This window comes from Algoriphagus sp. 4150 (assembly GCF_031457395.1).
GTDB lineage: Bacteria > Bacteroidota > Bacteroidia > Cytophagales > Cyclobacteriaceae > Algoriphagus.
On record NZ_JAVDWS010000005.1, the window covers coordinates 230,686 to 288,356 of the forward strand.

The following is a 57,671-nucleotide window of genomic DNA, read 5'->3' on the forward strand; positions in this document are numbered from 1 at the left end:
GAAATGGGCATCCGAAGAAATTGTTTCCGCAGACTTGGATCGTCCCTATCTTAAGATTGCCGGAATCTGTGGAGATACAGCCCAGGCAGTTTCAGAAGCAACACTCGCGGTAAATTATGGGTATGATATGGGCTTACTCAGCATGGGTGGATTAAAGGGATGGACAGAGCAGGAAATATTGTCCAGAGTGAAGGAAGTGGCTGCTGTGATTCCGGTTTTCGGCTTTTACCTGCAGCCCTCTGTAGGGGGCAGGATTTTTAGTTATGACTTCTGGAGACAGTTCGCTGAAATAGAAAATGTAGAAGCCATCAAATGTGCTTCTTTTAACCGCTACCAAACGCTGGACGTGATGCGTGCAGTCTGTACTAGTTCCCGTGCGGAGGTAATCGCCATGTACACGGGAAATGACGACAATATTGTGGCTGATCTACTTACGAACTATCGCTTTAATGTGGAAGGGAAGATCGTTGAGAAAGAGTTTGTCGGTGGACTGTTGGGGCACTGGGCGGTCTGGACGCATAAGGCAGTACAGCTGCTGGAAGAAGTGAAGCACTGCAAGTCCCGGGGGACTGCCGCTGATTGGGCAAGACTCCTGTCCAAGGGCGTGGAAATCACGGATGTAAATGCGGCGATGTTTGACCCTGCGCATCTGTTTCATGGCTGTATTCCGGGAATGCACACGATGTTGAAAAATCAGGATTTGCTTGGCAGCATTCATTGTCTGAATCCAAACGAGGTACTTTCGGAAGGGCAGCTGGAAGAAATACAACGTGTGTATCAGGACTATCCCGATCTGAACGATGATTTATTTGTCAGGGAGTTCTTAAAAAACGATAGAGGCTAAACAGATGAAATCTCTTTTAAAACTTGCAGTAGGTATTAGCTGCTTGATCAATTGCTCCAGTGGCTTTTCTCAGGTAGATACGGCACAATTCAAAAATCATGGCCCGCAATTGTTCGCCTCCATGATTCAGGGAAGTGTTTTTGTTGAGGACAAAAATGGTTCGGAGCTGATCTATACCGTGGTCAGGGGAGAACCGGCTCATCTGCTCGCTTATGATCTTGATACAAAATCCCTACAAGTGGATCTTCCGCTGGGGGAAGCAGACGGGGTTTGGGATATGGCACAGTCTTCAGATGGGACGCTTTATATCCCCGGAGCGGATGGGACGATATTTTCCCATGTGCCCGGCACGCAGGAAGTAAAGGACTTGGGGATAGCGTTGGAGGGTGAAACTTACCTTTGGAATATGACAGCGGGCAAGGATGGTGAGGTCTTCGGAGCCACATATCCAGGTTGTAGGGTATTTAGGTATCATCCTGATGACGGTTTTTCAGACGTAGGGAAAGGCCCTTTGGTAGCAAGTGAAAACTATGTGCGGAGTATTGCTTACTATCCCAAAGCAGACATGCTGTACGCAGGGGTGGGATCACGGGCTCATTTGATTGAAATCAATCCGAGGACAGGAGAAAAGCGGGAGCTTCTACCGGAAAAATACAAGAACTATGAATTCGTCTATGGACTGGAAGTGGTGCCGGGAATAGACGGGAATGACCGTCTGTTTATCCTGCTCACGAATGGCAGTGTTACGCTCGTTTATAATCTGAAGACAGGGGAGTTCGAACAGGAAATAGAGAAAATGGATATGCGTTCTATTGTTGGGCTTCCCGGTGGAGATGGGGTTTTTTACACCTCAGGTTCTTCTCTGAAGCGTTTTGATCCAGCCTACCCCGAATCAAGTTCGGAAGTCTTGGGAGAAGAAGTGGGGACGGCGAATGCCTTTAAGGTAGGAAAGGACGGGAGTGTTTATTTATTGACTTCCGGGGCGAATTTGGTCAAGTATGATCCGGCGAGCGGACAACTCGAAAAAAACAAGCTTAAGGTGCCGGGGCAGCCTATTCCAATCCAGTCTTTACTTTATGGCCCGGATGGTAAAATTTGGTCCGGAGGGTACTTGGCCGGTGGAAATGCCACATTTGATCCCCTGACGGGTGCACATGCCTTTTTGCCGGGATTGGATCAGACGGAAGGAATGTCTTTTCAGGGGGACAGGATTTTCTTTGGAGTTTATCCCAAAGGCAAATTTTATGTGTACGATACCAAGAATCCTTGGGATCCAAAGCAAGGCAACCCGGAGAAACTTGGGCAAATACCTGATCAAAGCAGAGCCTTTGCCCATGTAAGCCTCCCTGCAAAAAATAAGATGGTGTTTGGGATGATTCCGGAATACGGTAAATTGGGTGGAGCCCTGGTCACCTTTGACCTGATCAGCAATCAACTCCACAGTCATAGTAGCCCCGTGGAGTCCCAGGCGATAGCAGGATTGTGCGATGCAGGGGAATACCTGTTAGTGGGTACCACCATTTCCGGAGGATTGGGTGTGAAACCTACCACAGAGGAAGCTGTACTGGCAGGTTGGGATGCGGAGACAGGGGAGACTCTCTTTCAGCTTGTTCCGGTACCGGGTGCTTCTGCATTGACCGGTTTAATAAAAGGCCCTGATGGTAATATCTGGGGAATGGGGGATGGTACGCTTTTCAGGTTTGATCCGATTCAAAAGAAAGTGGTAGATACACATCGCTTATATGATTTCCCGGAGTTTAAGAGCCATATCTGGAGAAGCGCTTTTTTGGTATTGCACCCGGATGGAAATATTTATGGGACGGACAATAAGAAGTTGTTCAGGATTGATCCGCTGACATTGTCATTTACGGAGCTTTCCAATGAAGCGGGCTTGCTGGTGATGGATGAGGCAGGGACACTATTCTTCAGAAGGGGGACGGATCTATGGTCGTTTAAGCCATGAAATTTATAAGGAAATAATGTTATTGATGGTAACTTTATTTCCTTTTTATGTGTATCCGCTTTTCTACCAGTAAAACAATAAAAGCATCATAGGATTCGGAAAACACTAGGTCAAGGCCACTTCGGTCATCCGTCATCGGTCTTCCAGCCAATAAAGCTACTGACATCTTTGAGGATAATCATTTTCCTTTTTTAACCATTTAGATAATAATCCACATGCATTTCTCCAGAAGAAAATTCATAAAAAAAACTGCTGTTTTGGGAGTTGGAGCGAGTGTCAATTTCTCCGCAGCGCTTCCATTTGAAGAGAAGCCCGTCAGGATCGGTATCATTGGTCTGGACACTTCGCATTCAGTGGCTTTCACGAAATTATTTAATGCAACTGCTCCAAAAAAAGAGTTTGAAGGATTTAGAGTGGTATCAGCATATCCCTTTGGCAGCAGGGATATCTCATCCAGTGTGGAAAGGATACCCGGTTATATCGAGGAAGTTCGTGAGTGGGGTGTCACTATCGCCAACTCAATCGAGGAACTTCTCGAAGAAGTAGATGTGGTGCTGCTGGAAACAAACGATGGGACAATGCACTTAGAACAAGCAAGGAAAGTTTTCAAGGCAAAAAAACCTGTTTTTATTGATAAGCCTGTTGCTGCACGTTATGATGATGTGAAGAAAATTTATGAGGAGGCAATCGATGAGGGGATTCCGGTCTTTTCAGCTTCCTCCCTGAGGTATCAGAGCAATGTAAATGCTGTCAGGAATGAGGATAAAATAGGCAAAGTCTTAGGCTGTGATGCGTTCAGCCCGGCTGAAACTGAACCAAGCCATACTGACTTATTTTGGTACGGGATTCATGGGGTAGAAATTCTGTTTTCCGTAATGGGGCCCGGCTGTAAGTCGGTGCAGAGGATAAGCTCACCGGAAGTGGACTTGGTCGTGGGAAAATGGAAAGATGGGAGAATAGGCACGTTCAGGGGAATGCGTAATGGTATTCACGATTATGGAGGAACAGCCTTTGGAACTGAGGGAAATCTTAATCTGGGTCCGTTTGATGGATACGAAGGATTGGCTAAGGAAATCGCGCTTTTTTTCAGGACTAAAATCTCCCCGGTGGATTATAAAGAAACCTTGGAGATTTATGCTTTTATGGAGGCCGCTGATTTGAGTAAAAGAAAAGGAGGAGCGGAGGTTGTGTGTAGGATATAGTGCTTTTTTTCCGGTCAAAAACTAAATACTTGGATTCCCTGTCATAAGATTTAGATTGATCTTATAAGCCTTAAATCCATCTGTTATTTTGCGTAATAGTTATTTTATGTGGGCTTAAATAATCATTTAAGCATATTAAACGGTAAATTCGCAGCCGTAATGTCTGATCTACGTTCCTTATACCGGATCAGTCAGAAACAATTTTATGGAGAGTTAACCAAAAAGAAGGAATGTTTAGACACCAAGGTAAGAGCAGAACTTTTCAGCATAATCTTCATCTTGCTTCGGTACTTTCTTTTGTGGCAGGAATAGTAAATGTCACCGGGTTTCTGGCATTTAAGCAACTGACCACTAATGTGACAGGGCATTTTGCGCTCTTCATTAATGACTTGGCAAACCTTGAGTTTTGGAGAGGCACCATTTATTTTGTTTACATACTGTCTTTTTTTCTGGGGTCATTTTTTGCAAGTCTGCTGATTGAAAAATTCCGGGAAAACAGGAGGTTAAATGTCTATGTTTTACCGGGGATAATTCAATGCATGCTCCTAATAGCAATTGCATTGTTTACGGATGTTGTTGAGGCAGACCATCCTGATTTGATTGCGTGTTTACTTCTTTTTGCCATGGGTATGCAAAATTCCTATGTAACTAAGATTTCAAACGCTATTGTGAGAACAACCCACTTAACGGGACTGTTTACAGATTTGGGAATTGAAATTTCCCAGCTGTTTTTCCCAAAAGCACATCCTAAGAAAGAGAGGCTATTTAAGACGATAAAGCTGAGATTATTTATTATTATCTTCTTTTTTTTGGGAGGACTAGTAGGTGGATTTTTATACTCTGAAGTTCACTTGGGATTAAATACATTGCTGATAGCAGCGCTGGTTTTACTGATTAGTTTGTTCTACGACGATTTCAGGTTTAACTACATTAAAGTTTCAAGAAAGTATAGCCAGAAGAGGAGCAAGTTGAAATCTAACTTACCCCTGACTGAATAAGTAGGACATGCTGAAAAACGCCGGTAATAGATCAAAAGCTATCATTCGGACATCTCTTTACAAATCAATTAACTCCTTCCCCCGAAGATTGCCGAGCCAATCCGCACCATCGTACTCCCTTCTTCCTGAGCGATCAGGTAGTCTCCGCTCATTCCCATGGAGATTTCTTCGAGTTGCACGAAAGAGGGTAGTTGAAGGCTTTTTAATTCCTCGAAAAGAGCCTTGAGATTTCTGAATTCCTTTCTTACCTGATCTTCGTTCTCAGTGAAGGTCGCCATTCCCATCAGCCCTTTAATTACTATATGAGAGAGGTCTGTAAAATCAGGATCGGAAAGCATCTTATCCAATTCTTCCCTGTCAAAACCGAATTTGGTCTCTTCTTCAGCAATGTGAATCTGCAGGAGCACATTGATTTTCCTGTCTATTTTTTTTCCTTGCTTATTGATTTCCCTAAGAAGTTTGAAGGAATCCACCCCATGAATCAGATGTACGAAAGGTGCAATAAACTTAACTTTGTTGCTTTGCAGGTGTCCGATCATATGCCAACGGACATCAGCTGGCATTTCCGGTTGTTTGGCCTGGAGTTCCTGTACTTTATTTTCTCCAAAATCCCGAATCCCAGCTGCATAGGCAGTCTTTAAATCTTCAAGAGGCTTGGTTTTGCTTACGGCTACCAGCAGGCATTCACTAGTTCCGAAAGTTTTTTTTACTGCTTCAAGGTTGGCTTTGATGTCCATTTTCTATTTTTATGCGTTACTTTTTTCAAAAGGCCCAAAACAAAGATATGGCGATCATTAGTACTTTGCTAAAAAAAGGCATTCGCCTCAGAGAGAGCATAGAGCAAGAATACTCTCATCCATTGGAACTCCAACGTCAGGAGTTGAAGAAATTATTGATTCAGGCAGCTGAAACGGAAATTGGCAGAAAGTATGACTTTCCTAAAATCCTGAAAGGTTTTCGCTGGGGAGAGAATGAATTTTATGAGCGATACAAGTCCCAGGTGCCTATATATGATTATAACCGCATTCATGATGAATGGTGGTACAAATTGCTCGAAGGGAAATCAAATGTCACTTGGCCCGGTCCTGTGAGACATTTCGCACTGAGCAGCGGGACATCCGGAGCTACTTCCAAATTCATTCCGATTACCAAGGATATGGTGAAAGCTATCCGCAGAACCGGCGTTCGTCAGATCCTATCCCTATCCAAGTATGATCTGCCCGCTTCTCTTTTGACTAAAGGCATACTGATGCTGGGCGGAAGTACGGATTTGGAGTTTAACGGTACCTATTTCTCAGGAGATCTGAGCGGGATTACCACAGGAAGACTGCCTATTTGGTTCCAGCGCTTCTACAAGCCGGGTAAGAAAATTGCGCGTAGCAAAAATTGGGGAGATAAATTGGATCAGATAGTAGATAAAGCAGCATCTTGGGACATCGGTATTATTGTAGGTGTGCCCGCTTGGCTGCAGATACTGATAGAGAAGATAATTGAACGGTACCAGCTAAATAACATTCATGAGATCTGGCCAAATCTTCAAATTTTCGTTCATGGAGGGGTTTCTTTTGAGCCATATAAGAAGGGCTTTGAAAAACTTCTAGGCCGGCCATTGCTATATCTGGAGACTTACTTGGCTTCAGAAGGATTTTTGGCTTTTCAGGCTCTGCCAAATCGGAAATCCATGCGACTAGTTCTTAATAATGGAATTTTTCATGAGTTCATACCATTCAATGAGGAGAATTTTGATGAAGACGGGAATCTTCGGACAGAGGTAAAAACCCTCAAAATAGATGAAATAGAAGAGGGGAAGGATTATGCGCTGCTGATCAGTACTTGCGCCGGAGCCTGGAGATATCTCATCGGGGATGTTGTCCGCTTTATATCCAAGGAAGAATCTGAAATTATTATTTCAGGTAGGACAAAGCATTTTCTAAGTCTCTGTGGAGAACATCTTTCGGTGGACAATATGAACAAGGCGATTGAACTCACCGCTGAGGAGCATGATATGAATATCCGTGAGTTTACCGTTTTGGGAGTCCCTCACGGAAGTCTTTTTGCCCATCATTGGTTTATCGGTTCGGGTGATACTATCAAAAGCTCTATGCTGAGGAAGACTATAGACAAGCATCTCAAAGTGCTGAATGATGACTATGCGGTGGAGAGAAATCATGCTTTAAAGAAAGTCAAAGTCACAGTATTGCCGTCTTCCCTGTTTTATGACTGGCTGAAAGAGCAAGGAAAAGAGGGGGGACAATACAAATTTCCACGAGTGCTGAAAGGAGAAAAGGCCGCAAGCTGGCAGACATTCCTAGCCAAAAATAACATAGAGCTGTGAATCAAGCTTTGCTGGAAGGGGTCAGCATGGGACTTTTGCTTTCAGCTATGATCGGTCCTGTGTTTTTCACATTGATCCAAAGTAGTTTGGAAAACGGCTTCCGATATGCCACCATGGTCGCTTTGGGTATTCTATGCAGCGATACACTTTACGTAGTACTTACTTTTTTCGGGATAAAATTTTTGGCTACCGCAACTTACTTTGAATCGGTTTTGGGGTATGTGGGTGGAGCTATTTTAATAGGATTTGGCATTAGCTATTTGGTAAAAAGGCAAACTGCCAAACCTGAACTAAGTGTGGAAGAAGTACGGAGAGCCAAGAAAAGGAGTGCTTTCTTCAAAGGATTCAGTATCAATGGAATTAATCCCTTTGTGCTGCTTTTCTGGATTTCCATTGCCAGCCTAGTGCATCTGAAGGAATCATTCGGTTCACTGGATGTGTGGCTTTATTTTACGGGGATCCTTCTCACAGTTTTCTCTATAGATTTGACAAAAGCCTATATAGCCAAGAGACTGTCTCAATTCGTTACCCCGAAGTTTATGTTTTGGCTTAACAAGGCCGTGGGAGTGGCAATGATAGGTTTTGGCATCCGGCTGATATTATTTGCTGTGGGGAAATGATGACATGGCAATCAGAATAAAAATCTGTCTTCACCATTATAATTTTAATGCAACTCCTATGTTAAGATAGGCCACTCCGTAGCCGGCTTCAGCAAACGCCGCAAGATTCCCTGTAAAGTAGTAGCGGCTTCCCAGATAGAGGCTTAGTCCCCCGGTATTACTGTAGCTGTCTCCACCCGTGGAACTTCCATTGCTGTCTGAATAAGAATAGTTGAGTAGATAGTAGCCCAGCATCAACCCTCCATACAAATCGAGCTTGTCCACGTTGTGGCCGTTCCAGTGATAAGCACTACGCACTCCGAGCAGGATATAATCCCATTTCTGTTCATAACTGTACGATGATGAGGAATAGTCATATTTAAAGGCTTTATAGCCGATGTAGCCGCCCAAACTGATTACCCCCGGTCCACCTATATCCCACACTCCCTGTTCATACTGCGCACTTAGGGCTGGCAACTGGCTGGAGGTGCTGTAGTTGCCGATACTGCTTCCCAGACCAATACCGAAGGAAACTACTTTGTCTCCTTTTTCAAATTCCTGTGCAAAGGCCAGGAGAGGTGACAATGCAAAGAGAGTGATAAATAACTTTAGAGATTTCATGCTAGTCGCGTTTTTAGGATTTTGTTATACTACTTTCAGATGCTGATTTACCCTGCTTTTAAAGTGTCAGAAGCCGGCGAGGCGCACATGAAACTCGCCCTCTGTAATACTTAAGTTTTCCCCTATGTCTTTTGTAGAATACAAGGTTCCGGAAAATGTTCCCTTTAGGCTATTCTCGGTTATTTCGTTAAAACGTATTGTGGCATCGTTCACCCCGCCGTTGTATTTGTTCCAACCTAGATTATCTGTGTAAAACATAGTTCCGTTTTCGTCATAAATACCCAGCACTAAAAATTCGGGATCAACCATTGCTGACGTGCCGTGATTAGAGTAGTTATGATTTGTTTGTAGCGGGGAGGAGTGATATAGATCAAATAGAATTGAATTTTTTCCTCCGTCATTGATGCTTTTGGCTGCAAATACTCGTGTATCCAACAGCCCGTTATCCAAAGAAAGATCAGACCAACTCCATCCTTGAAAGGTTATGGATTGGTTGACGGTTTCCGAATAATTATTTTGAACGCCGTTTACTTTGAAGCGGAAGTAATAGTTGCTTTCTGGCTCGATAGAATCCTCAGAACCACAGCTGTACAAGAAGCAAAAAAGCAGGCATCCTAGTGTATGTGTGATTAATTTCTTCATTTTGTGGATATTATCTTGAGGTACAACAGCATTTTCAGCGTGATTTGTACCAATTCACGAACAAAGCCGAGTGCAAGGGGTAGGAAGTAGGTAATGGATATCACTCCCAAAAAACCGGCAAAACCGCCGGTGAAAGAATTCGTTCCTGCCCCTATAGCCATCAGAAGCCCTGCTGGATACACCAAAGCGATAAGCGCGTCAAAGATGCGTACATACCATGTATAGAGGGGGAAATCCGGGGACAGTTCCGATTCTTCAGTTCCGGCACTGCCTGAATCAGATAGCGTATTTAAGGAATTGTAATAGATTTTTAGTGGAAGTGTGAACGGCTTTACGATGATAAGATCTAACACCTTCAGCAGCACCTTGCCAAAGTCAATAGTTTTAAAATTCATAGCGCATTTTTAGTTGAGTGAAATACTTAAAATAAAAGTTACGCTACTCATTTCACTTGTAAAACCCCCATTGATTTCCTGACGGTCTTGGGTTATTTTTTGATGGAGATCAGCATTTTTTTGTTAAAAGAGATTTATCTTCATAGAGGTTCAACTTTAAGCTATGAAAGCAGGATGTGTATTTTTTCTTCTTCTTGCCTGCATTTGGGCACATGCTCAAGGCATTCAAAAAGAAATTGATTCACTTACCGTCCTGCTGGACAAGCATCCTACCCAAGACACCGTAAGGCTCCATTTACTGAATGAAATATCCTATGCTTATTATTCTGCCAATCCAAAAAAAGGACTGGAGACAGCGGAAGAAGCTATTGTGTTGGCGAAAAAACTCAGCCACTTAAATGGACTGGCCTCCGCCTACAGCAGGAAAGGAACCAACCATTGGGCATTGGGTCAGGATTCTCTGGCTATGGAAGCAATCAACGAGTCTCTTGCTTACCGTAAGGAAACCGGTAATATGCTGGAGTACGCCAAAGGGCTGAATAATCGTGCCCTCAATCACTACAATATAGGCAACTACACGGCTGCCATCCGTGATCACGAAGAAGCTGCCGAGTGGTTTGAGAAATTGGATTTTTCCATGGGCCTCAAACACCAGTGGAACAACATGGGGGTAGTGTTTCTTGCATTGGACGATTACCCGAGAGCGCTGGATGTATTTTTAAAAGCCGAACGTATTGCCGGTGCTGATCTGTCCTTGCAAGCAGGTATATTGAGCAACATCGGCTTAGTGTACAAAAACACAGAGGAATATTCCCAATCATTGAAATATCAATTGGAGGCATTGGGGATATACCGAAATTCGGGCAATAAACAGGGAGAGGCTAATGCACTTAGTAATCTGGCTACCTTGTATGACCACACAGGCAAATCTGAAGAGGCCCTTGCCTACTATGAAGAATCCCTGAAAATCAACAAAGAAATTGGCAACGACCGAAAAATTGCCGGTGAATTGACCAATATAGGTGCGGTTTATCTGAGGATGAACCAATTGGTAAAAGCTAAAGGATACCTTAGTGAAGCTGTGGAGTTGTATGCTTCCACCAACGATTACAACGGCCTCTCTGTGGCTCTCTCCGAGTGGGCAGAATGCTATGCTGAAAATCCCGGAAATAGGCTTTTGCTACAGCATAGAGCGTTGGATGCAGCTGTGAAAAGTGGTTCACCTCTGCGGCAAAGCCATACACTGAAAGCTCTTAGCGATAGCTATGAAAAAGCCGGCAATTTTGAGTTGGCTCTGCAAAACCACAAGCTACACATCGCTTTTCGGGACTCGGTTTTCAATGAAGAAAAAAAGGTGGAAATCGTCCGAAGCCAAATGCAGTTTGACTTCGGTAAAAAAGAGGCCCTGATAGAAGCAGAACGTGAAACGGAGCGGGCCTTGGCCATCGCTGAAATAAAGCGGCAGACTACCGTCAAAAAAGCAGCTATTACCGGTGGTGCAGGCTTGCTTATGGCCTTGGTCACGGCCTTTGTATTGTATAAAAGACGGCGGGATGCCTTGGCTCAAAAGAAGGAAGCAGAGTTCAGGGCTTTGGTTTCCGATACCGAATTAAAGGCACTTCGATCGCAGATGAATCCGCACTTTATTTTCAATTCGCTGAATTCCATCGGAGACTATGTGTTGAAAAATGACAACCAATCTGCCCAGGATTATCTTGCAAAGTTTGCCAAGCTGATGCGTACAGTCCTTGAAAACTCGGAGCATAAGGAAATTCCGCTGAGTGAAGATTTGAAATTCATTGAATTGTACCTGCAGGTCGAAACCAAAAGATTACCAGGTAGATTTTCCTATGCTATTCATGTAGAAGAAGGGCTGAATACAGAAAATACACTTATACCTCCGCTCATCTTGCAGCCTTTTATAGAAAACAGTATTTGGCATGGATTCAAGGACAGGAAAAGCCGGGGACACATAGTCATAGATTTCAAGAAAAAAGATGGTACGCTCTTGTGCAGTGTAGATGACAATGGGACAGGTAGGACTGTTAATACGACCGACTCAACAAAAAAATCGCTGGGCGTTGCCATTACGGAGAATCGTATAAAAATCCTCAATAAGCAGAATAATGCCAATGGTAAGCTTCTGGTGATAGATAAATTACACAATGCAGGTACAAGAGTCGAACTCAGCCTCCCACTGCAAACAGCCTTTTAAAGCAGTCCTATGATGACAATTGCGATAATAGACGACGAACAACATTGTACTGACCGTATCCTGTTTTTTTTGGAATCTTTCGGTGATAAAGTAAATACAGTATGTTTTGACACTGCTGATGAAGCTGTAAAGGGAATTGCAAGCCAGCGCCCGGATATAGTCTTTCTGGATGTACAGCTACACGACAAGACGGGCTTTGATGTTCTTTCTGCTCTCTCCTTTACGGATTTCTGCCTTATTTTTACGACAGCTTACGAGCAATACGCCATTGATGCCTTTAGATTTTCTGCCATTGATTATTTGCTCAAACCCATTGACCGGGCAGATTTTGACAACGCCCTGCAGAAAGCTTTCAAGAAGGTAGAACAAGCACAGCTCAATGAAAGAATCAATGTCTTGCTGGCCCATCTTTCTCCGGCAAATATTCCCAAGAAGATTGGCATTCCGTCGAGAGAGGGGTTTACTTTCTTAGACATATCGGAAATTGTCAGATGCGAAGCCAGTGTGAATTACACGGAGCTTTTCACCAAGGATGGGAAGAAGCATATTGTTTCAAAGACACTGAAACATTTTGAAGAAATTTTAACCGATTATGGCTTTTTTAGGATACATAATTCTCATCTTATCAATTTAAGCTATGTCAAGGGCTATGCTAAAAGTGGGTATGTAACCCTCTTAGATAATTTGAAATTGGAAATTTCTGTCCGTAGAAAGGAGGCCTTTATAAAAGCGTGTAATGGGTTTTTGAGCATTTGATCAAGTTGGGTTCTGTAGTGTTATAGATTAAGCTTAAAAAAAAAATCCCTCCGATTTGCACCGGAGGGATTTGTATGAAATGAGAATGTCTAAGATTAGTCGACGAGATATTTCACCACAGGAGTGTAATCCATATCAAAGGCTTCTGCTACAGCTTGATAGACAATGTCCCCGTTGATTATATTCAGACCTGGAACTAAGTCAGGATTGTCCTGAGCAGCTTTTTTCCATCCCTTTTCCGCCAGTTGAATAGCGTAAGGAAGTGTGGCATTGGTCAAAGCCAAGGTGGAAGTGTAAGGAACAGCTCCCGGCATATTGGCTACGCAATAGTGAACCACATCATCAATAATAAAAGTAGGATCCTGATGCGTGGTAGGCTTGCAGGTTTCTATACAGCCACCCTGATCTACCGCCACGTCCACCAGAACTGTTCCTGGCTGCATTTCTTTCAGCATATCACGGGTGATCAGGTGAGGAGCTTTTGCTCCGGGAATCAATACAGCACCGATGATCAGGTCATGATTTACGATCATTTTGCGCACATTGTATTCATTGGACATCATAGTCTTCACGTTGGCAGGCATCACGTCTGCAAGGTATCTCATCCTTGGAAGAGACACATCCATAATAGTCACATCTGCTCCCAGACCTGCCGCCATCCAAGCCGCCTGAGTACCTACGATACCGCCGCCAAGAATCAGAACTTTGGCAGGAAGTACACCAGGCACCCCACCTAAAAGAATTCCTCTTCCTTTTAATGGTTTCTCCAAATAGTTTGCTCCTTTCTGAACGGCCATTCTTCCGGCTACTTCAGACATAGGAACCAAAAGTGGAAGACTTCTGTCTGCTTTTTCTACTGTCTCATAGGCCAGACAAACCGACTTACTGGCTACCATGGCTCTGGTCAACGGCTCATATGAGGCAAAATGGAAATAGGTGAACAACAGTTGATCTTCTTTGATCAATTTATATTCAGGTTCTATAGGTTCTTTCACCTTCATAATCATCTCAGCGATTTCATAGGTCGCTTCGATAGTGGGAAGGATAGTGGCACCTGCTTCTGTATACTCCTCATCGGGAAAGCCGCTGCCTTCACCTGCTGTATGCTGAACGAATACGGAATGACCTCTTTTTACCAATTCTTTTGCACCGGCAGGGGTAAGGGCTACACGGTTCTCGTTGTTTTTGATTTCCTTAGGAACACCTATAATCATGACTTGTATATTTGGATTTAAATAAATTCTCACAAATATAATAAGGAGGAAGCTATCAGTTTGCAATTCGAAGAATACTATTTGGTATACTTTGGAAAAAAGACATAAATTGAAATTATGTTCTGAAATATTTCAAAATCATTTAGAATATTTCAATAAACTTATTTTAAGCATTGATAATTTTGAGGACATAGTTGGGCTAAATGCTTGGTTAATAGGTGTCCCTGCTTTTGATGTTTCTACTTTTTATATTGATAGAAAGTTTAAAGTCGGAATTTAATTCTGTTTACATCTCATAATCGAGCCTCTTTCAGAATTTTTGATTGATAAATTATATTGTCGAAATTTGCATAAAGAATGGATTTGGCTATTTTTGAATGATTCAAAAAATCATCAAAGCAAAACCCGGATAACTTTAGTAAATTAACCTCTATGTCAGAAGTTCAATCAGTACCGAAAAACCTGAATTCACCTAACCTGTCGAAAGAAGCTATACTGGAAGATTTTAGAGTAGCTATGCTGAGTAGACATGCTTCTTTGGTAGGCCGGAAAGAGGTTTTTATGGGGAAAGCGAAGTTTGGTATTTTTGGAGACGGCAAGGAAGTTGCCCAAATAGCAATGGCAAGAGCTTTCCGGCTCGGAGATTTTCGCTCAGGCTATTACAGGGATCAGACATTTATGTTTGCCATCGGGGAGCTGACGGTGCAGCAGTATTTTTCTCAACTATACGCCTACACCAACGTGGAGGCAGAGCCTGCAAGTGCAGGTCGCCTGATGAATGGTCACTTTGCTACCCGCTCTCTCAATGAGGATGGTAGCTGGAAGGATCTAACCAAAATGTATAATTCAGCTGCGGATATTTCTCCCACAGCTGCTCAAATACCCAAACTTCTTGGGTTGGCATATGCCTCCAAGCTCTTCAGGGAAAATAAGGGATTGAAGGACTTAAAGAAGTTTTCTGTCAATGGAAATGAGGTAGCGTGGGGAACCATTGGAAATGCATCTACTTCTGAAGGGATGTTTTTTGAGACTATCAATGCTGCGGGTGTAATGCAGGTTCCTATGGTGGTTTCCATATGGGATGATGGTTATGGTATCTCCGTTCCCAATGAATTTCATACCACCAAGGGCAGTATTTCAGATGCTTTGGCGGGTTTTGAAAGGACAGATTCGCAGAAAGGCATTGAAATAATCCGTGTAAACGGGTGGGATTATGAAGCCTTGTTAAATGCCTACGTGGAAGCCGGAGAGTTGGCAAGAACATTCCATATTCCGGTGATGATACATGTACTGGAGATGACCCAGCCCCAAGGGCATTCCACTTCAGGTTCGCATGAGCGGTATAAAGATAAAAAGCGTCTTCAGTGGGAAAAAGATTGGGATTGTGTTTCGAAATTCAGAGAATACATCCTGAGCAATGAAATAGCCAATGCAGATACGTTGGACAAAATTGAAGCTGAAGCCAAAGCACAGGTAAAGCAGGAAAAGGAAGCTGCTTGGTCCACGTTTTCCAGTGAGATCAAAAAAGAATTGAATGAGGCAGTAGCTCTACTAAGAGAAGCTGCGCAGCATAGTACCAGAAAAGTAGTAGTCAATCAAATCGCAGAGGAACTTTCCAAGACTATAAATCCGATTAGAAAGGATGTAGTGCTGGCAGTGAGAAAAGCCCTGGTGATATTAAGATTGGATACTCCTGCGGTAAAGGCAGACTTGAAAGCATGGTTTGCAAAGCAGTCCGAGTTGAATTTCGATAGATATAACAGTCACCTGTATAGTCATTCAGAATGGAGTGTGTTGAATGTGGAGGACGTTCCTGCCAAGTTTAACAACAATTCTCCTCTGGTAGATGGCAGGGAGATTCTGCAGTCCTATTTTGACATTACCCTGGAAAAAGACCCCCGTTTCTTTACATTCGGTGAGGATGTGGGGAAAATCGGTGATGTGAATCAGGCTTTTGCAGGCTTGCAAGCGAAGCACGGGGACTTGAGAGTATCGGATACCGGTATCCGGGAATGCACTATTATAGGTCAGGGAATCGGTACTGCTTTGAGGGGATTGCGTCCGCTTGCAGAGATTCAGTACCTTGATTATTTGCTGTATGGCCTACAGATGCTGGCTGACGACGTAGCCTGCCTTCAGTATCGTACCAAAGGGGGCCAAAAGGCCCCGATGATTGTGCGTACCCGTGGGCATAGATTGGAAGGCGTATGGCATTCCGGTTCTCCTATGGGAATGATTCTTTCCACGCTGCGCGGAATGGTGGTCTGTGTACCCAGGGATATGACCCAGGCAGCGGGAATGTACAATGCGCTCTTGAAATCCGATGAGCCTGCCATAGTAATTGAATGTCTGAATGGCTATAGACTGAAAGAGAAAATGCCTCTGAACCTGGGAGAATATACCGTTGCGCTGGGCAAGCCTGAAGTACTTAGAGAGGGGTCTGATGTGACCATAGTGACGTATGGTTCCATGTGTAGAGTGGTGATGGAAGCGGCCAATGAGCTTGCTGAAATGGGTATAGAGATAGAAGTGCTGGATGTGCAAACCCTTTTGCCGTTTGACGTACACGGGATCATAGGAGAATCAATCAAGAAAACCAACCGCGTGATCTTTGCGGATGAGGATGTGCCGGGAGCAGGCTCTGCTTACATGCTACAGCAGGTGATAGAAGGACAAGAGGTTTTTAAGTTTCTGGATTCGGAGCCTCAGACTATTTCTGCCAAAGCTCACAGACCTGCTTATTCTTCCGATGGGGATTATTTCTCCAAGCCAAGTGCGGAAGATGTCATAGAGAAAGTATATGCTATGATGGGTGAAGTAGATCCCAAAAAATTTCCTGCGATATAGAATAATCTCCTCTAACTAGAAAAAGCCCTGATTGCAGGGCTTTTTCTAGTTAGAGGATCTTGTGATCTGTCTAAGTGTCACTTCGGGACTTGAAACTTCATTACTTCGATTGAGTGCTCTATCCTGAATCGATACATCAATTCTAATCGTATCAGTCCTGAAGATAGCCTCCCAGCCAGCGGATAGCATACCGTATTTGATATTTCCTTCTACGGCCTGGCCTGCATCAGAAGTCAGAATCCGAGGAAAACGACCATTAAATGTGGTGTAGAAAGGAGGATCTTGCCATCTATATTCTGTGAATTGACCGTTTCTCTTGATGAAAAACTTAACGAAAATATTATACTGATTTGGATTAGGCTTTACCCAAATGGTGTCATTCACACGAACATTTCCTACCAAAGGATTTACAGACCAGTCAATTGGGTTGTAAGAAGGAGCATCAGCAGGCCTTGTTCCATAGGTGATCAGTTCTCCGGCAGAATTTCTCAGGAAGTCCAATTCATGGAAAGGGGGAGCATTATCCGTACCTGACAATCCCAAATCTCCTTCGGCATCCTGGAAATCAATCCCTATGATCAAGGAATCCGAACCTGAAGTAGGAGCATATTCGATTGATTCAAAAGTGATTTTAGGGACTGAGGGGAAATTGTCCGGAGGATTGATACAGGCAGCTGCCAGTAACAGTAAAAAGAATATTCCTAAATAGCTTTTTAAACGCATAGGGTGAAAGTAAATTTACCAGCAAATTAAACCAATACTTTGGTTGGTTGTTGCAAAATATAAAACGATGCAGGATTTTAAAAGTTTTTCGGACAAGCTAAGTAATTTGAAATCGGAAGATTTTGAAAAGCTTGCACTGGAACTTTTCCGTTACCAGTCTCAAGCTAATCCAATTTACAGGAAATATATCAAAGCTAGGGGAATAGATACGGAGTCTGTGACCACCTTGGATCAAATACCTTTCTTACCTATTCGGTTTTTTAAAGATCATAAAGTTGTATCAGGAAATGAGGAAGATTATACTGAATTTTTCTCCAGTAGCGGCACCACGGGCATGATCACCAGTCGTCATTATATCTGGTCTGAGCAATGGTATTTGACCCATTCACAACGCATTTTTGAAAGCAATTTCGGGCAGCTTACCGATTTTCATGTATTGGCACTTTTGCCGGCATATCTGGAGAGGAAAGGCAGTAGCCTAGTCAGTATGGCAGATCATTTTATCCGTGAAAGTAATTCGGAACACTCTGGATTTTATCTCTACAATCAAGATGAACTGATTGATAAAATGCAAATGTTGGCTGCTGGTGACAGGAAAACACTAGTGCTTGGTGTGACTTTCGCCTTATTGGATTTGGCTGAGTCGGGAAAGGATTTTACTCCTCTGGATAATCTTCTTGTAATGGAAACAGGCGGAATGAAGGGTAGGAGAAAGGAAATGATCCGGGAGGAAGTCCACGATATTCTGAAGCCTTTCTTCGGCGTAGAGGTGATTCATTCGGAATATGGAATGACGGAGCTGATGTCTCAGGCTTATTCCAAAGGTCAGGGAAAATATATGCTCCCTGATTCTATGCGTGTTATGCTTAGGGATGTGAATGATCCCCTTTCCATTTCGCAGCGATCCCAGGGAGGAATTAATGTGATTGATCTGGCAAATTTCCATTCCTGTGCATTTCTGGAAACCCAGGATTTGGGAAGATTTGACGAAAATGGAATGCTGGAAATTCTGGGGAGGTTTGACAACAGTGAAATAAGAGGGTGCAACCTCTTGGTTCAATAATTGCTATCTAAGGATTAATTGAACATATTTGAATTGAATAACTTTATACACATGAAATCGAGCCTTCAGCAGGCAGGGATTCTATGTGACCGCTAAAAATCAAATTATAAACAGATGAAATCGAGCATGACTAAAAAGTCACACACCGGGATGATTATAGATCTTGCGAGATTCCATCTGACCATAAAAAATCAATTATAAACAGATGAAATCGAGCATGTCGAAAACGACACACACTGGGATGATTATCCCATATGCGAGATTCCATATGGCCTTTAAAAACAAATTATAATCATATGAAAAAACTAGCCACAGCAGCATTATTAATTGGGATTTTAGTCTTGGGAGCGTGTGCTTCCAGTAAGCCATGTCCTGCATATGCGAAGGTACCTACATCTCAGGATGCCAATAGCTAAAAAAAATACGCTGACTTAATAGTCAGCGTATTTTTTTATATCCTCTAAGCTGATTTCGGGCTCTCCCAAAATCACCAGCCTTTCCACTACATTCCGTAGTTCCCGGATATTTCCAGTCCAGGGATATTCCTGTAATTTTTCCAGTGCAGCATTGCTGATACTCTTTTTCGCATCGCCGTTTTCTTGGGAGATATCATCCAAAAATTTATTTACCAGCAACGGTATATCATCCTTCCGATCTTTCAGTGCAGGAACCTGTATCAGGATCACACTTAATCTATGATACAAATCCTCACGGAATCTATTCTCCTCAATCTCTTTCTTCAGGTCCTTATTCGTCGCTGCCAAGACACGGACATCCACTTTGATATCCTTGTCCGAACCTACGCGATTGATCAGATTTTCCTGAAGAGCACGAAGTACCTTGGACTGGGCAGAAAGTGACATATCACCGATTTCGTCCAGAAATAGAGTGCCTCCCTGTGCTTGTTCGAATTTTCCCTGACGCTGTTTATGAGCTGAAGTAAAAGCTCCTTTTTCATGTCCAAAAAGTTCACTTTCAATCAGTTCTGAGGGAATGGCAGCGCAGTTCACAGCTACAAATGGCTCAGATGATCTATTGCTTTTGGCATGTACCCAATGTGCGACAAGTTCTTTGCCTGTTCCGTTGGGACCGGTAATTAGAACCCGGGCATCGGTAGGGGCTACTTTCTCTATTGTTTCCTTGACTTGATATATGGCGGCAGATTCTCCTACCATATCCAGCTTTTTGGAAAGCTTCTTTTTCAGAACCTTCGTTTCTGTGACAAGATTTTTTTTATCCAGCGCATTACGGACAGTAAGCAGAAGGCGGTTAAGGTCCGGAGGCTTGGGAATGAAGTCAAATGCACCTTTTTTGGTGGCTTCTACGGCAGTTTCTATACTTCCATGAGCTGAGATCATAATGAATTGAGGTGATTTCTCCAGTGTCTTGGCTCTTTCCAGTACTTCTATACCATCCATTTTGGGCATTTTCACATCACAGAGTACCAGATCGAAGTCTTCTTCCTGCAATTTGGCTAAGCCTTCTTCCCCATCCTGGGCTTCGGCGACACTGTATTTCTCGTATTCTAAAATTTCCCGTAAGGTAGCGCGGATGACCTTTTCGTCATCAATGATCAGTATTTTTGACATAGTTCTAATATAAAATAAAAAAGTGCAAGTCTATAAGCCGGGTTCTGTTTCCTCCTCCGTTTCCGGAATCGGTTTCCTGTCATTTATCTAGCCCCGACTTTGCAATCGGGATCCATCGATCTACCCATTCCGCATAAAAGCGAGCAACTTTTCCCGGAACTAAATCCGGCGCGGAACCTATTTGATCTTTCAACCCATAAGGTTTGCCTTGCTCCCGATGTCACCATCGGGACGGTGGGCTCTTACCCCACCATTTCACCCTTACCCTTCGTGCCGATAGCTATCGGCATCAGGGCAGGCCCCGAAGCCGAAGGGCGGTATATTTTCTGTGGCACTGGCTGTAAACTGACCGTCACCGGTCAGCCCCCTTCCCGTTAGGAAGTATGGCGCTCTATGTTGCCCGGACTTTCCTCCCTCCCGATAGCTATCGGAAGAGCGACAAGACGACTTGCACGGTGCAAAGTACGGTAAAATCTTGCTATCGGTTTTGATAAATATCGTTAAAGGTAGTTAGGCATGAAATACGATCCTGTAAGTGGTTCTTTTTCTGTGTCTTTTCACTTATCTTTTTCCAATGGATAGGAACAAAAGCAAGAAATTCAAGAGGCTTATGCGATTCATCAATTGGTATCCACCATTTCTGTTTTCAGGGATCAAGGTGATCGATTATGCCGATGATTTTTCCCGCTTTCACACTCGTCTAAAACTCACATGGTACAATCGGAATTTGATAGGAACTGCTTTTGGTGGATCTCTATATTCCATGTGCGATCCGTTTTTCATGTTTATTATTCTGATTCAGCTGGGAGAAGACTACATCGTCTGGGATAAGTATGCAAGTATAGAATTTGTAAAACCGGGCAAAGGAACCGTTTACGCTGAGTTCCGACTTTCACCTGAGCAAATTTCTGAAATAAAAATGGCTGTCGATAGGGATGGAAAAGGAGTCTTTGAGTTTGCTTGTGAGGTGAAGGACGGGGATAAGAATACAGTGGCCAAAGTGCAAAAAGGAGTGTATGTACGAAGAAAAGAAGTCGCGAAGCCCAATGTCTAGGGTTTGATTCCTTAACTTTGCAGCCTAACAAAGAAGACCATGATAATAGTAGGGGATACCGTGCTTTCAGATGACATTAAAGAGAACTTTTTCGTTTGTGATCTGGAGGCTTGCAAAGGTGCTTGCTGCGTGGAAGGCGATGCAGGTGCTCCTTTGGAAGATGAGGAAACTAAGATCATCGAGGATATCTACCCGATTGTCAAGGATTACATCACCGAAGAAGGCCGGCAGGCGATTGCCAAGCAAGGAACCTGGGTGATTGACAAGGACGGTGATAAGGGCACGCCCACCATAGGAGACAATAGGGAATGCGCTTATGCACTGTATGATGAGCGTGGAATTCTGAAATGCGGTATCGAACAGGCTTATCTGGATGGCAAGATTTCATGGAAAAAACCAATTAGCTGCCACATGTACCCAATCCGTGTCACCAAATATGATCAGTTTGATGCGCTGAATTACGATCGCTGGCACATTTGCGATCCTGCCTGCCAGCTAGGTTCCAGTCTGAAAGTTCCGATTTACAAATTCCTGAAAGATGCCCTCACCAGAAAATATGGAGAGGGTTGGTATGCTGAATTGGTGCAGGAGATTGAGGGGTGAGTTGAAATTTGGATTTGGGGATTTGAGAATATGCGTATCCACATGAAGATAGGTCTGGATTTTATTCGTAGCTAAACTTATAAATCTTATCATCAAACCCACAAATATATAATTCTTGATCTTGGTCAACTCCAAATGATGAGATTGGGAATGGGGCATTCACCAATTCTGTATTGACAGGATTCTCCTGATCACTGCCATCCAGACTCCAAATTCTACCGGATGCAAAATCCGCATAGATATATAGCCCCTCTAATTCAGCTATACTCGGACCGTGGTAGACAAAACCTCCTGTAATGGATACATCTCCACGGGATCGGTCATATTCCCAAATAGGCAATTCCAGACCTTCTTGATTGCAGTCTGTGGAATTGTAGCAATGAAAACCTTCCATTGTATTCCAACCGTAGTTGCCGCCTTTTACGATAATATCTATCTCCTCATATCTGTTTTGGCCTACATCTCCTGTCCATAGTTGGCCATTGGCAGAGTCGAAGCTAAATCTCCAGGGATTTCGTAGACCATACGCATAAATTTCCTCCCGGAAGCCCTCTGTGTTACCTGCAAATGGATTATCCTCAGGAATAGAATAGTTCACTGCTCCATTCTGCCGATCGACATCAATTCTAAGAATACTTCCGAGTAAAGTGCTTCTGTTTTGGCTATTTCCCTGAGGATCTCCACCGCTTCCGCCATCTCCCACGGCTATATAGAGGTAGCCATCGGGACCAAATGAAATTTGTCCACCATTGTGATTGGAATAGGGCTGGCCGAATTCCATTAGCACAAGTTCACTGGCAGGGTCAGCTTGATTGGGGTTTGATGGGGATACACTAAACCGGGAGATCACAGTCCTGTCGGGATTGGCCGCGGTATAGTTCACATAGAAATATCCATTGCTCTCATAGTTGGGATGAAATGCCAGTCCCAGTAAGCCTTCCTCATTCCCACTATCATCCACACTGTTTTCTATAGCCAGAAATTCAGTTTTATCTGTTGTTCCCTGTTCATTTTGGAAAACTGAAATTACACCTCTCTGCTCCACGACAAACAATCTATCCGAGTTGTCACCGGCATGCTGTAGATCCACAGGTCTTGTGAATGAAAGGTTGGGGAAGGCCTCGATCATGGTCATATTGTCGATTGGATCAGGATCATTTGTGGGATTTTCCTGTGAGCAGGCGGCATTGAGAGACAGCAGTAACAGTAGAAGGGTATTGATATAGGTTTTCATGACAGAGGTATGTTTTGAGATTTTTCACTTTCCTATAGAGTAGCATCCATCGGATTAGTAAGATCGGTTTGTTTAGCTATCTGCAAAATATTAAATTATGTTCAATAGGTAAGTCCAACTAGTTGAACCGATTAACTTTTCTAAGTACATGGGTAGAGAAAACTTCCTATTTACTATCTGCTTTTATGCCGGTATTAAGTTGGAATTTAAAAAGCATGGGTAAAGCTCTAGTTATAAGGATTTGTTTTGAGGAGGATTAATTCTTCGTTTTTGCCAATAAGTACTTTAATCTATCCAAGTCAGTTGAGTTGTCGCCTCCAATTGTCAGAAAGTAGTCTGTCTGCCAACTTTGCGTTTTCTCAGCTTGTTTATTAGTAGGAGAGTCCCAGGGCGGGTAAACTCTAATTCCACGTTTTCCCTGTTTCCCGTTTCTTGTTACGATTCCTTTGTCCGCTAAAATAGATGCGGGAAAAATAAACTGTCCAAAGTGGTCCCCATTTTTTGAGGTGATAATTATAAAATCCAAGTCGTCGGTAACGTCAAACGGCTCTGTTATTCCGTTTTTGTTTCTTTTCCAAATGGCCACAAACTGACCGGTTTTCGTCGGTGTGATTTTAGAAACTCTATGCTGAATCCTATGTCCGTTAAGTTCAAATGAACAGGCACCATATGCCTCACTTTCCGGATTGGGTTTTAGGTTTGTCAAGCTGATACCGCATTTATCATATAGCAATTCTTGTATAGCTTGTATATGGGAATAAAGCGTGGTTTCAGTCTTCATTGTTTTTTTTCGCTATCATTTCTTGGTATAGGCTTACTCGGGTGAGGCAGCCATTATTGGGGCACTTGAGACAGAAGGGCGTTAGAATCACTGGCAATTAGCTAATTCACAACTTCAATAAAAATGCAAAAGCAGAGTTCATTATACGAAGCTCAGCTTTTGCAATTACCTTATACCGTGCTTGTAGTGCTTACTTTTTACACTCATACGTTAGAATTAGAAGTCCATTATCAAACCTTTCGGACTCTATAAACTTCCAGTTAGTGGTGAAGTTAATTTGCCCAAACAAAGGGGTTCCTCCTCCAAGAGTAATAGGGTTTAATTTTATTTTTAACCGGTCAACTAGCCCGTTTTCCAGTAACCAGCCTGCAAATTGTCCTCCTCCACACAGGTAAATGTCTGTTGGTGACTCCCTTTTTATTTGTATAACTTCATCAATATTCATAGGTTTTGATTCAACCTGATCACTTTTGCCATTAAACTTCAAGTTGTCCGAAAAGATATAATGTTTCATATGCGGGTAGGCAGGTGATGGTTGTCCCGGAATTGCACCAAACTTATAGCCGAACTCATACGTACTCCTGCCCATAATGACCGTTTGAAAGGACTTTAAATCTTCCAAGTATTTTTCAACTCCATCGCCTTGATAAATGAAATTACTGACGTCATCGTTTGGGCCTGATATAAATCCATCAATGGAACTTGCTACATAATAAATAATCTTTTTCATAAACAGGTGTTTTGATTTTTAGGATTATTTGAGGTGTTAATCACTGATTATAAGTCTGGAAATGCACGGATTGTTCCACCTAAGCTGGAAAGCTTGGCTGTCTGACTGGGACTGATTAAAAACTGAATATCCTCTTCTAACTGTGTCGGAAGAGATCTTGGCTCCAAGATAAAGTTTTTTCCCATAGAATGCGGGAGGCAATTCGACAGTCCGGTAATGGTGATTTTCCGCATTGAGTTTTACTTACGCAGTTGTTCTCTCATGTATTTTTCCAACGTTGTGGGAAGTTTTACGATATCATTTGGCCGCTCGGGAATAGCTTTATTGTCGATTACTGCTTGGGTCATATCAGAAAGATTTGTTGCAGTATTTTCTGTAAACCCTGCCGATAGAAGCGTTTCTTTCTATTTGTCTCGTGGGATGCAAGCTTATGAATTATGTTACTTTGTATTTCAAGTAAGTATTAAAGAAATTGGCTGCTGCCATAGAGTGGGGGAGCAGCACATTTTCAATCCCCATAGCTAAAAGCTCTTTATTCTCTTTGTCTGTCAAGGCTGTTACAAAGACTTTTCCTTTGTATTGTCTTCTTTTAAGATCATTAACCAATTGTTTGGACTGGCTGATTTCATGAACTGTCGAAATAATAATATTTGTGTTTTGGTAGGGGATGTTTTCCAATAATTCAGGGTCATCAATATCTCCATAGACGATAGCTCTATTTTTTTTTCGCCATTCTTTCACAATACTTGGGGAAAAGTCTATTCCCAGGTAAGTGATTTGTGTATGCTGGTCTAGCATATCTGCAAGTGTATTTCCAAATCTACCTAAACCGATAATTATTATATTATAATCCAAGCGGTCTAAATTGGTGTTTTCCTGTTCAACCAACGTGTTCTTTCTTTGAAAAATGCTTAGAAAAGGGGATAGAAAATTGAAAATCTGATGCGAGTATAAAATCAAATAGGTGGAAAGGCCAATTGTGATTAAACCAACTAAGGTGATCAGACCGACTATTTCTTTATTGATATGGCCTACTGCCAAGCCCAAACCTGCAAAAATCAGCGAGAACTCGCTGATCTGCGCGACGGTAAGCCCGGCTAAAAAAGAAGTTCTTTTCTTATAGCCCATTACACCCATTATGATTAGTACGATGATTGGATTGCCCACGAGTACAAAAAAAGAAAAATACAGTGCGGGAGTGATTTGACCACTTATGGCCGTCAAATCAAGGTTGGTGCCTAAACTCACAAAGAAAAATAGCAGTAAAAAGTCCCGTAAACTTACCAAGCGGCTGCTGATAGCTTCTTTAAATTCGGAAGAAGCAAGAGTCACACCGGCTAGAAAGGCACCAACTTCTCCACTAAACCCAATATACTCGCCGATAGCAGCAAGCGCAACAGCCCATGCTACCGAAAAGAGCGTAAGTAGTTCTTGTGATTGGGCCAGGTAGTTGGTTAGCTTCGGAAGTATCCATCTCATAGCGATGAAAGTAAAACCGATCAAGCCTCCCCCAGCGACCAGAGTACGTGTAATGTCTTGATTTAACGATGTTTCTCCGCCTTTCTGAATAGCAGATAAAACAATCATCATAAGAATCACTACAATATCCTGAACTATCAGAAAACCAATGGCAATTTGTCCATGCAGTGAATCAATTTCCTTTTTGTCGGAAAGTAGCTTTACTATGATGATAGTGCTCGAAAACGTCAAAGCAATAGCAATATAAAAACTATGCAGAGAGGTGAAACCTAATGCCAAGCCGATTAAGTATCCAAAAATGGAGGTGAACAAAACTTGCCCTATTCCTGTCAAAAGGGCGATTTTTCCAACTGACTTGATTATTCGCAAATCCAGTTTGAGCCCCACAATGAAAAGAAGTACGGATATTCCAATTTCCGCAAGGAGATGAATATTTTCCTTTGATTTGACAATATCAAGTACAGCAGGGCCCATCACGATCCCCAATGCAATAAACATTACAATAAGGGGTTGCTTGAGCACTTTGCCTATTATTCCGAAAAGTGCCGCTAAAGCTAAAATTATGGCAAATTCAAAAAATGGCTGCTCTGCAATAAGTGATAGTTTATTCATTCGGCAGTACGATTAGGGGGATATCTCCGGCGTGAATAAGTTCGTTAACCATGTACTTTCTGAATAGTTCGTCAATCAAAGACCTGCTGCCTTCTTGAAGAACCAAAAACGAATGCCCGGATTGCTCAACAAATTTCTTGAGCTCATTGTATTTGTCACCGCCCTTCAAAAGGACAATAGTAGGATCACACATTGAGTATTTACCTTGTAATTGCAATAGATACTCGCGTGCGGTTTCCTCATCTTCACCTTCATTAAGAATAGTGAAAAATTCAACTTTTTTGGCTTTCTCTTTAAAATTGGAGAGCAAGTTTTTCAAATGGAACTCATTTAATGAATACTTATGGGTTACGGCCACTAATATTTTTTCAGGAACCGAGATTACATTACTTATCGGAACAGCTACAGTCAATAAATTAGTATTATTGATGATTTTTATAAACGTACTCCCAAAGAAGATTCGCTTCATCAAGCTGCTTTTTTTCAGTCCCCCAACAACCCAATCTGTATAGTGACTTGATTGCATTTCGGCAAGAATGTCCAAAATAGGATCGGAACTTACAATGATGGATTCATGTCTTCTTCCTTGAGTCAATTCCCTAAGTTTTGCCTTAGCTTCATCTATTTCAATCTGAAAAATCATATCCCTATACGCTTTCTCGGTCATTGTAGGAAACATTTTTATTACTTGATGCACAACTACAATTTCGGCATTAATCATCGTGGAAAGATGGAAGCCGAAGTCGACTAAGTGATTTGATCCGTCAGATAAATCAACTATAAGAATAATTCTGTTTCTTTTTTTATTCATTTTATCTTTGTTTATCCAGGTGGGGTATGCTTGGCGTCAGCTTGTTTGAAAAGATCTTCGTTGGGTTTAAGTCATCTCATTCAGGAGCTGATTATCATTGGTTTCAGTAAAATATACGAAAAATGTCAGGAGGTAGGGGAGGAAGTTCTATTTTCGTTTCAAAGATGTGTTCTATGACTTTCTTTCTACTGTGGTAGCCGTATTTCTTTTCTGTCCATTAAATATTCTGTGTGTCCCATGACTCTTCCTTCTTAATTAAATGACTGCCTAAATTCCAGAGGTGTTTGATTTGTTTTTTGTTTGAACAGTTTGCTGAATGATTGAGGATGCTCAAAACCCAGTTCGTAAGCAATCTCACTTATCGACAAATTAGTTGTACTTAAGCATTCTTTGGCATAATCCATCAGTTTGTTTTGAATATGCTGTTGCGTATTTTGTTGGGTATAGATCCTCAGTAGGCTTCCTAGGTAGTTGGGCGAAATATTGAGTTGCTCAGCGATCGCTGTCACAGTCGGAATGCCGCTTTCCAACAACTTTCCGCTTTCGAAATAGCCGGAAAGCACTTCTTCAAAAAGCACCAATAATTCATGATTGGATTTCTTTCGGGTAATAAACTGCCGCTCATAAAAACGCCGGGAATAGATAAGAAGTAAGTCTATTTGGGCAATAATGAGCTCCTGACTGAATTTGTCGATATTCGCTTGATACTCCTGTTCTATTTTAAGCAGAATATCAACGATTGCCTTTTCTTCCTTATCCGAAAGGAATAGTGCCTCGTTTACGGCATACCGGAAAAAATCATATGATTTTATCTTTTTCGCCAAGGGTGTGTTCCATAAAAAATCAGGGTGTATAAGCAGTAACCATCCTGTTGGCTCTACTTGCGCTTGCGGATTGATTTCCAACTTCAAAAATTGAAGCGGTGAAATAAAAGTCAGCACTCCTGAATCAAAATCGTAGGGTTGTTGTCCGTAGTTGAATTTAGCATTGACATTCCGCTTTAGTCCTATGGAATAAAAATTTTGGATCCATCTCAGTTCGCTGTCATCCATAGGATAACTCACTTTGCTGTAGTCAATCAGGCTTATGAGCGGATGTTCAGGTTTGGGGAGGTTACAAAATGTGTGGAACTCAGTCAATGAATTAAAGCGGAGTGTTTTTTCCATAACTATTAAATTACTGTATTATTTTTCTTTGTACAAGATCATTCCTGCATGGTAAAGTATGCCATCCTTAAATTCACCGTCTGCGGTAAAACCTGTATCATCTACATAATCAATATGATTTCCGGAAACTTTGTAAGAGCCTTGGTAGGCACTCTTCCGATTGCCCCGAGCTTCATCGTAGCGGTTATTGGGCAATAATTCATGGCGTATGTAACCATCTTTGGTCACCCACATGCCAATATATTCCTTTGTGCTTTCAATAGTTGGTTGCATAGTGCTTGAGTTAGTTGTAGATAGGTTATCCAATGCTTGTATGTCCAGAAAAGCCACTGCTTTTACAATTTTTCCCTTGTTGAATTCCAGTTTCCAGGCATATTCATTATGGTAAACTGCCCCGTTTTTGGCTGTAGCCGTCCCTTGCCAGTGCAGCCAGACGGTATTTCCATCTGCATTAATGTCAATAAGTTCCGGGGTTATTTCCGTGGCCAATCGATCATTAATGGGTATCACAGCTTTTTCCATAAAATGCTGTTTCCCCTTATAGGTACCTGAAAAGCTCCCATTGCCAGAAACCCTCCACTCCACATGTTCATCCAGCAGGTCAAATAAACTTCCCTTTCCCTGTTGCCATTGCCCGAAGGCTTTGACAACAGCCTCTTTATTTTCTTCGGTACCAAAATTCCCCTGAGCTGAGACAGCGTGAAAGAGAAACAGTATTCCCAGAGAAAGGATAGCATAAATTATCTTCATTTTTTTGCCCATTAAATATTAAAAAGCGGGGCTGTATAGCCCCGGAATTCAACTGTTGATCTTTAAGAGGATGCTGTAGCCCATGGTCTAAACCCCATGTCTGAGCTGGCCCATGTAATAAGTACGGCTAATTTGCTCTCCATCATTTTGGAAATTAGTTGTTGGAAATTTCTGTTGAACCTGCAAGTGTTTCGTACGCTGCCATAGTATGTTGGATAAGCTCCAGTTTTTGCTTAGCGTAGTGGTAGGCATCTTTTCCCATGAAAAAGTGTACAGGTGGATTTTCCTCATTACTTAAAGTAATAAGCACATCCGCAGCTTTTTCGGGATCATTAGGCTGATTGCCGTTGATTTCATCCAAGTGTGCCTTTTCCAACTCTCTGGCAGACTTGTATGCAGCTATAGGACTGGCAGCTGTCCGGATTGAGTCTTTTGAGAGGAAGTTTGTTCTGAAATACCCCGGATACACCAATGTGGTATGCACATTAAAGGGTTTCATTTCCTCAGCAAGTGCTTCTGTAAAGCCCGCTACGGCAAATTTTGTAGAGCAATAAATCCCAAAGCCGGGGAAATTCCCCATGTAGCCTCCGATAGAAGAAATAGTAAAGACATGTCCGGACTGCTGATTGCGAAAGTGCGGTAATATATTCCGAATCACATTCAGGGAGCCAAATACATTCACATCGAAATTGGTCTTTACCTCGCTGTCGCTCAACTCCTCTAAAGTCCCGATCAATCCAAACCCTGCATTATTTACCATCACATCAATTTGCCCAAAATGGGCGATGCATTCAGCTATGGTAGCCTTCACATTCTCATTGTCAGTTAGGTCCATTTCTAGGGGGAGGAAAGAATCCGATGCATTTCCTATCTCTTTTATCAATGATTCTACTGAGCGGGAAGTTGCTGCGACATGATAGTCATTTGCTAAAAGTTTTTTCACAAGTACTAATCCCAATCCCTTTGAAGCGCCTGTGACAAACCATACTTTTTTCGTTTCCATCTTTCTTGATTGTTTTTGATTAAATGATAAAACAAAGATGGTAGGATCGGAAATGGGCTACTTAGCCGAATCGTGGGATGATGTAGTCATATCGTGATTTAGCGGGTTTTACATACTAATATGTTTGGTCTCTCTGTCATTCTGTTTCTGTCTTACTAAAAATTGGTACCAACGTTTGGTACATTTGCAATGGGTGGGCTTTATACAAGAAATGTTGATGCGGAGAACTGAACATTCTGCTACCGGAAAAACTGTTTGAGGAGCACGCGAGCTGACCTATTGCATATGGGCTAGTTGTTAGTGGCGGTTAGTTTTGAACTCTTATTTTTCTTTCAAATAATTGCGGATAGTCAACTACAAAGCCCGCATCGTCAACCTTTATTTCGGCCTCAAAGTCATTTGGTATATTCTCATATTTGTAAATCCCGGTTGAAATTCTTCTATATTTTTGCTTTACATGTTTTATCGTGTTGTCCATTAAATCAATATAGATTACGTTAACTTTTTTTTCTTGCCCAATGTTTAGTTTTAGTCTGTTTATCGGTAAAGAATTCGTAAGAGGTGTTAACGAAATGTCGATGTCGAAGCAGTCATTGAACTCAGGATGACTTCTGCCATTTACGAACCAGCGATTCTTTTCTTGTAACAATTCATATATCTTAATCTCTTTATTGATTTGAGATTTTATTTGGCAAGATTTCGTCCTCCAATTTCTATCTAATATAATATCATATTCAACTCGGTAAATTTTCTCAAGGTATACACCTATAATTACGGAATTAATAATCACACTGTCTGATATATTATCAACGATGCAGTTTTCAAGAGAATAATATTCAATTCCTGACCAAAGAATGTTGTTTTCCATAGGTTCCATTTTTAATTACCACTAATGTTTTACAGCTATTCGAAGGTGGCAATTTCGAAGCACTTTACCCATCAATATTTTATGGATTCAGATTATATGATTTCGATTAATCTCAAGGTTTCTTTGTTTCATTTCCAAACGTATGTTTCTTACTCACCTCTATGCCCCCTACCTTTCATGTCTTTTCAAATTTCCGGTTATTCTTCAGTTGCTATCCAATATTAACGTCCTCAGCTCTTTTTCTATTATTAGGGTTTACGGTTCAGGCTTGTTGCAGTTGCGGAATTAGTAGTGCTTCCGTCCTAGGCGAAGGTGGTAATTTCGAATTATTCCACTGTCAACCAAGCATAATTTGTCCCGCGATAGCGGAAAACTTTGAAAGAATCACGGCCTGCCCGTCCAAGGGGAAAGTTTGACCTGCCTACCGTAGGCAGGTTTAACCGCTGAACCACAACTTTAGGGTAGGTGCTGATATGCCGGTTTTATTTCAGCAGTTGTCTAATGGAAGCTAAGTGTCCGAATAGAACAATAGGGACTACGAATGTAGCCAACCAACTAAAAGGAAAATTTAAAATTGCTATGTTGGGTTGTTCAAAAGCAAATTTTTGCAACGGCGAGGGTGCTGATAAAAAAGCGTTGGCAACTATGCTTAGTAAAAGTCCAAGACAAATAAAGTTCCAAGCCAAAATTATTGTTCGGTTGATTTTTCCTTTTGTCAAACCGAAGTGAGCAATTATCGGTGCGGTTATGCCTGCAATAATATCAAAGTTCCGTCCTTCAAATGTCATAAGTTCTGGAATTGCTTTGTTCAAGAAAAGCCAAAACAATACAATTTCAACAGGCACTCTGACGATGTTTAGATAAGTCAGGTTTGTCAGTGGTAAACTGTCAATAAATTGTCTCCCTTTTTGTGTCGTAAACAGAACGATGATTGTCAAAATTGCCGGCAAAATCCCAAATAGTAGGATTTTTGGCGGTAAAGAGTTTTTGTCGGAATTGTAGATATTTTTAAGTGTCAAAACAGCCTGAACAATTAACCACAATGTCAAACCGATAATAATTTTGATCGAGTTCTGTCGTGTTAATTGAGAACTTGAGTTCTTAACCGTCCAAAAGAACAACAAAAGTATCGCGACTGTTGTCAGTCCAAAAGTCAATGAAATGTATGGGGGCAAGTTCTCTATCATCTTAGTTTGTGTCTGTATGCTTAGCGTTCTAAAATGACAAAAATGGTTTGTAACTATAGGCAGGCAAGGAGTTTTAGCCCTGAACTCGTTTCATAAGCTCTAGGTGATTGCTTCTCGCATTTTGAACATATTCAGAGAGGTTTTCAGCCTTTTGAACTCCTAGTATGTCAATCATTTCCCCTATTGTTGGAGAACAACCTGAAGCAAGTGCATCTAAAATTTCTATCGTTTTATTTCTATCCATTCGGTTTTTCAACTTACTCAACTCCACACCGAAATAATCCTTGATCAAAAACAGAAAAATGTACAGTTTTTACCGTGTTATTTACCGCATTTCGGATCCGGTTAGGGGTAGTTTTGTAATGTATCAATATAACGGTAAAAATGAAACTTAAACACACGTTCCTATCTCAGGAAACCCGTACAATTGCGTATGCTTTGCACCGAGTCGTTCGAGATTGCCGCAAACTTTGATCAGTATGGAAAGCTTGGCAGAAGTTATAATAGTATTGGACTTTTTGTGAGAAAGGAGTTTTGAAAAACATATTATGGCAAGTACTATTCGGCAATAACCCGCCCAAACAAACAACTTAAAGTCAATATGGTATGAAAAAAAACAAAGCGACAATGAAAAGATTGAAAAAAAATACCGTCTATGTTAGCGTGCTGGGGCTGGGTGAAATGGGAACTGCAATCGCCCAAACTTTTGTCAACCATAGGTATCACACGACGGTATGGAACCGGAGTGCAAACAAATGTGCTCCATTGGTTGAAGCCGGAGCTTCGGCAGTTGCTACAACCGCAGATGCGGTCGCAGCGAGTTCGCTGGTTGTGATTTGTTTGCTCGACAACACCGTGGTGGATGAGGTACTCCGCCCACTGGAGAGTAACCTAGAGAGCAAGGTGCTAGTACCTTACGAGCGGATCTCCTGCACAGGCAAAGGCTTTTGCCCTTTGGGCTGAAGAACACGGCGCCTCCTACATCGACGGAAAGATTATGGCCGATCCGCCAGTCGTAGGTACACCGGAAAGCCTGTTCTTCTTCAGCGGGAAGTCAAGTGTTTTTGAGGCAAATCGGCCAATATTGGAAGTGCTGGGCACTATTACTTACTTTGGCGATGATCCTGGCGCAGCTGCGGTGGACTTCCAGTCGCAGGTAGCTCTGGGCTATGAAATACTGCTGGGTTTTCTGCACACGCTCAGATTAGTTCAAGCTGAAGGAGTCGATATTGAAGCATTTGCAGGACGTGCCGAGGTCACGATGAGGGACTATCTGGGGTTGCTGAGTCCGTTTGCAAAGGCAATTAAGAATGCGGAGTATGGCCCGGATCTCGGACCGCTCCATGTTCAAGCGGCTTTGTTTGATGACTTGATCGGCCATCGGGAGTCTCAAGGCGTGGAAACAGTACGAATGCGGGAGGTTAAGCACCTGATGGATCGTCGGATTGCGGATGGACATGGGGGACAGGGGTTCTCAAGTCTTTTTGAACTGCTCGGGAAGCGATAGCGAGCGTGTTTGATAGTTGAAAAAGCTGATTTCCCCGTTCAGTGTTTTCAAAACCTCTTTTTAAGATAAAACCTTTTACTTCGAAGAGGATTTTTAAAATTAATTGTGTAACAGTTTCTACCTGCTGTATAGGGCAGTCGGCTTCAATTTGTTGATTGCCGTTTGCCGTTTAATTTGCGAAATTTCCATTTGTTCTTTTTTATGGTTTAGAGTTATTCCTCTGTGCGAATATTTTTCCTGAAATGGCACATAGCGATAACAATGTGCCGATTACAAATAGTTTACTTATTGTCAATGTAGCTTGTTGTTAATCTGCTGATGATTTTCCGGGTATGGCTGATGGCTGTCTCAGGCCATATGTCGCGGTGAAAGGGACTAACAGTAAATTAATCATCATTTTTATTGTCCACGGGGTCCGAAGACTTTCTGTTTTTGAGCTACTGGGACATGCATTTCGACCTATCAAAAAGCACTCAAAGGAGGACTGAGCGTAAAGAAATCTTCTGGGGGAAGATTTTAGCGAAGGGCCAGGTAGCGGGGGGAGGCAGAAAAGAGGGATGGTCCGCCGCGGCGGATCAAAGCCCTGATTCTCATTGCTACTATCACTTTGTCCCGCCTGAGACGAAAAGGGTACGAATCGATGCTTTCCTATTACCTCAAGCCACAACCTGCAATCCAGTGAACCGCCGTATACTGCCTGTCCCGATTCATCGGGAAGACCCGTACGTACGGTGGTGTGAGAGGCGCACCTCGCTAGTTTAACGGTTGGCGAGGCCGTCTACTCGACTAGTGGGTCGTTGTTTTATTTAAAGGCTTCTGAATAATCCTTTGCAAATTCTTTAACGGTAATTAATTTTCTGCCTAAAATTTCTTCTCCAACGGTATTTACAAAACCTGCTTTTCCGTTTCGTTGTCCTTCGGAAATGGCAAGAAAAGTATTTATCATCATTGGGGGCATACCCTTTTCGGACATACGCTGTCTTGCTTCCTCGCTTGTCATTGAAATATAATTTACTTTTTCTCCAATAGCGTTGCTTATAGCTTCGGCAACTTCACCATAACTTACGGCAACTCCACCTGTCAACAGATAAGTTTGGTTGATATGCTTTGTTGAATTCGTCAAAATTTTAAATGCCACTTCTGCAATATCGCGTGTGTCAATAAAAGGTTTTTTTCCGTCTCCCGTTGCCTCATATATTTTTCTTTCACGCTGGATGGTTTCCGAAAAGTAGCCAAACCAATTTTGCATAAAAGAATTGGGTTGAATTATTGTAAAGTCAATACCACTTTCTTTTAAATAATCATCAACTTCCCCGTTGGGTCTTGCAATAAAGTTTTGAGAATTTCTGTCTGCTCCGGGTGAGGATATTTTTACAATATGTTTTACACCACACTCTTTTGCAATGTCAATTACATTTATTTGTTCTTGCACAAAGTTTTGATTCACGTTCGTGGCTAAAAATACGGTGTTGCTATTGAGCATTGTTTGAGCAAGCGTTTCCCGATTGTCCATATTAGCTTCTTGCCATTCAATGCTATGAATTTCTTTCGTTTTGCCTTTATCACGTGTTACTGCGATAGTAGGCACATTAGCGTTTGAAAGAAAGACCAATAGCTCTTTACCAATTTTGCCTGTTGCACCAAAAACGGTGATTTTGTTTTGATTTTTCATTTTGATACTTATTTTTAATTGTTTAAATTATATAGTCGACTAACTATTATGTTAAAATTTTTTATTCCAGATTTTTAAGAACCGCCCGAAGCAAATTGCTTAGTGTTTCTTGTTGCTCATTATCTAATCCTTTTATGAGAACTTTTTCCATTGCGTTCCATATTTTGGCAATTTTTTTATAGGCTTCTTTGCCCTGTTCGGTAATAAACACTCTTGAAGTCCGCTTATCCGAATTGTCTTTTACCTTTGTTATCATTCCGCTTGCCTGCATTCGGACAAGCATAGTCGAAATGGTAGCTTGTTGAATACACATTTTTTCTACCAAGGATGAAACGGTTTGTCCATCTTCAATACTCAAATAATAAAGCAAAATATCTTGTCCACCATAAATTCCTGCTTCTGAAAGTAGCACATTGCTCTTGTTTCTACGATGTTTACAGATTTGAACGAGTAAATTACTAATTGAGGTTTGTCCGCTTTTTTGTTTCATTTTGCAAAGATAGCGGATTTTAGTTAGTCGCCTAACTAAATTGATATTTTTTTTTTTTTAATTTCGTTGTTTTTAGTAGATTTTAATTTGGTCAGTGGTGCCAGCTTACAATGCCCTTGTTGGCGGTACATTGTTCTTTTTCAGTTGTTTTTATTCTGTTGAATTTGCTCAGAAAATTTCTTCGGTGCAACACCGTAATAGGTTGTCATTATCGCATCTTCTATAATTTCGTTGGCCAACTTGTCGAGTTCTATGAATATCCCTCCTTGTTTATTCCATTTGTCTATGCCATAATCGCAATCATATCAAAGATTTTGAGACCAAGTTCCCGCACTCCAATTATTTCTGAGTTTGCAATGGCTACTTCCTTACTTATTCCTTTGGTAAATATCCTCCAAGCGTAGTCGTCTCTTATTCTAACTTCACTAATGGACTCTTGATTTATAGTTGAAAGCAACTGCCAGCCATTGTCATAGTATAAAAACCAACTTTTCACTGTTTCCCCCAAAAAAGTGAATTTGACTAGATCCTTTTCTTTTCCTTCCACATTTCGATAGTTATAAGGAAGTGCTCTAACAGAAGTATCTAAATAGGGGAAGTACCATTTTTCTTTTAGCAATTCCTGTCCGTCTCCAACGGCAAGTCTAATCTGCTGTTGATGATGCCATTTTTCAGTATATTCCCTAGCTATGTGGAACCAATTTTTCGATTCGTTTTCACCTGCCCAAGCCACCGAAAATTCAGCTTTATCATCAGGAGTTAAGGTAGCCAAGTAATCGCAGTATTCTTTTCCTGATGTTTTTAACAAATCAATGATAACTTTCGGGCTAAGTCGTTTAGTTGCTTTGACCCAATCAGCATTCAGCTTATTTAAGAAACCTACTAGATCTTCATAAGAATTTACGTTTTCAGGTATCTCTCCATAATAGCCGTCACGTAGCATTGAAAGTGTTCTCAAATTTCCGTCTAGTAAGTGAACAGCCACATCTTTCACTTTCCATTTTGGGGCAATAGTTTGTTTTTCCCAATCTTCGGCTGATAATTTCTCCAATAACTTGAAAAGCATCTCGTCAAGTTCTGGTATTAGTGCAACTACATCTATTTGTTCCGGTCTCTTCATTTTTCGTTTAATTAAACACAACGTTTTTCCGCTTTGAGAAAGCGGTGATTCTCGCCACAAATATTGAAACGGAGAACTAATGTTTGATTAATTACAAAAGTATCGGTGAGGCATCGAATCTTCATTTTTTTCCAAACTCTTGATAGTGCTTCGCTGTTGTGTACTACGTCTGTTTTAGCAATATTTTCTCCTTTCGTGTTTTGTTGCTATTGGTGTTGATTTGCCAAATTAAGCCAATAAAATACCCAATTATAGGTGAAATTCCATATCCCATAATCATAACCGGGAAATGTCCAACGAATGTGGTAAGTAATAATACTAAGAAATATATGCCCAGAGAAATGGATAATTTATCTTTTATTGAATAATAATGTATAAATGGGATTATTAATACAAGCAATGAAATCATTGATGCGAAAAATAAAGTCATTGAAATTTCTTTAGTTAAATTAGTGATGTTTTCTACGAATCTGACTGCTTCTAGGCTGTCTAAGTTGTACCAAGAGTAGCCAATCATGAGCAAAAGGAAGAGTGAAAATGATGTGCTGATAAGTTTGCTTTTATGTTTTCTAAACAATAAGACGTAAATTGCAATAGAAAATGCTGATACCAATGATGCGTCTGGTTGTAATATGAAAATAATTATTGTTATGATGCTAAATGTAATAGCAATGATATGGTTGGGGATTCTTGAAATTTGTATTAAAATTAAAGGTGAAACTATTAGTCCTATGTTCATTTGCAATGAATTGAATTTTATCCAACGATGCACATGCATAATTCCGTCGTCGTAAAAAGTACCTAACAGTAAAATTATTGAAACAATCAAGACAGTAATCGGATTAATGTTATTTAGTCGAATTGGATTCCTTGAAAATAATAGAGCGATGAAGGTGCCAAGGAAAACAAAAGTTAAGTTTAATAACCAAATATTAGTTGGTGCATCAAAATATATCATTGTATAGACTCCAAAAAATGTTGCCGGTAAGGCAGCAAAAGGTATAAAATTATTGAATGATACTCTACTACCTGTTTTTTTCATTAAATTTGTTATTTGACATCTAACATTTGAGGTAAAGCATAACGGAAATCTTTCATCGGTAGGTAAGAGGCAGCGTGAAACCAATACTTAAACACTTTACCCTCTTTTACCAACTTATCTAAATATTTCGTTTTATAATCCGGTATTCTTGTCCAAAGCGTATGGTGATGAGCACGTTCTATGATTGACAATGTATCTATCTGTAAATACGCAAGATGCTCCAGCGTATTTAGCACCGCATTTTTCCCTTTTCCAAAAGGCGATGTTTTTAGTAATCCCTGACTTTCTAATGTGATGCGTTGTAATTGTTTAAGGTCAATATTCTCTCTGTATTTGTTTCAAGTTTATCCTGAAATAGAACTACCTATAATTCTAAAATCGTTCGCATTCCTTGTTGGGTTAAAATGGCTGCGCCTGTTACACAATTCCTTTATTCAAGTTAGTTTTTCGGTATTTAGTCCTAGTTTCTCTTGAAATAATAATTTAAAGTGTTGAATTACAATTGTCTAAAGACTTTTTTTTAATAATTTAACGAATGTTAGAACGACAGGAGATACAACTAGAACTATTTATTAAGTAGATTTTATCCATTTTAATCAAGGTAATTGCATAAAACTTGCTCCAATAACTTTCAGTGTGTCGTCAAAGCGTTTCCAGACTCTAAAATATCTAAACTTTCCTTCTAATGGTGTTCCCATCATTTTTCCTTTCGCGGTCATTGTGACGATCGAAAGTGCGGTGTCGCCCGTTATTTTAATGTTGTCAATTTCTGTTGAAGCATCTTCAATTATCATCGTTTTCGCTTTATGCGAGTTCAAGTCCATTTCTTTAGTTACAATTTGTCCTGTCGGTGCAACTGCAACTAAATCATCGTGCAATAGTTGGTCAAGAATGTCCACATTGCTTACAAGTTGAGCCGAAAAAAGTTTGTTTTCCGCTTCAACAACATTTTCTCTGGTAATTTTTGTTTTGTCCATGTCCTGATTTATTTGTCTATTTCGTTCGTCAATCGTTACAGTAGTATTAGATGTTTAACTGTTCATGATAGTTTTTTCTAAAAGTCAGTGGATAGTCTACTTTGACTTTACGATTGTCGTGATTGTTCGGTCGTCTCACATGCCACTAAGGTGATTCAGCTTGGCGAAGTGGTGGATTTTCAGCACAAATGTTCATTAAAAGCACTAAACTTGAACCTTACACTCAACTGTCATATAAGTACTTAACCTGCCATTGAGCCAAACGCCATTGAGCTGTAGGCTATTCTTGCAAATTTCCCTATTTTATTATGGTTGGTGGCAAGCTACTTGCTTGAAGGTGATTCCATATAGGTGTATCGTTCACAGAAATTCTTTTTGCTTGAGATAGATGCTCCAAAAACTCAATTTCCAAAGTGTCCGATAAATGAGTATTCCAATGAATAACAATTTTGGATTTATTATTGATCACGTTTAAATTAGTTTCTAGTAACAATAAATATAGTTCAGAATTAGGTCGTTTTATTATTTTGGCATTCGAACTTATTTCATTTCCATTGTACTTTATGTGTTCAAATGAAATATTTTCTTCCGGAAAATGTAACCCATGACTAGGGTTCAATAAATCATTGCCATTAGAATCTTTTACTGACAAAGAAATTGTAGTTAGCGGAGTTCCTTCTGATAAAACAGGTTCATTGTCATCTTTTGAACAAGAAGTGAAATTTAAGCAGAGTAAACTTAGGTATGCTATAATGGTAGTTGGGTTTTTCATATAAAGTTTATTTCGTTATTTAATGTTTTTGACAGCTTATGTATAGTATAAGAATAATATCGAAGGTAGTTTTATTCGGTTTAGGTTAGCTCATGGAAATCATCAAAGTTGGTTGTTCACCAATCTCTACTTTTCGAAAGTTCACGAAAGCTGAACATTCAAAAATCGCTTCCAATAGTTCTGGAGCATTCTGTTTCAAAAGTTTTCCTTTATGAATTTCGATTAGGGTTGGTTCAGTTGAAAGTTCGTCTACACAATCAATCCAAGCATTCATGTTCTCACCATAATAGTCAGGGAAGTTCATCTCCGATTTGAATTCAGAATGGAATGTTTTCCAGTTCTTGATCTTGTTGCCTTGTATTCGATATATTTTCATTATAGTTACATTGGTGGTACATGACGTTTTCGGGCTTTGCATTCGGGCGGATTTCTAAGCACTTCACTGTCAATACACCATCCCGAAAGCTTTCGGGATTGATGCGAGGTATGATGTTCAATTAACCTCTTCATCCGTCATTGAGCCAAACGCCTGTTGCACCGGTTTTCTTCCATTAGTTATTGACTTCCAGTTAGCTCTGTTATAGTTGTTTCTATTTTTTGAATGTATTCGTTAATTTCGTTTTCGTATTTGTCTGTGTCTTCGTCAATCGCCTTATAGATTAATTCATAACTTTTAATTCTAAGTTCGCAATACTCTTTCAGTTTGCTATTTCTTGCTCTAATTGGTAATGGCAAGTCAAGGTCTTTAAAACTGTCTATGAGTTTTATGTTCTCATTCCAATAATAAAGTCCCCTGTCTTTAATTTCTGAAAGCAATTCTTCATTTGGTGTTCCTTCGCGTAGGTTGTAAATTTCTAAAGCCATTGCTTCCATAGAAACAAATCGCTCCATTTCTTTTTCATATTGTCCAATGTCATTTGGTAAAGATTTGTAAACCGTGAAAGAAGAAATTAATAAAGCAATAGTCAATGCCCCAATAGTCGAGAACTTGACTGCTTTATTCTCAAACTGTTTCAAACTCGGGATAAAAGCATAGCCAATAACAAGTCCGCTTAAAAGTCCACCAATATGTGCTGCATTGTCAATTCCGCTATTAGGTTTGAGTCCATTTAATATGTTGTAACCTACGAAAACCGCAATACTTGTCAGTAGTGCCTTTTTTACTGATTTGTCAAGCAAGTTAGTTGTCAATAGTGCAAGAAAAACGCCATACATACCGAATATAGCTCCTGAAGCTCCTGCGCTTATAGTTAAGCCGTACCACCATAAGCTTGTCATACTTGCTGCAATCCCCGAAATTAAATATGCAGCCAAAAATCTTGTCTTTCCAAGATATGGTTCTAATAAAAGTCCAATGTATAATAGCGCATACATATTTAAGAGCAAATGCAAAATCCCGATATGCAAGAAACAAGCTGTAAATAATCTCCACCATTGTCCTTCTAAAGTCCTTGGTCGGAAATTAGCCCCCCAGTTTAACAAGTCTTGGTTTTCCGGTAATAGTATATGCACACCCGAAATCAACATTACAATAAATACAAGAAGATTTATGTTTATAAGAATTGGTGATACGAAATATCCTTCTGTCGGTTTGAATATTGAAAAGAAGTCTGTTATTTTTTCTTTTGTCGTTGAAGGAGGCTTGCTTAAAATATCATCTTCCTTTGAAGCGTAACCTTGTCGCAAATCTTCAATTTTCGCTTCTATTTCTTCTTGAGTTATCATGCTCTTAACTTCTTCAATCTTCGAAAGAAGTACTTCAACATTTTTCTTGTTCTTACCCCAATCTACTAATTGACTTTCAGTACATTCACTTTTTATGTTTGCTACATTATTGTCCATTTTGATTGTAACTTCTTCGCTCCAGGAACTCCAAGAGAATTTTGTATATGCTATAAAGCCAGTCTCGCTTACAAAACTTACATCCCAGTCAAGTTTAAAAGCGGCTTCAATTGCTAAAACTAAAAAATGTTCCTTGTTTAGGTTGTCAAGTTGGTAGTCTTGAATGTATTTAGGTGAAAAACCAAATGCCATATTTCTGTCTGTTATTAGTTATTGTCGTTTTTAAAATAGGCTCTAACGTTTTTCAGCTACCCGAAGGTGGCGATTTCGGAATCCGCCGCGGCGGATCAATCAAGTATAACTTGTCCCGTTAGCGGGAAACTTTGATAGAAGCACAACCTGTCCCGTCCATGCGGGAAAGCTTGACCTTCCTACCGCAGATTTAACCACTGAACCGCCGCTTTTGCCAAACCCGTTACAAGGCATCTTTTCTCTTTTCGTACAGTTCAATGGCCTTCAGGTAGTTTATTGCTCCATTCATTGTCAGGTCATGAATAAACCCATCGAGTTCTGGGTGGTTCTTTATCGTCCAGTTAACCAAGGAATCTCTTTCTGTTTGCCAGATATTCCAATCAGCATTTAAACATTCCAGAGATTCAAGCTTCATTATTTTATCAAAATTAAATGAGATTTTAAATTTACATGTCAGAGGGTTGTTTTTTAGAAATTCGTAGCGTTTGGAACTTGATGCCACTGTTGCAATTACCTGGTTATTTTGGGTTTTTAGTTCGACAATTTCATAAGTTGACTGAAATATGGAATCCCACTTGAATTGTTCGTAAAAACTTTCCTGAGAATATGGCATTATATACTCACCTTCTATAATCGTAATACTATCGGCTATTACACTGATTATTCGTTTAAAGTCCGAAGAGTTGAACCCGTCATAATATTCAGTTACCAACTCGCTTTGACTTAATGTTTCGTCCTTACAACTTATGAAAAGACTGAGAGAGAATAATAGAATAAAATACTTTTTCATATCGATGTGGTTATGCCCTGTAACGTGATTCAGCTTGGAGACGGCGGGCATTCGGAGACGTTCTCTTCCAACTTACTCTTTACTTCTTAAAGGTACTGATTTTCATTTTTACTCGGTTCCTCCCGCTGTATCCAAGGTGATGTTGCACTAAACCTCCGGTAGTTTCAAGAGCAGCCAAGAAGAGGTGACTTTTTAGCTCATTCATAAACTCTTATTAATCATGAAAAAAAAGAAAACCTCCCCCAGAGCGCTTGTTCCAAGATAGCGGGATTTGCTGAACTACTGGCCAAGTTTGAACAGAAAGTTGTAGTCGCCTGAAAAAGCAAAAGTATCTTATCCAACTATGCCAGACATCTGGCTAAACTGGCTATCCATTTCAATGAATCTGGAGTTTACCCGAAGGTTTTCGGTGCCTATATTGCCAAAAGGACTGGTCAGAATCCGTCACTTGGAGATATTGGGAAGTTCGGCCAAGAGCCTGACGGTTCCATTGATCCATCGGGAGCTTGGGATACCTGTTCCGAAACCAGAATCCGGAGTGATGGAAGTCTACAATCCAAGGTACTGCCCCTACTGTCAAAAGGAAAGCATGGTCAGCATCCAACGGATTCCCAAATTCGGTCCTCCGAGGGTGAAATTTTCATCACTACCCACCCAATTCTAACACCCGATTTTTATCGGGCTGGCGGAGCTATGCCCTAGCCACAAAAAAGCCCTTCCAAAACGGGGCTGGAAGAGCTGAAAAAGCAATTTCAGAATGATTTTTTGAAGAGCACTATCGATTTTTTAGTGACTTTTTCAGCTTTAGGCATACAAATAACCCTAAAATCCTGACTCAATCCCCATAAGAACCTCACCGGTTCTCCCGTTACGCTTTAATCTTAGAATACGGGACAGGCAGTGCAACAGATGTTTCATGCTTGGCTTAGCAAGTCGCACGAAAACCTAGTTGTTATATGCCGTTTTTCTTTCGTCTAAATAGCTTTGGCAATTGTTTTTGTGATGCATTTTCTACAATTTCTACTATTCGTTTTTGTTTTGTGGTCTCAGTTTTTGCAAGGGCTATCCATTGCAATAGGATTTTTTTATTGCTTTTACTCAATGAAGAAAAATAGTCTTTGGAACCGTCAAATTTTATAAACTCGTTCTCTAATTCTACTGGAACAATAAGTGCTTCAACGGTGTCTAAAATGGTCCATGAGCCGTTTTTTTTGGCAATTTCTATAACTTCAAAGCCGGCTTGGGTCATTTGATTAGTTGAAGTCAATCTTTCAATTTTTTCTTTATTGATTTTACTCCAGGTACTATTCGGTTTTCGTTTGCAGAAATAATGTCTATGACTTTCGGTATCTAAGGTTTCAGCTTTGCTGTCGATCCAACCAAAGCATAAGGCCTCGTCAACAGCATCACTCCAGGAAATTGTTGGCTTGGTTGACTTCTTATTATAAAAAACCAACCAAACAGCATCTTTGCGAATATGATTTTTCTCTAACCACTTTCGCCAATGCTGTTTGGTCTCAGGATAGAATTGTTCTATTTCTAGCTCACTCATTTTTTACGTATTGCATGCAAAATTAAGCAAGATCCTAACATACCAACCAATTGAAATCCACCAACTAATAAGCCATAGGACATTGGGTGTGGGATATTTGGGTTAATGGCAATGTCAAATGTATTGGCAACCAAAAATCCCAAACCTATTACCAGGGCAAATTCAATGGCTGCCTTCCTTGTGTTGATATTTAGCGCCACCATTAATAAAGCTGTTGTAATTATCGTTGGTAGAATTGTCAAAGGTGGTCCATAAAAATAAATTGGGTCTGGATTGGCAGGCATCAAACCTAATTTGTCTAATGTGCCGGCGTATTGGTTTGGAAATAATACCGTGAACCATAGCCAACCGAGAAAAGAATAAAATACCAAAGAGAGAAATACACCCAACCAACTGATTTTAGAAATTTTTTGTAGCATAACTTTTTGTTTTGATTAATAATGCCACAAAATTAGATTGAGCCCTTGACAACAGTATGTCAAGGGTATTTAATGGTCGTGATATTTTTCAAAAAATTCTTGTAGCGTCATTTTGTGTGGGGTGAATTTCTCCTGTTGAATTTGTAATTTTTGAATTCTGTCCAACCTAAAATATCTAAATTCTTTTCTTAGACGACAATAGGCAACCATCAACCAGCCTTCCAATATGCTTAGGAGGGCAAAAGGCTCAACAACTCTTTCACTCAGCTTATTTTCGGCACTGATGTAGTCTAATTTTACAAGATAAAAATTGGTGATTGCGTTTTGTAAAGAAGATAAAATATTACTGTTGATTTCATAATTTTCAAGCTTTGCAAATTTGGTTCTCAACGAAAGTAGATTGGCTTTGTCTTTTTCACTTTGCCTTAAAACCGCCTTTATCTTGTCGATGGCTTCGGCATAATCATTAATTAAGGAGCTGTCTCTGCTTTTTAAAACTAATTGTTCTGCAAGAATTAATGCGTTTGCTTGGTTTTCGCTGAACATAATAGGTGGAATTTTGTAGCCTTCCATCAGCGTATAGCCTTTGCCATCTTCTGTCAAAATAGGCACACCTGCTTGTTCCAATGCTTTTAAATCTCTGTAAATTGTCCTGGTGCTAACGCCAAATTTTTCTGCAAGTTTAGTAGATGTTACAAGTCGTCTTGTTTGTAACTGTGTTAAGATTGCTACAAGTCTGGAAAGTCTTTTTGTATCGTTATCGTTCATCCTTCAAATGTCAGAAAATTTTATTAAGTGTAGATCCAGTGTAGATTGGGGGGAGGAATATGTCCTTGTCCGGGTAGATCTCTGGATTCTGAACAAGTACAAAAGCTTCAAAGGAAGCAAGGTCAAAGCAATTAAGTGGCTTAGGCAAGTTACGGCTTCATTTCCAAACCTGTTCTATGATTGGGTGGGGTATAAGTTAGTCTAATAGACTAAAACCGACTGCATAATAAGAGCCGTATGAAATGCCACAGCATTCGTGAATAATAGGATATAATCTCTCATGAACAATCGAGAGGTTCACTGCCTGTCCCGATAGCAAAGCGTGTCGGGATGCGGTTCTGTGAGAGGTTTAGGGGTGGAATTCCCCTTTACCTACTCGACTGTAAACTGTCTTCCATTTGATACCACCAATATTCATTGCTTATTTTTCCTCTTAGCTCCTCAAAAAGTGGGGTAAATAATTTAAAGTCATACTTGTCAGTTGGATTGGAATCATTAAAATAACAATGTGCAGGTTTGTGTACGTCAGTAACAAGACAAACTAATGAGCCATTTCTGATAAAGTTTTTGTAAATCAATGTTTGTCTATCGAACGAATCTAATTTCTTTAGTCGTTGTAAATCATATTCAAATACAGAATAATTGTCTGCCCAAAAATATTGGCTTATTCTTTTTAAACTAGGGTGAATTTCCTTTTTTAGTTTGCCGTCCCAATAAACTTTTTCCTTTGAAACTGCTATTTTCGAATTCCAAAGCTTAGTTTCTAAAGAAGTATTTCTATCAGGATGTAAATTATTCCATTCATTTCTATAGGTCTCATCAAAAAACAACTCTAAGTAATCTTCTCTAATCTTTTTCCCACCAGGTCCAAAATAATAATGATTCTTATCTTTTGCGTAAAATCTTCCAATGGGTTCGAATGAATCAAAATCTATTTGAGTTTTTACTTTTGTTAAAAAAAGTTTTGTTGAATTACTTTTTTCAATTAGTGTGAAGCCATAAAGTTCATCCTTATTTCTAATAAAAGTGGGGGTTAGCCATTCACAATCGCTTTCATCAAAAAAGATAGGATTCCCTTTGCTATCATTTATAAACCAATTTAATTTAGTTTGAGTTTTATAATCTAAAAAATAATTTTCAACTAGGCGGTTATTTTTTATAATGATAGTATATATTATTTCAAGTTCTCTACATTTAAATGCATTTTTTTGTAATAGATTTTGAGATATTTTCATTTCTTTATTAGGTTCACTATCAGTTTAATCATCAAATCCCTTTGCTCAGGTAAACTTTGCGCTACTGCCAATGCAAGAGTAACCAATGTATTTTCATTTATTTTTTTTCATCTGGAGCATTAACCACAACGTTTTTCGGCTTGGCGAAGAAGCGGATTTCGAAGCACTAAACTGTCAATCCACCATCCCGAAAGCTTTCGGGATTGATACGAGGTAGAATGTTCAATTAACCGTTGAACCCGCTTTTTTGCCAAACGGCTGTATGTGCCCAGCATGGGCATCTGGTATCGAAGATATCAAATTATTCCAGAGGGTGAAATGCGAAGCATTCACGAACACCAATGAAAAACAATTGCTTCGTGAATAAAGTCCCTTATGTGCGGGGGTAACGCCCCGAAGCATTAGCAAGTCGTCCCGACTGGTCGGGATTGTGAGACATGCACTGAAGGAAGCAAGACTGCAAACCCCGGTTCCAACGAATACGCCCAAGCACGGGAGTGCGAAGGGGGCGCACGTAGTGCTGGATACGGAGGCCTGGATCGGATTAGGGGCCAGGCAGCAGGAAGCAGGCAGAAAGGATATGAATCGATGCTTTCATACTACCTCAAATCACAACCTACAATCCAGTGAACTATGATTGAGCTTAAAGAAATGATTTGCCGCGGCGAATCATTTTAGCGAAGGGCCGGAATGCAGGGCAGAGTACGAGACCCGTACTGCCTGTCCCGCCTAAGCGGGATACGGTGGTGTGAGAGGCTGCCTATCCGATTGAGCGTAGTTTTAATTATTATTCCATTAATTTCTGATAAAACATATCCCTGATCTCTGAATTTGATATTTTCTCAAGTTCACACAGCATTTCTTCGGTATTGGACACTTCTTTTTCATTAAGGTTGCTCAATAGTTGCATAAATTTTTCTTTACCTAAGAACTCCTCCAATTGATATAATAAGTATGGGCCTTTAATGTATAAGAGATCACTCCAGTTTTTACCAAAGCGGTCAGATTTTAGTAAAGCGGGTAATTTTTGGGATACTTTTCCAAGGTAGCTTATTTCTTGTTGAAATTTCTCGAGTCCTTCTGTGTGCCTGACATACAAAAGCTCTGAATATTGTGCATAGGATTCGTTAAGCCACTTTTCCATGGTAAAATCATTGCCTCTGTTCCACCAAAAGTGAGATATTTCATGAGCAAGGGTGTGAATATGATCATGATTATTGGTAAACATGATCAGTCTGTCGTTGGTAAGGTTTCGAATTGTCCGGAAAATGGAATCCGGCATAGGCCTATACAGAACTGAAAAACTGTTTACCTTCTTTTTTCCTCCAATTGTACTATTGAAGAACTTTAATATTTCTAAATTTTTATATCCTAAATAATTGACCACACTATCCGGTTTATTAGATATAATGTTAACTGTGTAACCGTCCTCTGTGAACTGATTAAAATTGATTTTGCTACCTGCCACTATTGAAGCAAAGTAATTAGCGGAAGGTGCCTTAACATTTAAAGGAGAGGTCATTTGTTGATTTTTCGCATCTACAAATTTATAATCCGGATCATCCACCTTAGCTATAATTTCATAGTCAAAAGTATGATGGTCCGTAAACGCAGGTAATATCATAAAATCAGGATCGATATCTATCCATTTATATGTCTGCCCCCAAAAGCCTTTCGAGGATGTGCCGGAATAGGATAAGGTAAATCTAATTTTTTGACCTTTCTCTAATTGTTCTTTAAAATCAACTGTAAGAATGCCAAATGGGATTTGTGCATTATCCTTGTTAAAAGAATAACCTTTAATGCCTTCACCATGCAGTTCATCGACTTCAACATCATTTGTGAGATAAAAAGAAATCTCTGAAATTCCATCTTCTATAGCAACATATTCATATTTCAAATTGGACTTTACGTGGCTTTCAGCTACACCTAAATATAAATTGCCTTTTACTGTAGTAGGTTCATTTATCGACTGACAATACCCATCAAATACAGAGAAAACCAACAGGGGGAACAAAAAAAGTAGAAGCCCCTTCTTCATTTTATTTTCCAAGTTTCTCGAGTGTTTCATTATAGTGTTCTATGAGTTCTTTTTCAATATTCATAACATCCTGCCACACTTCCAGCTTATTAAGCACTTCAACTGTTTTAATCTGATTATCTAACAGGGTTAAATTATCAAGAATCAACCGTTGAGCGTATAATTTATAGTCATCCTGATGGCTATAGGATTGGGAGATTGTATGGATAATGTGGAAATCTAATCCTGAAAGAGAATTGGTCATAATTCCAGATTGATGTACAGCATTTTCTAGCTTGGGGATTTTCAAGCCTTCCCAGTCAGGAATTAAGGTCCAATGTCCCATTTTCCAAAAGGCCCCTTCTAAAATATCCCTGTCTAATTCCTTTTTAATTTGTCTTGTAGATTGTAGTATGTCTTTTTGATAGGTCAATGCCTCTTCTAGTTTCACTTTATTTGCCTGTATTTCAAGCTTTAGGTTCTCTATATACTCATTTTGCTCTACTCGCCTCATTCGGTTTTCATTCCAGTTACTGGCAAGAATACCCACATAGACTCCCAGTACAACAGGAATAAATTGGTTCAATTGGTTTAAAAAAAAGTTCTTTCCTTTCATAGTCCTTCGTAAATTACGATCAACGTTTTTGGCTTGGCGCAGTCGGGGGTACCACCAAACTTGCTGCGAAGCCGAAAACTCGAATATACGAAAAAGAACCAAGAGTGTTGGAGATATACAATTCAAGGTATTGTGCTTGCTGTGGCAAAGAATCCATCATCAGCATACAGCGGATTCCAAAACTAGGACCACCAAAAAGCAACTACCTTCCCAAGCAAGTTACTTTTTAAATCCAAGAATGGTTGGGCTGGGATAGCCCCTAACCATAAAAAATCCCCTCCAAAACAGGGCTGGAAGGGGATATGAATTATAGAAAATCAAACTTTTGAAAAAAAGGGAAGCTAACATCCCATTTTTAAATCAACTTTATTTACTAAAAAGACCAAAATCCTGACTCAATCCCCATAAGAACCTCTCCGGTTCCCCCGAAAGAATCGGGGCAGGCAGTGCAACAGCGGTTTCATTGCTTCGTGCTCAGCACGCAACGAAAACCTAGTTGTTAGTAGCTGGGGGATTTCAATACTTGTTGGGTCATTGGTTCAATTAAATTTCATTGTTATTTTATCGTATAACTCACATTTCGCCCGCTTCCTTGTTTTTCAATCAATCCTTTTTTGAGCAACTCTGACAAAATGCGTTTTACGGTTGGTGCAGGTATCGCCAACTTTTCGGCAATTTTTCCCGACTGGATGTTCGGACGGTTTTGAATAATAGTATAAATTGATTTTTCTTTGGGCGAAAGCTGTGTTTCCAAACCGCTTTTTTGCAATTTAGCCAGCAGTTGCGATTGGATATTAGACAAGCAATTCAAAAAGAACAGTATCCAAACGGTTACATCTTCGTTTGGGCGTTGCGCCTGACAACTTCTAAGCACTTGATAATATTCGTTTTTTCGATTTTCTATTTCGTGTTCAAAACTCACGTATTGTATCCATTTATATCCGTTTTTGAGCAGCAACAGCGTTGAAATCAAACGGCTTAACCTGCCGTTTCCGTCTTGGAATGGGTGAACGCTCAAAAAATCATAGACAAAAGATGCTACTTTGATTAACGTGTGTACTTCCGTTTCGGAATTATACCACTTGAGCAACTGCCTTATGGCGTCTTCGGTGGCAAATCCCGCTTCGGTGGTTTGAAAAATGATTTGTCGTGTGCCGTCAGGAAATGATGCTTCAACTGCGTTATTATGCACCTTATAATTGCCTTTATGCCATTTGTCTTTGGCACTGTATTTCATCAAACTATTGTGTAAACTTCTGATATGGCTTTCGGTAACGCTGATGTTTTCATAAGATTCCGAAATCAAGTCCAATACTTCAAAATATCCGACTACTTCCTGCGAATCTCTGTCATTAAGCTTGGTAATATCAATTTTTTGAAGCAACACATCAACTTCTTCATCACTCATCCTGTTGCCTTCAATACGGTTTGAAGCCCCTACGCTTCGCACGGTAGCAATGCTCTTCAACTCTTTGAGGCTTTGTCCTTCTTTGCGTTCAATAGCTGTCCAATTTGCATCAAAACGGTCTATTTCGCTGATTAAGTTAATCAGTTTCCAATCAATATCCAGTTTGAAATTATATACTATGTTGTTCATTTCGATACGATTTGATACGCAAAGATACGATTATGATTTGAAACTGTAAGTATAAGTTGATACGATTTGATACGTTTAGATTTGATTATGATACGAAAAATGTCATTGTTTTCAGTCGTTCGGTTGTAGTGTTGTGGGTTCGTCACGCCTTGCTACTAACGTTTTCGGGCTTTGCGTAGTGGCGGGAATCGAAGCACAAAAATGTCAATACACCATCCCGAAAGCTTTCGGGATTGATGCGAGGTAGAATGTTCAATTAACCACGTCACCCGCCATTGAGCCAAACGCCTGTTTGCCAGTGCTTTTTTGTCCACTCACTTAGTTTTAATTTTGTTTTTGTCTGCCCGTTAATTTTAATGTATTCTTCTTTATATGGAATGTCCGATTTTAGTACAATCCATCCAAATCCAATTTTTCTATCTTGTCTAATTTTATATTCTTTATACATAGGAAGTTGTCCTATAATTTCTATGTTAATTACATTGTTTTTAATCATTGCTGAAAATCCACCAATTTGTGGTTGGTCAACCCAATTTTCTTTAATAACTGATTTGCTAAAATCAATTTCGTTTACTCGTTTAACATAAACTTCTGCGGATTTGAAATCATCTAATGTTGGTTTTGTCGGTTTGTCAATTGTGGTTATTGCAATGTAATTAGTTCCCGTTTCTGTTTGCTGTTCATCTGTCATAACAAATGCGCCACCATAATTTCCGTTATCCATCAAATAAGTTAAACAATCACCTTTTTGATAAATTGAATTATAAAATCTTTTTTTAGTTCGTTTTTTCGGTTTTTCTTTTTCTGTTTGAAGCTTTAACAAAAACTTACTTAAAGCTTTTTCTCTCGCTTTTAAATCAGCAGGTGTTGCATCTAATTCTTTCCAAATTCTTATGTCTTCACCGCTAATGATAAAATGCTCAACCTTTGAAAAAATTTCGATGTCAAGTGCTTTACATTCCCATTGTCCATTAGCAATAGCAAACCAAAAATTTGGTGCATCTTCTTCAAGATTTATTGTTTCTTGGTTTTCGTCAATTAGTCTCTTCGTGATTTCGGGAACGGATAGACCTTCGTTGTACAAGTCAATAAATTGCTCGTATATGTCAGCGTAAGTGTCGTTTGAACTAATTCCTGTTCCCCAAGTACCCATTGTTTTCTCTTTATTTAATTTTTATAATGTGTCGTCTGTTAGCATTTGCTATAACGTTTTGCAGCTACCCGAAGGTGGCGATTTCGAAGTCCGCCGCGGCGGATCAACCAAGCACAAACTTTGATAGAAGCACAAAGCTTGATTTAACCACTGAACCGCCACTTTTGGGTAGGTGTTGTTGGCTGCTGTGCTTCTTCTTTTCATCCTGTTTTCAGTTTTTTAAATATATTTAGTCTGTTTAAAATGAGTTTTAATTTTCAAATTGATGCGGTGGATTTGTAAAAAACATTTTCAGGTAAATAGCAACTCCAAAAGCAACGAGAACCAAACCGATGATGTTTGTGATTGTTGTAAAAAAACCAATAAACAAAACTAACATTCCTGTGAGCAACATTCGTTCTGAATAACGAACAAGTTCCATTGCCGATAAACTTTCAATGTTGCGTGAATATTTGTAAAGTTCTTTGTCAATATGAATTTGAGCAATTACAATCCAAACAATAGCAATTTTCATAATCAGTAAACCCATAACATTTATTAATGGGTGGTGAAACTTGTCAAGTGGCAAAAACACATAATAAAATTCAGGTGTAAGTGAATAAATCACAGTCATTACACCGAATGCTGAAAAAATAAGCCAAAATAATAAACTCACTCTTTTAAGGCGGTTGTGGTCCAATATTTTTTCTGTGTCGGCAGATGTTTCGGTAATGCTTGTGACTTTTCTGAATTGCTTCCAAAACACAATGAGCCAAGTTGCAACAAGCATAAAGGCTGGTAAATACATTTGTAAAGTTGGGTCTGTCATAATTTTATTTTTTAAGGTAAAACAATCAATGGGGTTTGCCCTTCAAATACTAATTCGTTTATTAAAAATCTTCTGAACAGTTGGTCAGTCAAAAGGCGTGAGCCTTTTTGAACAATCAGCATTTCTTCTTCTCTATTGTTTATTACTTTTTTGATGTCTGAAAATGGATTGTTTCCTTCGTAAATAGAAAATGATGTGTTGTATCTGTCTGAAAACATTTCTTTTAATTCTTTAAGGTGCTTTTCAATCCCTTTAGTTTTTTCATTGGGCTTTGCCAAATAGAAAAAGGTAATTGTAGTGGTTTTATTGTCAATGAAATTCAGAAACTTGTTTAGTTCCAAAACATTCAATGGATGCTTTTCTGTTACTGCCACATAAATTTTTTCGTGCGAAAAAGTTTCAATCTCTTTAGGCATTGCAACAATACAATTTTTTGTGTTATCAATAACTTGAAGTGCTACGCTTCCAAGAAATAGCTTTTTGAGTAAGCCCGTTCCTTTAATTCCTGCAAAAATTAAATTGTCATAGTGTTCTTCCAAAAGTTTTGATTGAGTGAGTTGTAAATTATTTTCTGAAACATTGAATGAAACTTGAATAGTTGGCGGAATAAGTTCCTTAGCTAACACCCTTAATTTTTGTAATGCTTCTTCATTAGTGTGTATCGCAATTTGTTGTCTGCTTTCATTGTCTGTGAGTGCAGGAGCTAACACAATTGACTGATGCACTAATAGCAATTCAGCGTTTACTTGTTTGCTCCAATCACAAGCATACTTTATCAAGTTGCGTGAATACTCCGAAAAGTCAATAAGTATGATAAACCGTTTTTTCATTTTATTAAGTTTTTGGCTTGTAAAGACTGTCATTTACTTTTGTGAAATCTTCCTTACTATCGGCAAGCACCATTAATATATCTTTTGCATCAATTATAGTTGAGCCACCGGGGCGAATAAATTCTCCATTTCGCTTAATCATAATAATAAAGGCAGATTTAGGGAAATTCAAATCAACAATTCTTTTGCCTACTGCGTGAAAGTCGGGCAAAATTTCAAATTCTTGTAATGATGATTTTGGAAGTTCTAAAACAAGTTGGTCTAATTCAGTGATTTTTTTAGCTTTTTCGGGTAATGCCACATTGAGCCACTTTGCTACAATTGATAATGTTGTTCCTTGAATGAGAACCGAAGTAACCGAAATAAAAAATACGATATTGAAAATCATATTGGCTTTATCAATACCTGCCAAAAGCGGATAAGTTGCAAACACAATGGGGACAGCACCCCGTAAACCAACCCAAGAAATGTAAAATCGTCTTCTCAGTTTCATTTTGAAAAACACCAAACTGAGAAAAACACTTACAGGACGAGCAACAATAATCAAAAACAAAGAAATGAGAAGTCCGATACCCATATAAGGGAAAACTTGCGAAGGAAAAACAAGCAAACCTAAAGTTAAGAACAGAACAATTTGCATCAACCAAGCCAAACCATCATACATTTTAAGAATGGTTTTCTTATGTATCAAGTCTTGGTTTCCCAAATAAACGGCACAAATGTAAATTGCAAGAAAGCCATTGCCACCAACAAAGTCGGTTGCAGAAAATGTAATGAACATCAAGGCAATAACCAAAACAGGATAAAGTCCTTCAAAGTCAAGTTTGATTTTGTTAATAATGAGTTTGCTAAGTTTTCCAAATGCAAAACCTGCAATTCCACCTAAAATCATTTGTTGAAGAAACAAAGGAACAATTGAAGCTAAACTTTGGTCTTGATTGATTACCAAAGTCAAAAAAGCAATGGTCAGCACATACGCCATTGGGTCGTTACTTCCACTTTCCAATTCTAATGTTGGTCTTAAATTGGTTTTTAATGCAAGGTTTTTTGAGCGTAGAATTGAAAATACGGCTGCTGCATCAGTTGATGAAACGATTGAACCCAAGAGCATACTTTCATAAATAGTAAAGTCGGTTACAAACCACACAAATGTCCCAAGCGATAAAGCAGTTAATAAAACCCCTAAAGTTGACAATACAAGTCCTTCTCTTAAAATAGGCTTTACCGAAGTCCAATTGGTGTCAAGACCGCCTGAAAACAAAATAAAATTAAGTGAAACAATGCCAATGAATTGTGCAATTTGTGGGTTGTTGAACTGAATACCGCCAATACCGTCAGAACCTGCCAACATTCCGATTGCCAAAAACAGTAAAAGTGTCGGAACGCCAAATTTATAAGAAGTCTTACCTACAATAATGCTTACAAAAAGTAATAGAGAGCCAACTAATAATATATTTTCGATTGTTAAATTCATTCTTTTTTATCTCTTAAATCTGTCTGCACAAAGTTACTTTTTATACTCGGTTTAGTTGTCAAATTGTCTTGTTGTTTTTCTGTCCTGTCGAACCGAAAATTGTCCGTTTGCACGATGTTGTTTCGGGGTCTGTTAGCATTGCAGCCAACTTATTTATTGTCGCCATAAAATGGCGTTTATCTCCAGATTCTGGGCGGCTAAACGCCATAACGAATTGTTTTTTATGGCGATTATTTTTCTATAGGTCATCGAAAGGTGATTTGACCTTTTGCAATGAATGTGTCGACACATGGGTATATATCTCTGTGGTCTTACTGCTCTTGTGACCTAGCAATTCCTGAATATAGCGGAGATCTGTACCGTTTTCTAGCAAATGGGTAGCATAAGAATGCCTCAACCAATGTAGCGTGGGCTTCTTCTTCATTCCCACTTTTTTTATAGCCTGGTTAAGTACATTCTCTAGACTCTTACCTGAATAGGCTTGGCCTGCTTTTGTGCCTTCAAATAAATAAGTAAGTGGTTTCTCAAGTTTGTAATACTCTCTGAGCATTTCAATCACCTTCACACTTATCGGTAGTACCCGGTCTTTTCCCCCTTTTCCATGATTCACCCGTAGCAGCCCCCGCTTGGAATCCACATCTGTCAGTCTGAGATTTAATAATTCGCTCCGCCTCAGTCCACAAGCATAAATGAGGCTCAGCATGGTCCGGTGTTTTACATTTTTGTGGACTTGGAGTATTTCTTTCACTTCTTCTTTGCTGAGTACATGGGGAAGCTGTTTGGGTCTTTTAGGCCTTTCGATCTCGATAGGTTCAAGTTTGCGTTTTTGTTTGGTTGAAAAATACAGCTTCACCGCATTGATCACCTGAGATTGAAAGCTAACTGAGTATTTTCTCCTGAGAATATAATTTTGGTGGAAATTTCCCAAATCCTCTGAGCTGATTTCTTCAGGCTTTTTGTTATCTATATATCGGAAAAATAGGCTAAGGCTCTGGCTATATGTTTTTACTGTGGATTCGGCATAGCGCCTATTCTGCATCCACTCTACAAATTTTCTGACTTCTTGTTCTATATCAGGAGCCAGTTCCGGAAGAGTTGTAGGCAATTGTTCTGCTTTTATTTTATTGAAATCTGAATAATCTATCCAAGCCTTTCCACTGAATAAGGAGAGAAGTTCATCCAGAATATTATCCGAATAGGGAAACAGCCAAGCTCTTCGTTCAGAATTCCACTTTGCATTGGGGAGGCTTTTTACTAACAGTATAAGCTCTTGGTCAAAATCGAATTTGAGCATAACCACGGCTTTCTTCTTCCATAGTGTAGATGTGACAAAAATTGTTTTCATAGTAAAAAAATATACTTAGGAAGTTAAGAAATATTTCGGGAATGCTTAATCTCTTGTTTCATTTATTGTAAAGCCTTGGGATGGCTGGGTGTCAGCCTCTAATACAATGCGCGCAAACAATTTCATTCTTTTCCCATGTTGTTTGAACCTGAATGGCCGAAATCGGGTTTTCCACACCAAACCCTTCTATTTCATGGCAAGATCAGCTGAGCGTAAAGTCACCATGGGGCAGGTCTTTAAGACCATTATATGGCCCCGGAGAAAGCATTTGTTTTTAGGACTATTCTTGATCATTATTTCCCGTCTCGCCAGTCTGGTACTGCCTGGAGCCAGTAAGATCCTGATAGACGACGTAATTCCCTCCAATGATCTGACCATGCTTAAGTGGCTGATCGGAGGTGTGGTGCTGGCGATTGTGGTGCAGGCATCCACTTCCTATGCACTGACCCAGATCCTCAGTGTGGAAGCCCAAAATCTGATTTCCAAGCTCCGATCCCAGGTTCAGGCGCATATTATCAAGCTTCCCATCCGCTTCTTTGACAATGCAAAAACGGGTGAACTGGTGTCCAGGATTATGACTGATGTGGAAGGAGTCCGGAATCTCGTCGGAACAGGATTTGCCCAAATGATAGGAGGGATTTTGACTGCCATCGTTTCCCTTTTCCTGTTGATCAGCATCAGTCCAATGATGACGCTGTATGTGCTGCTGCCTGTGGTGATATTTGGATTGGTTTCCCTGAAAGCCTTTAGTAAAATCAGGCCGATTTTCCGTGAGCGCGGCAAAATCAACGCACAGGTCACAGGAAGATTGACGGAGACTCTGGGAGGAATCCGGGTGATCAAGGGCTTCAATGCAGAGCAGCAGGAGATTAATACCTTTGCCCAAGGCGTGGACGAACTGTTCAAAAATGTGAAAGCAAGTCTTACTGCCACGAGTTTTGTGACTTCTATGGGTGCTTTGCTGCTGGGCTTGGCATCAGCCGGAATTATGGGAATAGGGGGGTATATGATTATGCAAGGGGAGATGACCTTTGGGGATTTTTTGGCTTTTACACTCTACTTGGGATTTATGATTGCTCCGATCGTGCAGATGTCCAATATTGGCAGTCAGCTTACGGAAGCTTTCGCGGGACTGGACCGTACGGAGGAAATAATGAATACACCCT

General features: G+C 40.1%; 56 protein-coding genes and 1 other RNA gene (2 of these 57 only partly in view). 16 read left to right on the forward strand and 41 right to left on the reverse strand.

The window, feature by feature from the left end; translation table 11 throughout:
* The 4 genes from J2X69_RS09815 to J2X69_RS09830 all read left to right on the forward strand — a co-directional run.
* Positions 1–844, forward strand: the 3' portion of a protein-coding gene (locus J2X69_RS09815; RefSeq protein ID WP_310102308.1) for a dihydrodipicolinate synthase family protein. Its footprint begins 221 nt before the window's first position; 844 of the gene's 1,065 nt are visible here — the last part of the coding sequence; its start codon lies beyond the left edge, outside the window; the stop codon is at positions 842–844.
* A 4-nt stretch (positions 845–848) separates the two neighbouring features.
* Positions 849–2,807: a hypothetical protein gene (locus J2X69_RS09820; RefSeq protein ID WP_310102311.1), complete on the forward strand. Its 1,959-nt coding sequence runs from the start codon at positions 849–851 to the stop codon at positions 2,805–2,807.
* 215 nt (positions 2,808–3,022) lie between these two features.
* Positions 3,023–4,009, forward strand: a complete 987-nt coding sequence (locus tag J2X69_RS09825; protein ID WP_310102315.1) for a Gfo/Idh/MocA family oxidoreductase — start codon at positions 3,023–3,025, stop codon at positions 4,007–4,009.
* Between the two features lie 230 nt (positions 4,010–4,239).
* Complete coding sequence (locus J2X69_RS09830; RefSeq protein WP_310102318.1) at positions 4,240–5,007, forward strand: YoaK family protein; 768 nt, start codon at positions 4,240–4,242, stop codon at positions 5,005–5,007.
* A 68-nt stretch (positions 5,008–5,075) separates the two neighbouring features.
* Here J2X69_RS09830 and J2X69_RS09835 read toward each other — a convergent pair whose 3' ends face one another.
* On the reverse strand, positions 5,076–5,744 hold the full coding sequence (locus J2X69_RS09835; RefSeq protein ID WP_310102320.1) for a YggS family pyridoxal phosphate-dependent enzyme: 669 nt from the start codon (positions 5,742–5,744) through the stop codon (positions 5,076–5,078).
* Positions 5,745–5,791: 47 nt separating this feature from the next.
* On the opposite strand from J2X69_RS09835, the gene J2X69_RS09840 reads away from it, so the two are divergent.
* Positions 5,792–7,342, forward strand: coding sequence for a GH3 auxin-responsive promoter family protein (locus tag J2X69_RS09840; RefSeq protein WP_310102471.1), 1,551 nt, complete (start codon positions 5,792–5,794; stop codon positions 7,340–7,342).
* The gene (locus tag J2X69_RS09845; RefSeq protein ID WP_310102323.1) at positions 7,339–7,962 is read left to right on the forward strand and encodes a LysE family translocator; all 624 of its coding nucleotides are present in this window, start codon (positions 7,339–7,341) and stop codon (positions 7,960–7,962) included. The genes J2X69_RS09840 and J2X69_RS09845 overlap by 4 nt, the downstream gene beginning before the upstream one ends.
* A gap of 36 nt (positions 7,963–7,998) precedes the next feature.
* On the opposite strand, the gene J2X69_RS09850 is transcribed toward J2X69_RS09845, so the two are convergent.
* The 3 genes from J2X69_RS09850 to J2X69_RS09860 form a co-directional block, all read right to left on the reverse strand.
* Complete coding sequence (locus J2X69_RS09850) at positions 7,999–8,562, reverse strand: hypothetical protein (protein WP_310102325.1); 564 nt, start codon at positions 8,560–8,562, stop codon at positions 7,999–8,001.
* A 66-nt stretch (positions 8,563–8,628) separates the two neighbouring features.
* Positions 8,629–9,204, reverse strand: coding sequence for a hypothetical protein (locus J2X69_RS09855; protein ID WP_310102327.1), 576 nt, complete (start codon positions 9,202–9,204; stop codon positions 8,629–8,631).
* Complete coding sequence (locus J2X69_RS09860) at positions 9,201–9,599, reverse strand: hypothetical protein (RefSeq protein ID WP_310102329.1); 399 nt, start codon at positions 9,597–9,599, stop codon at positions 9,201–9,203. Before J2X69_RS09860 ends, J2X69_RS09855 begins: the two co-directional genes overlap by 4 nt.
* A gap of 163 nt (positions 9,600–9,762) precedes the next feature.
* On the opposite strand from J2X69_RS09860, the gene J2X69_RS09865 reads away from it, so the two are divergent.
* Positions 9,763–11,814 carry a tetratricopeptide repeat protein gene (locus J2X69_RS09865; protein ID WP_310102331.1) on the forward strand — a complete coding sequence of 684 codons (2,052 nt, stop codon included), beginning with the start codon at positions 9,763–9,765 and terminating at the stop codon, positions 11,812–11,814.
* Between the two features lie 9 nt (positions 11,815–11,823).
* A complete protein-coding gene (locus J2X69_RS09870; RefSeq protein ID WP_310102333.1) occupies positions 11,824–12,570 on the forward strand; it encodes a LytTR family DNA-binding domain-containing protein in 747 nt (248 codons plus the stop codon).
* A gap of 95 nt (positions 12,571–12,665) precedes the next feature.
* Here the strand turns inward: J2X69_RS09870 and ald are convergent, their stop codons facing one another.
* Positions 12,666–13,784 (reverse strand): alanine dehydrogenase, encoded by a 1,119-nt coding sequence (gene ald, locus J2X69_RS09875; protein WP_310102335.1) that lies wholly within the window; start codon positions 13,782–13,784, stop codon positions 12,666–12,668.
* 432 nt (positions 13,785–14,216) lie between these two features.
* Here ald and J2X69_RS09880 point away from each other — a divergent pair, with 432 nt between their 5' ends.
* A complete protein-coding gene (locus J2X69_RS09880; RefSeq protein ID WP_310102337.1) occupies positions 14,217–16,631 on the forward strand; it encodes a thiamine pyrophosphate-dependent enzyme in 2,415 nt (804 codons plus the stop codon).
* Between the two features lie 45 nt (positions 16,632–16,676).
* Here J2X69_RS09880 and J2X69_RS09885 read toward each other — a convergent pair whose 3' ends face one another.
* Entirely contained in the window at positions 16,677–17,354 is a 678-nt protein-coding gene (locus tag J2X69_RS09885; protein ID WP_310102339.1) for a hypothetical protein, read from the reverse strand.
* 67 nt (positions 17,355–17,421) lie between these two features.
* Between J2X69_RS09885 and J2X69_RS09890 the strand changes: the two genes are divergently transcribed.
* A complete protein-coding gene (locus J2X69_RS09890) occupies positions 17,422–18,417 on the forward strand; it encodes an acyl transferase (protein WP_310102341.1) in 996 nt (331 codons plus the stop codon).
* 431 nt (positions 18,418–18,848) lie between these two features.
* Here the strand turns inward: J2X69_RS09890 and J2X69_RS09895 are convergent, their stop codons facing one another.
* Positions 18,849–20,006, reverse strand: a complete 1,158-nt coding sequence (locus tag J2X69_RS09895; RefSeq protein ID WP_310102343.1) for a sigma-54 dependent transcriptional regulator — start codon at positions 20,004–20,006, stop codon at positions 18,849–18,851.
* Positions 20,007–20,023: 17 nt separating this feature from the next.
* An RNA gene (gene rnpB, locus J2X69_RS09900) (RNase P RNA component class A) lies at positions 20,024–20,461 on the reverse strand.
* Between the two features lie 119 nt (positions 20,462–20,580).
* Here rnpB and J2X69_RS09905 point away from each other — a divergent pair.
* On the forward strand, positions 20,581–21,060 hold the full coding sequence (locus J2X69_RS09905; protein ID WP_310102345.1) for a YiiD C-terminal domain-containing protein: 480 nt from the start codon (positions 20,581–20,583) through the stop codon (positions 21,058–21,060).
* A 39-nt stretch (positions 21,061–21,099) separates the two neighbouring features.
* Positions 21,100–21,663, forward strand: coding sequence for a DUF3109 family protein (locus J2X69_RS09910; protein WP_310102349.1), 564 nt, complete (start codon positions 21,100–21,102; stop codon positions 21,661–21,663).
* Positions 21,664–21,724: 61 nt separating this feature from the next.
* Here the strand turns inward: J2X69_RS09910 and J2X69_RS09915 are convergent, their stop codons facing one another.
* The 11 genes from J2X69_RS09915 to J2X69_RS09965 all read right to left on the reverse strand — a co-directional run bounded on the left by J2X69_RS09915 (position 21,725) and on the right by J2X69_RS09965 (position 32,528).
* Positions 21,725–22,897, reverse strand: coding sequence for a PQQ-dependent sugar dehydrogenase (locus J2X69_RS09915; RefSeq protein ID WP_310102351.1), 1,173 nt, complete (start codon positions 22,895–22,897; stop codon positions 21,725–21,727).
* A 256-nt stretch (positions 22,898–23,153) separates the two neighbouring features.
* On the reverse strand, positions 23,154–23,678 hold the full coding sequence (locus tag J2X69_RS09920; RefSeq protein ID WP_310102354.1) for a MepB family protein: 525 nt from the start codon (positions 23,676–23,678) through the stop codon (positions 23,154–23,156).
* 190 nt (positions 23,679–23,868) lie between these two features.
* Complete coding sequence (locus J2X69_RS09925; RefSeq protein WP_310102356.1) at positions 23,869–24,408, reverse strand: dihydrofolate reductase family protein; 540 nt, start codon at positions 24,406–24,408, stop codon at positions 23,869–23,871.
* A gap of 435 nt (positions 24,409–24,843) precedes the next feature.
* The gene (locus J2X69_RS09930) at positions 24,844–26,499 is read right to left on the reverse strand and encodes a cation:proton antiporter (protein ID WP_310102358.1); all 1,656 of its coding nucleotides are present in this window, start codon (positions 26,497–26,499) and stop codon (positions 24,844–24,846) included.
* Positions 26,492–27,310, reverse strand: coding sequence for a universal stress protein (locus J2X69_RS09935; RefSeq protein WP_310102359.1), 819 nt, complete (start codon positions 27,308–27,310; stop codon positions 26,492–26,494). The genes J2X69_RS09930 and J2X69_RS09935 overlap by 8 nt, the downstream gene beginning before the upstream one ends.
* Before the next feature lie 251 nt (positions 27,311–27,561).
* Positions 27,562–28,476 (reverse strand): helix-turn-helix transcriptional regulator, encoded by a 915-nt coding sequence (locus J2X69_RS09940; RefSeq protein ID WP_310102362.1) that lies wholly within the window; start codon positions 28,474–28,476, stop codon positions 27,562–27,564.
* 18 nt (positions 28,477–28,494) lie between these two features.
* Positions 28,495–29,226: an Atu4866 domain-containing protein gene (locus J2X69_RS09945; protein ID WP_310102363.1), complete on the reverse strand. Its 732-nt coding sequence runs from the start codon at positions 29,224–29,226 to the stop codon at positions 28,495–28,497.
* A 154-nt stretch (positions 29,227–29,380) separates the two neighbouring features.
* A complete protein-coding gene (locus tag J2X69_RS09950) occupies positions 29,381–30,229 on the reverse strand; it encodes an SDR family oxidoreductase (RefSeq protein WP_310102365.1) in 849 nt (282 codons plus the stop codon).
* A 307-nt stretch (positions 30,230–30,536) separates the two neighbouring features.
* A complete protein-coding gene (locus J2X69_RS09955; protein WP_310102367.1) occupies positions 30,537–31,097 on the reverse strand; it encodes a putative glycolipid-binding domain-containing protein in 561 nt (186 codons plus the stop codon).
* Between the two features lie 482 nt (positions 31,098–31,579).
* Complete coding sequence (locus J2X69_RS09960) at positions 31,580–32,284, reverse strand: hypothetical protein (RefSeq protein ID WP_310102369.1); 705 nt, start codon at positions 32,282–32,284, stop codon at positions 31,580–31,582.
* A gap of 73 nt (positions 32,285–32,357) precedes the next feature.
* Positions 32,358–32,528 carry a hypothetical protein gene (locus J2X69_RS09965; protein ID WP_310102371.1) on the reverse strand — a complete coding sequence of 57 codons (171 nt, stop codon included), beginning with the start codon at positions 32,526–32,528 and terminating at the stop codon, positions 32,358–32,360.
* Between the two features lie 362 nt (positions 32,529–32,890).
* On the opposite strand from J2X69_RS09965, the gene J2X69_RS09970 reads away from it, so the two are divergent.
* Positions 32,891–33,247 carry an NAD(P)-binding domain-containing protein gene (locus tag J2X69_RS09970; protein ID WP_310102374.1) on the forward strand — a complete coding sequence of 119 codons (357 nt, stop codon included), beginning with the start codon at positions 32,891–32,893 and terminating at the stop codon, positions 33,245–33,247.
* Between the two features lie 34 nt (positions 33,248–33,281).
* Positions 33,282–33,791 carry a hypothetical protein gene (locus J2X69_RS09975; RefSeq protein WP_310102377.1) on the forward strand — a complete coding sequence of 170 codons (510 nt, stop codon included), beginning with the start codon at positions 33,282–33,284 and terminating at the stop codon, positions 33,789–33,791.
* A gap of 802 nt (positions 33,792–34,593) precedes the next feature.
* Here the strand turns inward: J2X69_RS09975 and J2X69_RS09980 are convergent.
* The 10 genes from J2X69_RS09980 to J2X69_RS10020 form a co-directional block, all read right to left on the reverse strand.
* Positions 34,594–35,463: an SDR family oxidoreductase gene (locus J2X69_RS09980; RefSeq protein WP_310102380.1), complete on the reverse strand. Its 870-nt coding sequence runs from the start codon at positions 35,461–35,463 to the stop codon at positions 34,594–34,596.
* Between the two features lie 61 nt (positions 35,464–35,524).
* Positions 35,525–35,953, reverse strand: a complete 429-nt coding sequence (locus J2X69_RS09985; RefSeq protein WP_310102383.1) for a MarR family winged helix-turn-helix transcriptional regulator — start codon at positions 35,951–35,953, stop codon at positions 35,525–35,527.
* Positions 35,954–36,236: 283 nt separating this feature from the next.
* The gene (locus J2X69_RS09990) at positions 36,237–37,133 is read right to left on the reverse strand and encodes a maleylpyruvate isomerase N-terminal domain-containing protein (RefSeq protein WP_310102385.1); all 897 of its coding nucleotides are present in this window, start codon (positions 37,131–37,133) and stop codon (positions 36,237–36,239) included.
* A 103-nt stretch (positions 37,134–37,236) separates the two neighbouring features.
* Positions 37,237–38,115 carry a hypothetical protein gene (locus J2X69_RS09995; protein ID WP_310102388.1) on the reverse strand — a complete coding sequence of 293 codons (879 nt, stop codon included), beginning with the start codon at positions 38,113–38,115 and terminating at the stop codon, positions 37,237–37,239.
* Between the two features lie 8 nt (positions 38,116–38,123).
* Positions 38,124–38,351, reverse strand: coding sequence for a DNA glycosylase AlkZ-like family protein (locus J2X69_RS24845; protein ID WP_409014413.1), 228 nt, complete (start codon positions 38,349–38,351; stop codon positions 38,124–38,126).
* Positions 38,352–38,711: 360 nt separating this feature from the next.
* Positions 38,712–39,092, reverse strand: coding sequence for a nuclear transport factor 2 family protein (locus tag J2X69_RS10000; RefSeq protein WP_310102390.1), 381 nt, complete (start codon positions 39,090–39,092; stop codon positions 38,712–38,714).
* Positions 39,093–39,390: 298 nt separating this feature from the next.
* Entirely contained in the window at positions 39,391–39,864 is a 474-nt protein-coding gene (locus J2X69_RS10005) for a hypothetical protein (RefSeq protein ID WP_310102395.1), read from the reverse strand.
* An 85-nt stretch (positions 39,865–39,949) separates the two neighbouring features.
* A complete protein-coding gene (locus J2X69_RS10010; RefSeq protein WP_310102400.1) occupies positions 39,950–40,240 on the reverse strand; it encodes a barstar family protein in 291 nt (96 codons plus the stop codon).
* A gap of 179 nt (positions 40,241–40,419) precedes the next feature.
* On the reverse strand, positions 40,420–41,898 hold the full coding sequence (locus tag J2X69_RS10015) for a rhomboid family intramembrane serine protease (RefSeq protein ID WP_310102404.1): 1,479 nt from the start codon (positions 41,896–41,898) through the stop codon (positions 40,420–40,422).
* A gap of 223 nt (positions 41,899–42,121) precedes the next feature.
* Positions 42,122–42,688 carry a hypothetical protein gene (locus J2X69_RS10020; protein WP_310102408.1) on the reverse strand — a complete coding sequence of 189 codons (567 nt, stop codon included), beginning with the start codon at positions 42,686–42,688 and terminating at the stop codon, positions 42,122–42,124.
* A 343-nt stretch (positions 42,689–43,031) separates the two neighbouring features.
* Between J2X69_RS10020 and J2X69_RS10025 the strand changes: the two genes are divergently transcribed.
* Positions 43,032–43,352, forward strand: coding sequence for a hypothetical protein (locus tag J2X69_RS10025; RefSeq protein WP_310102411.1), 321 nt, complete (start codon positions 43,032–43,034; stop codon positions 43,350–43,352).
* A 288-nt stretch (positions 43,353–43,640) separates the two neighbouring features.
* Here the strand turns inward: J2X69_RS10025 and J2X69_RS10030 are convergent, their stop codons facing one another.
* The 12 genes from J2X69_RS10030 to xerA form a co-directional block, all read right to left on the reverse strand.
* The gene (locus J2X69_RS10030; protein ID WP_310102413.1) at positions 43,641–44,240 is read right to left on the reverse strand and encodes a YdeI/OmpD-associated family protein; all 600 of its coding nucleotides are present in this window, start codon (positions 44,238–44,240) and stop codon (positions 43,641–43,643) included.
* Positions 44,237–44,659, reverse strand: coding sequence for a DUF1761 domain-containing protein (locus J2X69_RS10035; RefSeq protein WP_310102416.1), 423 nt, complete (start codon positions 44,657–44,659; stop codon positions 44,237–44,239). The genes J2X69_RS10030 and J2X69_RS10035 overlap by 4 nt, the downstream gene beginning before the upstream one ends.
* A gap of 69 nt (positions 44,660–44,728) precedes the next feature.
* Positions 44,729–45,427 (reverse strand): YafY family protein, encoded by a 699-nt coding sequence (locus tag J2X69_RS10040; RefSeq protein WP_310102420.1) that lies wholly within the window; start codon positions 45,425–45,427, stop codon positions 44,729–44,731.
* A 368-nt stretch (positions 45,428–45,795) separates the two neighbouring features.
* Positions 45,796–46,662 carry a hypothetical protein gene (locus tag J2X69_RS10045; protein WP_310102423.1) on the reverse strand — a complete coding sequence of 289 codons (867 nt, stop codon included), beginning with the start codon at positions 46,660–46,662 and terminating at the stop codon, positions 45,796–45,798.
* Between the two features lie 787 nt (positions 46,663–47,449).
* The gene (locus J2X69_RS10050; RefSeq protein ID WP_310102426.1) at positions 47,450–48,703 is read right to left on the reverse strand and encodes a M1 family aminopeptidase; all 1,254 of its coding nucleotides are present in this window, start codon (positions 48,701–48,703) and stop codon (positions 47,450–47,452) included.
* 1 nt (position 48,704) lies between these two features.
* Positions 48,705–49,298, reverse strand: coding sequence for a DUF6090 family protein (locus J2X69_RS10055; protein WP_310102429.1), 594 nt, complete (start codon positions 49,296–49,298; stop codon positions 48,705–48,707).
* Between the two features lie 556 nt (positions 49,299–49,854).
* Positions 49,855–50,895 carry a Fic family protein gene (locus J2X69_RS10060; protein WP_310102432.1) on the reverse strand — a complete coding sequence of 347 codons (1,041 nt, stop codon included), beginning with the start codon at positions 50,893–50,895 and terminating at the stop codon, positions 49,855–49,857.
* Positions 50,896–51,160: 265 nt separating this feature from the next.
* Positions 51,161–52,048 carry a hypothetical protein gene (locus tag J2X69_RS10065; protein ID WP_310102435.1) on the reverse strand — a complete coding sequence of 296 codons (888 nt, stop codon included), beginning with the start codon at positions 52,046–52,048 and terminating at the stop codon, positions 51,161–51,163.
* 250 nt (positions 52,049–52,298) lie between these two features.
* Positions 52,299–52,856 (reverse strand): hypothetical protein, encoded by a 558-nt coding sequence (locus tag J2X69_RS10070; RefSeq protein ID WP_310102439.1) that lies wholly within the window; start codon positions 52,854–52,856, stop codon positions 52,299–52,301.
* Between the two features lie 11 nt (positions 52,857–52,867).
* Positions 52,868–53,686 carry a universal stress protein gene (locus tag J2X69_RS10075; protein WP_310102442.1) on the reverse strand — a complete coding sequence of 273 codons (819 nt, stop codon included), beginning with the start codon at positions 53,684–53,686 and terminating at the stop codon, positions 52,868–52,870.
* Positions 53,687–53,690: 4 nt separating this feature from the next.
* Positions 53,691–55,160 carry a potassium/proton antiporter gene (locus J2X69_RS10080; RefSeq protein WP_310102445.1) on the reverse strand — a complete coding sequence of 490 codons (1,470 nt, stop codon included), beginning with the start codon at positions 55,158–55,160 and terminating at the stop codon, positions 53,691–53,693.
* Between the two features lie 238 nt (positions 55,161–55,398).
* Complete coding sequence (gene xerA / locus J2X69_RS10085) at positions 55,399–56,505, reverse strand: site-specific tyrosine recombinase/integron integrase (protein WP_310102448.1); 1,107 nt, start codon at positions 56,503–56,505, stop codon at positions 55,399–55,401.
* Positions 56,506–56,698: 193 nt separating this feature from the next.
* Between xerA and J2X69_RS10090 the strand changes: the two genes are divergently transcribed.
* A protein-coding gene (locus J2X69_RS10090) for an ABC transporter ATP-binding protein (RefSeq protein ID WP_310102451.1) crosses the window boundary here: on the forward strand, positions 56,699–57,671 show its 5' portion. Its footprint extends 773 nt past the window's final position; 973 of the gene's 1,746 nt are visible here — the first part of the coding sequence; it begins with the start codon at positions 56,699–56,701; its stop codon lies off the right edge, out of view.

Bases quoted from the DNA above. Each gene is read 5' to 3' on its own strand.
- J2X69_RS10010 (WP_310102400.1), bottom strand. From the start codon at position 40,240: ATGAAAATATATCGAATACAAGGCAACAAGATCAAGAACTGGAAAACA.
- J2X69_RS09975 (WP_310102377.1), top strand. From the start codon at position 33,282: ATGGCCGATCCGCCAGTCGTAGGTACACCGGAAAGCCTGTTCTTCTTC.
- J2X69_RS10015 (WP_310102404.1), bottom strand. From the start codon at position 41,898: ATGGCATTTGGTTTTTCACCTAAATACATTCAAGACTACCAACTTGAC.
- J2X69_RS09925 (WP_310102356.1), bottom strand. From the start codon at position 24,408: ATGAAAAAGATTATTTATTATGTAGCAAGTTCCATTGATGGATTTATA.
- J2X69_RS10025 (WP_310102411.1), top strand. From the start codon at position 43,032: ATGCCAGACATCTGGCTAAACTGGCTATCCATTTCAATGAATCTGGAG.
- J2X69_RS09910 (WP_310102349.1), top strand. From the start codon at position 21,100: ATGATAATAGTAGGGGATACCGTGCTTTCAGATGACATTAAAGAGAAC.
- J2X69_RS09945 (WP_310102363.1), bottom strand. From the start codon at position 29,226: ATGAAGATAATTTATGCTATCCTTTCTCTGGGAATACTGTTTCTCTTT.
- J2X69_RS09995 (WP_310102388.1), bottom strand. From the start codon at position 38,115: ATGAAAAAAACAGGTAGTAGAGTATCATTCAATAATTTTATACCTTTT.
- J2X69_RS10005 (WP_310102395.1), bottom strand. From the start codon at position 39,864: ATGAAAAACCCAACTACCATTATAGCATACCTAAGTTTACTCTGCTTA.
- J2X69_RS09885 (WP_310102339.1), bottom strand. From the start codon at position 17,354: ATGCGTTTAAAAAGCTATTTAGGAATATTCTTTTTACTGTTACTGGCA.
- J2X69_RS09960 (WP_310102369.1), bottom strand. From the start codon at position 32,284: ATGATAGAGAACTTGCCCCCATACATTTCATTGACTTTTGGACTGACA.
- J2X69_RS09865 (WP_310102331.1), top strand. From the start codon at position 9,763: ATGAAAGCAGGATGTGTATTTTTTCTTCTTCTTGCCTGCATTTGGGCA.
- J2X69_RS09860 (WP_310102329.1), bottom strand. From the start codon at position 9,599: ATGAATTTTAAAACTATTGACTTTGGCAAGGTGCTGCTGAAGGTGTTA.
- J2X69_RS09920 (WP_310102354.1), bottom strand. From the start codon at position 23,678: ATGAAGACTGAAACCACGCTTTATTCCCATATACAAGCTATACAAGAA.
- J2X69_RS09985 (WP_310102383.1), bottom strand. From the start codon at position 35,953: ATGAAACAAAAAAGCGGACAAACCTCAATTAGTAATTTACTCGTTCAA.
- J2X69_RS09830 (WP_310102318.1), top strand. From the start codon at position 4,240: ATGTTTAGACACCAAGGTAAGAGCAGAACTTTTCAGCATAATCTTCAT.
- J2X69_RS10055 (WP_310102429.1), bottom strand. From the start codon at position 49,298: ATGAAAGGAAAGAACTTTTTTTTAAACCAATTGAACCAATTTATTCCT.
- J2X69_RS09825 (WP_310102315.1), top strand. From the start codon at position 3,023: ATGCATTTCTCCAGAAGAAAATTCATAAAAAAAACTGCTGTTTTGGGA.
- J2X69_RS10000 (WP_310102390.1), bottom strand. From the start codon at position 39,092: ATGGACAAAACAAAAATTACCAGAGAAAATGTTGTTGAAGCGGAAAAC.
- J2X69_RS09915 (WP_310102351.1), bottom strand. From the start codon at position 22,897: ATGAAAACCTATATCAATACCCTTCTACTGTTACTGCTGTCTCTCAAT.
- J2X69_RS10065 (WP_310102435.1), bottom strand. From the start codon at position 52,048: ATGGGTACTTGGGGAACAGGAATTAGTTCAAACGACACTTACGCTGAC.
- J2X69_RS09820 (WP_310102311.1), top strand. From the start codon at position 849: ATGAAATCTCTTTTAAAACTTGCAGTAGGTATTAGCTGCTTGATCAAT.
- J2X69_RS09965 (WP_310102371.1), bottom strand. From the start codon at position 32,528: ATGGATAGAAATAAAACGATAGAAATTTTAGATGCACTTGCTTCAGGT.
- J2X69_RS09930 (WP_310102358.1), bottom strand. From the start codon at position 26,499: ATGAATAAACTATCACTTATTGCAGAGCAGCCATTTTTTGAATTTGCC.
- J2X69_RS10020 (WP_310102408.1), bottom strand. From the start codon at position 42,688: ATGAAAAAGTATTTTATTCTATTATTCTCTCTCAGTCTTTTCATAAGT.
- J2X69_RS10075 (WP_310102442.1), bottom strand. From the start codon at position 53,686: ATGAAAAAACGGTTTATCATACTTATTGACTTTTCGGAGTATTCACGC.
- J2X69_RS09905 (WP_310102345.1), top strand. From the start codon at position 20,581: ATGGATAGGAACAAAAGCAAGAAATTCAAGAGGCTTATGCGATTCATC.
- J2X69_RS10080 (WP_310102445.1), bottom strand. From the start codon at position 55,160: ATGAATTTAACAATCGAAAATATATTATTAGTTGGCTCTCTATTACTT.
- J2X69_RS10070 (WP_310102439.1), bottom strand. From the start codon at position 52,856: ATGACAGACCCAACTTTACAAATGTATTTACCAGCCTTTATGCTTGTT.
- xerA (WP_310102448.1), bottom strand. From the start codon at position 56,505: ATGAAAACAATTTTTGTCACATCTACACTATGGAAGAAGAAAGCCGTG.
- J2X69_RS10045 (WP_310102423.1), bottom strand. From the start codon at position 46,662: ATGAAAATATCTCAAAATCTATTACAAAAAAATGCATTTAAATGTAGA.
- J2X69_RS09935 (WP_310102359.1), bottom strand. From the start codon at position 27,310: ATGAATAAAAAAAGAAACAGAATTATTCTTATAGTTGATTTATCTGAC.
- J2X69_RS09880 (WP_310102337.1), top strand. From the start codon at position 14,217: ATGTCAGAAGTTCAATCAGTACCGAAAAACCTGAATTCACCTAACCTG.
- J2X69_RS09855 (WP_310102327.1), bottom strand. From the start codon at position 9,204: ATGAAGAAATTAATCACACATACACTAGGATGCCTGCTTTTTTGCTTC.
- J2X69_RS09890 (WP_310102341.1), top strand. From the start codon at position 17,422: ATGCAGGATTTTAAAAGTTTTTCGGACAAGCTAAGTAATTTGAAATCG.
- J2X69_RS10035 (WP_310102416.1), bottom strand. From the start codon at position 44,659: ATGCTACAAAAAATTTCTAAAATCAGTTGGTTGGGTGTATTTCTCTCT.
- J2X69_RS10030 (WP_310102413.1), bottom strand. From the start codon at position 44,240: ATGAGTGAGCTAGAAATAGAACAATTCTATCCTGAGACCAAACAGCAT.
- J2X69_RS09955 (WP_310102367.1), bottom strand. From the start codon at position 31,097: ATGGAAAACAACATTCTTTGGTCAGGAATTGAATATTATTCTCTTGAA.
- J2X69_RS09850 (WP_310102325.1), bottom strand. From the start codon at position 8,562: ATGAAATCTCTAAAGTTATTTATCACTCTCTTTGCATTGTCACCTCTC.
- J2X69_RS09970 (WP_310102374.1), top strand. From the start codon at position 32,891: ATGAAAAAAAACAAAGCGACAATGAAAAGATTGAAAAAAAATACCGTC.
- ald (WP_310102335.1), bottom strand. From the start codon at position 13,784: ATGATTATAGGTGTTCCTAAGGAAATCAAAAACAACGAGAACCGTGTA.
- J2X69_RS09950 (WP_310102365.1), bottom strand. From the start codon at position 30,229: ATGGAAACGAAAAAAGTATGGTTTGTCACAGGCGCTTCAAAGGGATTG.
- J2X69_RS09870 (WP_310102333.1), top strand. From the start codon at position 11,824: ATGATGACAATTGCGATAATAGACGACGAACAACATTGTACTGACCGT.
- J2X69_RS09895 (WP_310102343.1), bottom strand. From the start codon at position 20,006: ATGTCAAAAATACTGATCATTGATGACGAAAAGGTCATCCGCGCTACC.
- J2X69_RS10050 (WP_310102426.1), bottom strand. From the start codon at position 48,703: ATGAAGAAGGGGCTTCTACTTTTTTTGTTCCCCCTGTTGGTTTTCTCT.
- J2X69_RS09840 (WP_310102471.1), top strand. From the start codon at position 5,792: ATGGCGATCATTAGTACTTTGCTAAAAAAAGGCATTCGCCTCAGAGAG.
- J2X69_RS09980 (WP_310102380.1), bottom strand. From the start codon at position 35,463: ATGAAAAATCAAAACAAAATCACCGTTTTTGGTGCAACAGGCAAAATT.
- J2X69_RS09835 (WP_310102320.1), bottom strand. From the start codon at position 5,744: ATGGACATCAAAGCCAACCTTGAAGCAGTAAAAAAAACTTTCGGAACT.
- J2X69_RS10040 (WP_310102420.1), bottom strand. From the start codon at position 45,427: ATGAACGATAACGATACAAAAAGACTTTCCAGACTTGTAGCAATCTTA.
- J2X69_RS10060 (WP_310102432.1), bottom strand. From the start codon at position 50,895: ATGAACAACATAGTATATAATTTCAAACTGGATATTGATTGGAAACTG.
- J2X69_RS09940 (WP_310102362.1), bottom strand. From the start codon at position 28,476: ATGGAAAAAACACTCCGCTTTAATTCATTGACTGAGTTCCACACATTT.